52 protein-coding genes (1 of these 52 running past the window's edge) are annotated in these 57,671 nt (G+C 54.1%); 28 read left to right on the forward strand and 24 right to left on the reverse strand.

What is annotated here, in order from left to right:
* Nucleotides 1-315: 315 nt before the first annotated feature.
* From xdhA to GX839_05360, 3 genes are read left to right on the forward strand one after another with little or no spacing between them, the layout of a single operon-like run.
* Nucleotides 316-2,739, forward strand: a complete 2,424-nt coding sequence (gene xdhA, locus GX839_05350) for a xanthine dehydrogenase molybdenum-binding subunit XdhA (GenBank protein ID NLB04886.1) — start codon at nucleotides 316-318, stop codon at nucleotides 2,737-2,739.
* Between the two features lie 13 nt (nucleotides 2,740-2,752).
* Nucleotides 2,753-3,634, forward strand: a complete 882-nt coding sequence (gene xdhB, locus GX839_05355) for a xanthine dehydrogenase FAD-binding subunit XdhB (GenBank protein ID NLB04887.1) — start codon at nucleotides 2,753-2,755, stop codon at nucleotides 3,632-3,634.
* A complete protein-coding gene (locus GX839_05360; protein NLB04888.1) occupies nucleotides 3,634-4,137 on the forward strand; it encodes a (2Fe-2S)-binding protein in 504 nt (167 codons plus the stop codon). Before xdhB ends, GX839_05360 begins: the two co-directional genes overlap by 1 nt.
* A gap of 59 nt (nucleotides 4,138-4,196) precedes the next feature.
* Here the strand turns inward: GX839_05360 and GX839_05365 are convergent, their stop codons facing one another.
* Entirely contained in the window at nucleotides 4,197-5,156 is a 960-nt protein-coding gene (locus GX839_05365; GenBank protein ID NLB04889.1) for a CAP domain-containing protein, read from the reverse strand.
* 255 nt (nucleotides 5,157-5,411) lie between these two features.
* Here GX839_05365 and GX839_05370 point away from each other — a divergent pair, with 255 nt between their 5' ends.
* The 3 genes from GX839_05370 to GX839_05380 all read left to right on the forward strand — a co-directional run bounded on the left by GX839_05370 (nucleotide 5,412) and on the right by GX839_05380 (nucleotide 8,494).
* Nucleotides 5,412-5,966, forward strand: a complete 555-nt coding sequence (locus GX839_05370; protein NLB04890.1) for a hypothetical protein — start codon at nucleotides 5,412-5,414, stop codon at nucleotides 5,964-5,966.
* Between the two features lie 108 nt (nucleotides 5,967-6,074).
* Nucleotides 6,075-8,132, forward strand: coding sequence for a sodium-translocating pyrophosphatase (locus GX839_05375; protein ID NLB04891.1), 2,058 nt, complete (start codon nucleotides 6,075-6,077; stop codon nucleotides 8,130-8,132).
* A 44-nt stretch (nucleotides 8,133-8,176) separates the two neighbouring features.
* A complete protein-coding gene (locus GX839_05380; GenBank protein NLB04892.1) occupies nucleotides 8,177-8,494 on the forward strand; it encodes a hypothetical protein in 318 nt (105 codons plus the stop codon).
* 12 nt (nucleotides 8,495-8,506) lie between these two features.
* Here the strand turns inward: GX839_05380 and GX839_05385 are convergent, their stop codons facing one another.
* Nucleotides 8,507-10,330, reverse strand: a complete 1,824-nt coding sequence (locus GX839_05385; protein NLB04893.1) for a Na/Pi cotransporter family protein — start codon at nucleotides 10,328-10,330, stop codon at nucleotides 8,507-8,509.
* 148 nt (nucleotides 10,331-10,478) lie between these two features.
* On the opposite strand from GX839_05385, the gene rbsK reads away from it, so the two are divergent.
* From rbsK to thrS, 5 genes are all read left to right on the forward strand, one after another.
* Nucleotides 10,479-11,450, forward strand: a complete 972-nt coding sequence (gene rbsK / locus GX839_05390; GenBank protein NLB04894.1) for a ribokinase — start codon at nucleotides 10,479-10,481, stop codon at nucleotides 11,448-11,450.
* The gene (locus tag GX839_05395) at nucleotides 11,447-12,253 is read left to right on the forward strand and encodes a hypothetical protein (GenBank protein ID NLB04895.1); all 807 of its coding nucleotides are present in this window, start codon (nucleotides 11,447-11,449) and stop codon (nucleotides 12,251-12,253) included. The genes rbsK and GX839_05395 overlap by 4 nt, the downstream gene beginning before the upstream one ends.
* A 137-nt stretch (nucleotides 12,254-12,390) precedes the next feature.
* Nucleotides 12,391-13,101 carry an NAD-dependent epimerase/dehydratase family protein gene (locus tag GX839_05400; GenBank protein ID NLB04896.1) on the forward strand — a complete coding sequence of 237 codons (711 nt, stop codon included), beginning with the start codon at nucleotides 12,391-12,393 and terminating at the stop codon, nucleotides 13,099-13,101.
* Between the two features lie 19 nt (nucleotides 13,102-13,120).
* Nucleotides 13,121-13,558: a hypothetical protein gene (locus GX839_05405; protein ID NLB04897.1), complete on the forward strand. Its 438-nt coding sequence runs from the start codon at nucleotides 13,121-13,123 to the stop codon at nucleotides 13,556-13,558.
* A gap of 221 nt (nucleotides 13,559-13,779) precedes the next feature.
* Nucleotides 13,780-15,585 (forward strand): threonine--tRNA ligase, encoded by a 1,806-nt coding sequence (gene thrS / locus GX839_05410; protein NLB04898.1) that lies wholly within the window; start codon nucleotides 13,780-13,782, stop codon nucleotides 15,583-15,585.
* 54 nt (nucleotides 15,586-15,639) lie between these two features.
* Here thrS and deoD read toward each other — a convergent pair whose 3' ends face one another.
* Nucleotides 15,640-16,359, reverse strand: a complete 720-nt coding sequence (gene deoD, locus GX839_05415) for a purine-nucleoside phosphorylase (protein NLB04899.1) — start codon at nucleotides 16,357-16,359, stop codon at nucleotides 15,640-15,642.
* Between the two features lie 130 nt (nucleotides 16,360-16,489).
* Between deoD and GX839_05420 the strand changes: the two genes are divergently transcribed.
* From GX839_05420 to GX839_05440, 5 genes are all read left to right on the forward strand, one after another.
* Nucleotides 16,490-17,659: a DUF3810 domain-containing protein gene (locus tag GX839_05420; GenBank protein NLB04900.1), complete on the forward strand. Its 1,170-nt coding sequence runs from the start codon at nucleotides 16,490-16,492 to the stop codon at nucleotides 17,657-17,659.
* Between the two features lie 259 nt (nucleotides 17,660-17,918).
* Nucleotides 17,919-18,194, forward strand: coding sequence for a helix-turn-helix domain-containing protein (locus GX839_05425; GenBank protein ID NLB04901.1), 276 nt, complete (start codon nucleotides 17,919-17,921; stop codon nucleotides 18,192-18,194).
* Nucleotides 18,195-18,213: 19 nt separating this feature from the next.
* Entirely contained in the window at nucleotides 18,214-19,995 is a 1,782-nt protein-coding gene (locus GX839_05430) for an SAM-dependent DNA methyltransferase (protein ID NLB04902.1), read from the forward strand.
* 4 nt (nucleotides 19,996-19,999) lie between these two features.
* Nucleotides 20,000-21,244, forward strand: a complete 1,245-nt coding sequence (locus GX839_05435; GenBank protein ID NLB04903.1) for a restriction endonuclease subunit S — start codon at nucleotides 20,000-20,002, stop codon at nucleotides 21,242-21,244.
* A 2-nt stretch (nucleotides 21,245-21,246) separates the two neighbouring features.
* Complete coding sequence (locus GX839_05440) at nucleotides 21,247-24,270, forward strand: type I restriction endonuclease subunit R (GenBank protein ID NLB04904.1); 3,024 nt, start codon at nucleotides 21,247-21,249, stop codon at nucleotides 24,268-24,270.
* Nucleotides 24,271-24,337: 67 nt separating this feature from the next.
* Here GX839_05440 and GX839_05445 read toward each other — a convergent pair whose 3' ends face one another.
* Nucleotides 24,338-25,951 (reverse strand): IS1 family transposase, encoded by a 1,614-nt coding sequence (locus GX839_05445; GenBank protein ID NLB04905.1) that lies wholly within the window; start codon nucleotides 25,949-25,951, stop codon nucleotides 24,338-24,340.
* Nucleotides 25,952-26,178: 227 nt separating this feature from the next.
* Here GX839_05445 and GX839_05450 point away from each other — a divergent pair, with 227 nt between their 5' ends.
* From GX839_05450 to GX839_05460, 3 genes are read left to right on the forward strand one after another with little or no spacing between them, the layout of a single operon-like run.
* Nucleotides 26,179-27,594 (forward strand): MBOAT family protein, encoded by a 1,416-nt coding sequence (locus tag GX839_05450; GenBank protein NLB04906.1) that lies wholly within the window; start codon nucleotides 26,179-26,181, stop codon nucleotides 27,592-27,594.
* 17 nt (nucleotides 27,595-27,611) lie between these two features.
* Nucleotides 27,612-28,955, forward strand: a complete 1,344-nt coding sequence (locus GX839_05455) for a hypothetical protein (protein NLB04907.1) — start codon at nucleotides 27,612-27,614, stop codon at nucleotides 28,953-28,955.
* 47 nt (nucleotides 28,956-29,002) lie between these two features.
* A complete protein-coding gene (locus GX839_05460; protein ID NLB04908.1) occupies nucleotides 29,003-29,494 on the forward strand; it encodes a hypothetical protein in 492 nt (163 codons plus the stop codon).
* Nucleotides 29,495-29,503: 9 nt separating this feature from the next.
* Here GX839_05460 and GX839_05465 read toward each other — a convergent pair whose 3' ends face one another.
* Nucleotides 29,504-30,658: an NADP-dependent malic enzyme gene (locus GX839_05465; protein ID NLB04909.1), complete on the reverse strand. Its 1,155-nt coding sequence runs from the start codon at nucleotides 30,656-30,658 to the stop codon at nucleotides 29,504-29,506.
* 206 nt (nucleotides 30,659-30,864) lie between these two features.
* On the opposite strand from GX839_05465, the gene GX839_05470 reads away from it, so the two are divergent.
* From GX839_05470 to GX839_05480, 3 genes are read left to right on the forward strand one after another with little or no spacing between them, the layout of a single operon-like run.
* Nucleotides 30,865-31,005, forward strand: a complete 141-nt coding sequence (locus GX839_05470) for a redoxin domain-containing protein (protein NLB04910.1) — start codon at nucleotides 30,865-30,867, stop codon at nucleotides 31,003-31,005.
* Nucleotides 31,006-31,014: 9 nt separating this feature from the next.
* Nucleotides 31,015-31,473, forward strand: coding sequence for a redoxin domain-containing protein (locus tag GX839_05475; protein ID NLB04911.1), 459 nt, complete (start codon nucleotides 31,015-31,017; stop codon nucleotides 31,471-31,473).
* Between the two features lie 30 nt (nucleotides 31,474-31,503).
* Nucleotides 31,504-31,929, forward strand: coding sequence for a transcriptional repressor (locus GX839_05480; GenBank protein NLB04912.1), 426 nt, complete (start codon nucleotides 31,504-31,506; stop codon nucleotides 31,927-31,929).
* Between the two features lie 44 nt (nucleotides 31,930-31,973).
* Here the strand turns inward: GX839_05480 and GX839_05485 are convergent, their stop codons facing one another.
* Entirely contained in the window at nucleotides 31,974-33,449 is a 1,476-nt protein-coding gene (locus GX839_05485) for a bifunctional metallophosphatase/5'-nucleotidase (protein NLB04913.1), read from the reverse strand.
* A gap of 217 nt (nucleotides 33,450-33,666) precedes the next feature.
* Here GX839_05485 and GX839_05490 point away from each other — a divergent pair, with 217 nt between their 5' ends.
* Together GX839_05490 and GX839_05495 are read left to right on the forward strand one after the other, a co-directional pair.
* The gene (locus GX839_05490) at nucleotides 33,667-34,677 is read left to right on the forward strand and encodes a hypothetical protein (GenBank protein ID NLB04914.1); all 1,011 of its coding nucleotides are present in this window, start codon (nucleotides 33,667-33,669) and stop codon (nucleotides 34,675-34,677) included.
* An 86-nt stretch (nucleotides 34,678-34,763) separates the two neighbouring features.
* The gene (locus tag GX839_05495) at nucleotides 34,764-35,822 is read left to right on the forward strand and encodes an FAD:protein FMN transferase (protein ID NLB04915.1); all 1,059 of its coding nucleotides are present in this window, start codon (nucleotides 34,764-34,766) and stop codon (nucleotides 35,820-35,822) included.
* Nucleotide 35,823: 1 nt separating this feature from the next.
* On the opposite strand, the gene GX839_05500 is transcribed toward GX839_05495, so the two are convergent.
* Nucleotides 35,824-36,324, reverse strand: coding sequence for a Gx transporter family protein (locus GX839_05500; GenBank protein NLB04916.1), 501 nt, complete (start codon nucleotides 36,322-36,324; stop codon nucleotides 35,824-35,826).
* A gap of 50 nt (nucleotides 36,325-36,374) precedes the next feature.
* The gene (locus GX839_05505) at nucleotides 36,375-36,791 is read right to left on the reverse strand and encodes a hypothetical protein (protein ID NLB04917.1); all 417 of its coding nucleotides are present in this window, start codon (nucleotides 36,789-36,791) and stop codon (nucleotides 36,375-36,377) included.
* Nucleotides 36,792-36,875: 84 nt separating this feature from the next.
* On the opposite strand from GX839_05505, the gene GX839_05510 reads away from it, so the two are divergent.
* Nucleotides 36,876-37,772 carry a DMT family transporter gene (locus GX839_05510; GenBank protein ID NLB04918.1) on the forward strand — a complete coding sequence of 299 codons (897 nt, stop codon included), beginning with the start codon at nucleotides 36,876-36,878 and terminating at the stop codon, nucleotides 37,770-37,772.
* On the opposite strand, the gene GX839_05515 is transcribed toward GX839_05510, so the two are convergent.
* From GX839_05515 to GX839_05525, 3 genes are read right to left on the reverse strand one after another with little or no spacing between them, the layout of a single operon-like run.
* Nucleotides 37,765-39,096 (reverse strand): M20/M25/M40 family metallo-hydrolase, encoded by a 1,332-nt coding sequence (locus GX839_05515; protein NLB04919.1) that lies wholly within the window; start codon nucleotides 39,094-39,096, stop codon nucleotides 37,765-37,767. The two genes, GX839_05510 and GX839_05515, sit on opposite strands and share 8 nt — an antisense overlap.
* 28 nt (nucleotides 39,097-39,124) lie before the next feature.
* Nucleotides 39,125-40,546: a YfcC family protein gene (locus GX839_05520; GenBank protein NLB04920.1), complete on the reverse strand. Its 1,422-nt coding sequence runs from the start codon at nucleotides 40,544-40,546 to the stop codon at nucleotides 39,125-39,127.
* A 24-nt stretch (nucleotides 40,547-40,570) separates the two neighbouring features.
* The gene (locus GX839_05525; protein NLB04921.1) at nucleotides 40,571-40,837 is read right to left on the reverse strand and encodes a hypothetical protein; all 267 of its coding nucleotides are present in this window, start codon (nucleotides 40,835-40,837) and stop codon (nucleotides 40,571-40,573) included.
* 67 nt (nucleotides 40,838-40,904) lie between these two features.
* Between GX839_05525 and GX839_05530 the strand changes: the two genes are divergently transcribed.
* Nucleotides 40,905-42,719, forward strand: coding sequence for a fibronectin/fibrinogen-binding protein (locus GX839_05530; protein NLB04922.1), 1,815 nt, complete (start codon nucleotides 40,905-40,907; stop codon nucleotides 42,717-42,719).
* Between the two features lie 5 nt (nucleotides 42,720-42,724).
* Here the strand turns inward: GX839_05530 and GX839_05535 are convergent, their stop codons facing one another.
* From GX839_05535 to GX839_05565, 7 genes are all read right to left on the reverse strand, one after another.
* Nucleotides 42,725-43,306, reverse strand: a complete 582-nt coding sequence (locus tag GX839_05535; protein NLB04923.1) for an epoxyqueuosine reductase QueH — start codon at nucleotides 43,304-43,306, stop codon at nucleotides 42,725-42,727.
* Nucleotides 43,299-44,411, reverse strand: a complete 1,113-nt coding sequence (gene ruvB / locus GX839_05540; protein NLB04924.1) for a Holliday junction branch migration DNA helicase RuvB — start codon at nucleotides 44,409-44,411, stop codon at nucleotides 43,299-43,301. Before ruvB ends, GX839_05535 begins: the two co-directional genes overlap by 8 nt.
* A 71-nt stretch (nucleotides 44,412-44,482) precedes the next feature.
* Entirely contained in the window at nucleotides 44,483-45,097 is a 615-nt protein-coding gene (gene ruvA / locus GX839_05545) for a Holliday junction branch migration protein RuvA (GenBank protein ID NLB04925.1), read from the reverse strand.
* A gap of 13 nt (nucleotides 45,098-45,110) precedes the next feature.
* Nucleotides 45,111-45,614 (reverse strand): crossover junction endodeoxyribonuclease RuvC, encoded by a 504-nt coding sequence (ruvC, locus tag GX839_05550; GenBank protein ID NLB04926.1) that lies wholly within the window; start codon nucleotides 45,612-45,614, stop codon nucleotides 45,111-45,113.
* 43 nt (nucleotides 45,615-45,657) lie between these two features.
* Complete coding sequence (locus GX839_05555; GenBank protein NLB04927.1) at nucleotides 45,658-46,656, reverse strand: LCP family protein; 999 nt, start codon at nucleotides 46,654-46,656, stop codon at nucleotides 45,658-45,660.
* 75 nt (nucleotides 46,657-46,731) lie between these two features.
* Nucleotides 46,732-46,992: a 30S ribosomal protein S20 gene (gene rpsT / locus GX839_05560; protein ID NLB04928.1), complete on the reverse strand. Its 261-nt coding sequence runs from the start codon at nucleotides 46,990-46,992 to the stop codon at nucleotides 46,732-46,734.
* A gap of 156 nt (nucleotides 46,993-47,148) precedes the next feature.
* On the reverse strand, nucleotides 47,149-47,709 hold the full coding sequence (locus GX839_05565) for a GNAT family N-acetyltransferase (protein ID NLB04929.1): 561 nt from the start codon (nucleotides 47,707-47,709) through the stop codon (nucleotides 47,149-47,151).
* 102 nt (nucleotides 47,710-47,811) lie between these two features.
* Between GX839_05565 and GX839_05570 the strand changes: the two genes are divergently transcribed.
* Nucleotides 47,812-49,527: a ribonuclease J gene (locus tag GX839_05570; protein NLB04930.1), complete on the forward strand. Its 1,716-nt coding sequence runs from the start codon at nucleotides 47,812-47,814 to the stop codon at nucleotides 49,525-49,527.
* A gap of 1 nt (nucleotide 49,528) precedes the next feature.
* Here the strand turns inward: GX839_05570 and GX839_05575 are convergent, their stop codons facing one another.
* The 3 genes from GX839_05575 to GX839_05585 all read right to left on the reverse strand — a co-directional run bounded on the left by GX839_05575 (nucleotide 49,529) and on the right by GX839_05585 (nucleotide 54,249).
* Nucleotides 49,529-51,814: a bifunctional (p)ppGpp synthetase/guanosine-3',5'-bis(diphosphate) 3'-pyrophosphohydrolase gene (locus GX839_05575; GenBank protein ID NLB04931.1), complete on the reverse strand. Its 2,286-nt coding sequence runs from the start codon at nucleotides 51,812-51,814 to the stop codon at nucleotides 49,529-49,531.
* Between the two features lie 59 nt (nucleotides 51,815-51,873).
* Nucleotides 51,874-53,991 (reverse strand): single-stranded-DNA-specific exonuclease RecJ, encoded by a 2,118-nt coding sequence (recJ, locus tag GX839_05580; GenBank protein ID NLB04932.1) that lies wholly within the window; start codon nucleotides 53,989-53,991, stop codon nucleotides 51,874-51,876.
* A gap of 84 nt (nucleotides 53,992-54,075) precedes the next feature.
* Nucleotides 54,076-54,249 carry a 30S ribosomal protein S21 gene (locus tag GX839_05585; GenBank protein NLB04933.1) on the reverse strand — a complete coding sequence of 58 codons (174 nt, stop codon included), beginning with the start codon at nucleotides 54,247-54,249 and terminating at the stop codon, nucleotides 54,076-54,078.
* 136 nt (nucleotides 54,250-54,385) lie between these two features.
* On the opposite strand from GX839_05585, the gene GX839_05590 reads away from it, so the two are divergent.
* Nucleotides 54,386-56,224 carry a DUF2207 domain-containing protein gene (locus GX839_05590; protein ID NLB04934.1) on the forward strand — a complete coding sequence of 613 codons (1,839 nt, stop codon included), beginning with the start codon at nucleotides 54,386-54,388 and terminating at the stop codon, nucleotides 56,222-56,224.
* Here the strand turns inward: GX839_05590 and GX839_05595 are convergent.
* The 3 genes in view from GX839_05595 to GX839_05605 are tightly spaced (each overlapping or abutting the next) and all read right to left on the reverse strand, a layout consistent with a single transcriptional unit that may run on beyond the window.
* The gene (locus GX839_05595) at nucleotides 56,217-56,720 is read right to left on the reverse strand and encodes a 2-C-methyl-D-erythritol 2,4-cyclodiphosphate synthase (protein ID NLB04935.1); all 504 of its coding nucleotides are present in this window, start codon (nucleotides 56,718-56,720) and stop codon (nucleotides 56,217-56,219) included. The two genes, GX839_05590 and GX839_05595, sit on opposite strands and share 8 nt — an antisense overlap.
* A complete protein-coding gene (locus tag GX839_05600; protein NLB04936.1) occupies nucleotides 56,717-57,361 on the reverse strand; it encodes a methyltransferase in 645 nt (214 codons plus the stop codon). The genes GX839_05595 and GX839_05600 overlap by 4 nt, the downstream gene beginning before the upstream one ends.
* Nucleotides 57,361-57,671 carry the 3' portion of a QueT transporter family protein gene (locus GX839_05605; protein NLB04937.1) on the reverse strand. 289 nt of this gene lie beyond the right edge of the window, so 311 of the gene's 600 nt are visible here — the last part of the coding sequence; its start codon lies beyond the right edge, outside the window; its stop codon occupies nucleotides 57,361-57,363. Before GX839_05605 ends, GX839_05600 begins: the two co-directional genes overlap by 1 nt.

A 57,671-nucleotide genomic window follows, 5' to 3' on the forward strand; every position in this document is an offset into this window, starting at 1 on the left:
GATCCTCTCATCCATCGCGCTGGAGCTATAGCACAACAACTATCTGCATCCCCTAAAACCCCCGAAAGCCCTGCGACTACGAAGGTCCGCAGGGCTTTCCTCTCTCATAACTGTAAAACTCGGGGCGGTTTTCCATGGCCTGCCTCCTTTTTTACTGCTGCTGATTTACTATATCACGATCCATCCGGCCCCGCCTTCCTGCCCTCCCCGCCCCCCTCTTGCCGGGCCTTTCCATTCCGGCCCTTGTGCTATAATTTCCTAAAGGCTGAAACGGAAATCGCTCATTCCGTCAATCATCATTAGAGGGAGTTACCTATGGAAGTTGGGAAAAGTACGAAGCGCGTCGATGCTTACGACAAGGCGACCGGCCGCGCGAAATACACGGATGATCTCTGTCCCAAGAACGCTTATGTATCGCGGATTCTCCATTCGACCATTGCGCATGGCCGGGTGCTGAAAATCGACACAGCTGAAGCTGAGAAAATTGATGGTGTCGTCAAGATTCTCACCTGTTTCGATGCCCCCGATTATTTGTGGTCTCCGGCAGGGCACCCGTGGACAACCGATCCGTCCAAACAGGACATCGCAGACCGCAAGATCCTTCACGAGCACGTCCGTTATTATGGCGACGAGGTTGCCGTGGTCATCGCCAGGGACTATGTCGCGGCGGACCGTGCTATACGAGCCATCAAAGTTGAATACGAAGAATACCCCTTCGTCCTCGATCCTCTCGAAGCCAAAAAAGAGGGCGCTCCAATCCTCCACGAGGAGCGGCCTGACAATGTGCTTGGACACAGTCGCATCACCATCGGAGATTACGAGGAAGCCATTAAGGAGCCCGGCCTGGTCAAGGTCGAGGGCTGGTACCACACGCCAACGGTTCAGCACGCCCATATCGAAAACCATGTGGCCTATGCCTACATGGAACAGGGCGGCCGGATCACCGTTGTTTCTTCAACCCAGATCCCCCACCTGATCCGGCGGATCGTGGGTCAGGCCCTGGGCATGCCCTGGGGCAAGATCCGGATCATCAAGCCTTACATCGGCGGGGGTTTCGGCAACAAACAGGACGCCCTTTACGAGCCCCTGGTGGCCTGGATGACCACCCAGGTGGGCGGGCATCCGGTCAAATTTGATACAACCCGCGAGGAGACTTTTTTCAGCAACCGGGTCCGGCACGCCATCCACGCCCACATCATCTCCTGGCTGCGGCCTGACGGAACCATCGTGGCCAGAAAGGCTGAACTTTTCTCAGACAACGGTGCTTACGCCTCCCACGGGCACGGTGTGCTCCAAAAGGGAATGGGCGCCTACCCGCAGCTTTACCCGGTCGACAATTTTGTCGCAGACGGCTGGACCATGTACACCAACAAGCCGGCTGCCGGCGCCATGCGCGCCTACGGCATCCCCCAGGCCATGTTCCAGCTGGAAAGCCACACCGACGACATCGTCAATCAGCTCAAACTGGATCCTTACGAGTTCCGCAGCAAGAACTGCATGCCCGTCGGTTACTATGACAATTTTTCGAAAAACGAGCTTTACCATGACAGCCTGAGGCAGACCATGGACAAGGCCCGCGAAATGATGGACTACGACCGCAAGCGCGAGCTTTACAAGAACCAGACCGGACCCGTCCGCCGGGGCATCGGCATGGCCCTTTTCTGGTACAACACGGCGGTCTGGCCGATCAGTATCGAAACGTCCACCTGCCGCATGATCCTGAACCAGGATGGCTCACTGAACGTCATGACGGGGGAAACGGAAATCGGCCAGGGCTTTGATACCGTCTTTGCCCAGATGGCCTCCGAGGCCACGGGGATCCCGGTTGAAAACGTCCATGTCTTCACCAACCAGGACACTGATGTCACGCCCTACGGTTCGGGGGCTTACGGCTCGCGCCAGACCTATGTCAGCAGCTTTGCCATCGCCCAGACCGGTCAGATTCTGCGTGAAAAGATTCTCAACCACGCCCATTCACTGACCCGGATGCCGCCTGACATCCTGGATCTGGTCGACGGCAATATTGTCCGCAAGACCGATGGCAGGACGCTGATGTCGCTGGGGGATCTGGTCACCGACATTCTCTATGACTTCAAGCTGAGCGACGCCGTTTCTGCTGAGAGCACCTATTCGGTCAACAGCAACGCCTACTCCTTTGGCGTGTCCATCGCCGAAGTCGAAGTGGATATTCCCCTTTGCAAGGTCAAGCTGCTGGATATCGTCAACGTGCATGACTGCGGACGGCTGATCAACCCGGCCCTGGCAGAGGGCCAGGTACATGGCGGCATGAGTATGGGCATCGGTTACGGGCTTTTTGAGAATCTTCTGGTGGATGACAAGACCGGCCGGGTCCTCAATGACAACCTGCTTGACTACAAGCTGCCGACCACCATGGATCACCCCGATCTGAGGGCGGGATTTATAGAGAATGCCGAACCGACCAGCCCCTTTGGAACCAAAGCGCTGGGCGAGCCTCCGGCCTGCTCACCCGCCCCGGCCATCCGCAATGCCGTCTTGCAGGCAACGGGTGTCGCGGTCAACTCCATCCCCATGTCACCTCACCAGTTGTTCAAAGATTTCTCTGCGGCAGGCCTTCTGGGAACGGAAGAGGAGCGCCAGATGCGGCGCAAAGCCTACGAGGAACTGAAGGATACGGTCATCCATGTCACCGACGAAGCCGAAACGGCGACTCCCGTCGAGACGAAGAGTCCCGAATTGCAGCCGCGCGGCAAAGAGTAAATGAGGAGAGTATATGTACGATATTAACCACCTTTACGAAGCGACTTCAGTCGAACACGCGGTTCAGTTGCGCGTCGAGCAGCCGAAAGCCAAGGTCATCAGCGGAGGATCCGACATTCTGATCAGTATCCGGTCCGGTGAACTGGCCGGCTGCGACCTGATCAGCCTTTACGGGCTTGATCAGCTGCGCGGGGTGTCGGCCGACGACGACGGCACCCTCCGAATCGGCTCGCTGACAAGTTTTTCAGACCTGGCAGAAGATCCTCTTATCAGGGAGTGCATCCCGGTTCTGGGCGAGGCAGCCGGCACTGTTGGAGGCCCGCAAATCCGCAATATCGGAACCATCGGGGGCAACACATGCAATGGTGTCACCTCGGCGGATACCGCCTCCACCCTTCTGGCCCATGACGCCATCATGGAATTGACCGGCAGCCAGGGTATCAGGCTGGTCCCCCTGACCGAGTTTTATCTCGGTGTCAAAAAGGTGGACCTGGCCCCCGATGAAATCGCGACCGCCATCCTGATCCGCCCCGAGCATTACAAGGGCTATCACGGCGCCTACTTCAAGTACGCCATGCGGGACGCCATGGACATCGCGACAAGTGGCTGCTCCGTCAACGTTAAGCTGAGTGATGACAAGAAGACCATTGAAGACGCCCGGATCAGTTACGGCGTCGCGGGCCCTGTCCCCCTGAGGACGCGAACGGCTGAGCAGGCTGTCAAGGGTAAAGCGGTTTCGGTGGACACCATCGAAGCGTTTGCGGCAGGGGCTCTCGAAGACGTCAATCCGAGAACCAGCTGGCGCGCGACCAGAGAGTTCCGCCTGCATATTCAGGGAGAACTGGCGCGCCGCTGCCTTGTCGAATCGATCCGGCGTGCAGGAGGTAAGGTGTAATGAGCAGTGTTCAGTACAAACAAATCACTTTCGTTTTGAACGGAAAGAATGTCAGTGCTTCAGTCGATGTACGCGAATCCCTGGCCGACATGCTCCGTGTTGATTTTGGCATGACCTCGGTCAAAAAGGGATGTGAGGCTGGTGAATGCGGGGCCTGCACGGTTCTTATCGATGGCAAGCCCTACGATTCATGCATCTTCCTGGCCGCCTGGATCGATGGCAAAGAGGTGCAGACCCTGGAAGGCCTGATGGATGAGAACGGTGAAATTTCCGATATTCAGCAAGCTTTCATTGACGAAGCAGCCATCCAGTGTGGCTTTTGCACCCCCGGATTCATCATGTCGGCAGAGCACCTGCTGCGCCAGGGCAAGCATTACACGCGCGAAGAAATCCGCCGGGGCCTGGCCGGCAACATGTGCCGCTGCACCGGCTACCAGAACATCATCAACGCTGTCGAAAAAACCATGGACAAGCGGCTGAAAGAAACGGAAGCGGGCACGTAGCCCGCTTCCGTTCGAAAATACGGCAACCAAAAACGGGCTCCCTTCGGGCCCGTTTTTGGTTAGTTACCGTACCCTGCGTAGATCTGTGTCCAATAGTATTTGTAGACAGAATCGGGATCGTGGTAACAGGCGACCCCGATTTCTGTGTACTTAGGATTGAGGAGGTTCTTACGATGCCCTTCCGAGTTCATCCAGGCATTGACAACATTGGCCGGCGTCCGCTGGCCTGCCGCCAGGTTTTCGCCTGCACAGGCGTACTTGATTCTGATGGCGGTGACCCAACGTGTGCCGTCGGGCCGTTCGTGAGAAAACTTGTCGACGATTTCAAGGGCCCTGACCGCGGCTGAAGAGCGAAGCGATTGATTCATGGTCACCGGGCCCGCTCCGTTTGCCTCCCGCTCAATATTGACCAGCCGGACGACTTCAGACTCAAAGTCGGCGCAATAATAACCCTTCAGCGCAGTTGCCGCGGTAGTTGTTGGCTCGGTCGTCGCGGGTTGAACACTTGTCGTCGTCGTGGGCTGGACGCTTGTCGTCGTTGTGGGCGGCGCACTTGTCGTCGTTGTAGTGGGCTGGGCAGAAACAGCCGTCGTCTCCTTCGGTGTCGTCGCAGCAGGCTGGCTCTTTGCAGCCGTCGTGGTTGTTGTCTTTTTGGTCTCTTCCCTTCTCGATGGCAGTGTTGGAGCCGTGGCCGTGCTTTCCTCAGCCGGACGGGCAGGCTCCCCACCTGCTGCTTTTGTCTCTGCGGGACTTGTCTGCCTGGTTAATCTCTTTTTTTCCGAGTCCAATTCATTTGAAATGCCTGATCCACTGGCAGGTTCCAGGTGTTTCAAATCAAACTTGTTGAGGTATGGCCCCGCACCCGTCTTACGCTCCGTCATTCGCCGGCTGACCGCCAGGTGCATCCCCCAGTCATCGGACGGCTGTTTGGCCACTCCCCGTGCAGCAACCCCGACCGTCTGATTGACCAGGTTGGCTAGCAAGAGAACCAGCACTGCGATTAGGATGGGTTTCTTCATCTTCCGTCTTCCTGAAGAACTATCTTGGTAGTTCTTATGATTTGCTTAGGTCAGCCAATTCGTACGATAATAGTACTAACTAATTATTAGTATGTCAATAGGTATTTCAGTATATTTTCAGAATTTTTGGAGATATTTCATCAGATTTGCAGGTTATTTATACAAAATTCTCAAAAATTCGAATATCCGGCCTTCATTTTTGATCCCTTGATCCTGCTGTTTTCCGTATTATAATCAACCAAAGGAGAATAATTTATGACCAGACCAAATAATACCTTGAGGCTCATCCAGGAGCGCAGCAGCATCCGCGCCTACACAGATCAGCCGTTGTCCCCGGCAGAAACGGAAGAATTAAAAAAGGCGGCCCTGGCTGCGCCCACAGCTCGCGATCGCCAGCAGCTCCGCTACTCTTTTATTACTGATCAGTCAATCATCGCGGCCATGGATCAACGTATTTTCCATTTCTGCGATCCCGAAATGAAGGCCATCATGGCGGGCAGGCAGTCTGACAGTTTTTTTTACGGAGCTCCGCTTGCCGTCGTCATCAGTGCCAGGGACACGCCCTGGGTTGACATCGATGCCGGAATCGCCGTCCAGACTCTGGCGCTTGCCGCCCAGTCCATGGGCCTTTCGAGCGTCATCCTCGGAATGCCCCGTCTGGCATTCAGGGCAGATGATCCACAAAACTGCCGGGCGCTTCTCCGCATGGAAGAAGAAGAGCGCTTTTGCATTGCGATTGCCCTTGGCCATGGCGCAAGGACCAAAGAGCCGCACCAGCAGCATCCTGAACATATTCGCGTCTTTGATTAGAGGCTTCTCATATTGAAGGTTATATAAGGAGGGTGCGCCGCATCCTCTTTTTTAGGGAAGGCTTCGTGTTAAGATGAAACATCCGGGTTAACCGGACGGAGGTTACTTATGAACTGGGCTTTCTGGCCAATCCTTGCCATGGCGATTTCCCTTGGCGCTTTCGCAATCGGGTACTCTTTTTATCGTTCCATCAGAAAATTGCCGAGCGCCAATGAGGAAATTGACCGCTTCGGAAATCTGATCCGGAACGGAGCCATGGCTTTTCTCAGGACGGAAAATCGGGTATTGAGCCGCTTCGTCCTGGTAACCGCGGCCCTGATTATCCTCTTCATCCCGCCCATCTGGCAGGCAAATTCGCTTATCAACAACCTGGCCATGGGACTTTGCTATATTTTCGGCGCCGTTTTCTCGGGCATGGCAGGCTATGTCGGCATGCGGGTGGCCACCGTGGCCAACGTGAAGACGGCCTCCGCCGCAGAGCGCGGTTTGACCCAAGCCTACCGGGCCGGCTTTCGAGGCGGCGCTGTCATGGGCCTGGCCATTGTGGGGAGCTGCCTGCTGGGTTCTTCCCTTGTCTATCTGGTTTTTCCCAACAACCCCAACTTCCTTCTGGCTTTCAGCTTCGGGGCCAGCTCCCTGGCACTTTTCGCCAAGGCTGGAGGCGGCATTTTTACCAAAACAGCCGATATCGCCGCCGACCTGACGGGGAAGGTAGAACTGGGCATCCCGGAGGATGACCCGAGAAATCCTGCCGTTATCGCCGACAATGTCGGCGACAATGTCGGCGATGTGGCCGGCATGGGAGCCGATCTTTTCGATTCCAATGTGGCCGCCATCGCCGCCGCACTGATCCTGGCTCTCGACCTCGACCAGATTCCCTTTATCTTCATGACCTCCGCCATGGGCCTTTTGGCTTCCATGGCGGGCGTCTTTGTTTCCAATGTCAAGGAAAAGGGAAGCCCCGGCCGGGCGCTCAACCGCGGCACCTACTTTACCACCGGCCTCTTTTTCATCCTCACCCTGCTTTGCAGCTTGTTTTTCAACTTTGAAATCCGCCTGTGGGGGGCTGCCATGGTCGGCCTTCTGGCCGGCACAGTCATCGGTTTCTCTTCTGAATTCTTCACCTCGGATGAGGGCAGGCGCGTCAAGGCCGTGGCCCGCATTTCCCAGCAAGGTCCCGCTTTCACCATTCTCTCCGGCTTCAGCAACGGCCTTTTGTCCAGCTTTCCCTCCCTGATTGGCATCGGGGGCGCCGCACTTGCCGCTTACAAGATTTGTGAACCCCTGGGCCCTGACTACGCTGTTTTCGGGATTGCGCTGTCGGCTGTTGGCATGCTGTCCATTATCGGGCTGATTACGGCCAACGACGCCTACGGACCCATCGTTGACAATGCGCGCGGTTTAAGTGAGATGAGCGGCCTTGGTGAAGAAGTTCTCCATGTGACCGATGAACTGGACGCGGCCGGCAACACAGCCAAGGCCATCACCAAAGGTTTTTCGATCGGGGCGGCAGGCCTGACGGTCATCGCCCTCCTGGCAGCCTACCGCGAAACCCTGACACACCTTCTGGGCACTGACCTCCTGGCAGGATTTGACATCCTGGACCCTCTGGTCTTTTTCGGCATGATTGTCGGAGTCGGGGTGCCGGCCGTCTTTTCAGCCATGCTGATGATGGGTGTCAACCGCAACGCCGACCGCATGGTCAAGGAGATTCACCGCCAGTTCGAGGAGACACCCGGCCTGAAAGAAGGCAAGGCCGGAGTTGAACCCGACTACAACCGCTGCATCGACATTGCGACGGTCGGCGCCCTTAAAGAACTTCTGCCGGCTGGCCTCATGGCCATCGGAACCACCCTGGCAGTCGGCTTTATCGGAGGCGTCACGGCAATCGCCGGTTATCTGGCCGGCAACATTATGAGCGGCGTCCTCCTTGCCCTCCTCATGAGCAACGCCGGCGGCATGTGGGACAATGCCAAAAAATACATTGAGGCGGGGCACTATGGCGGCAAGGGTTCCGAAGCGCATAAAGCCACCGTCATCGGAGACACCGTCGGCGATCCCTTCAAGGATACGGCGGGTCCGTCCATTAATACACAAATCACCGTCGTCTCTCTCGTTTCATCCCTGGCAGCGGGCTTGTTCGCCGCCTTCTCCCTCTTCGGCTAGTCGAACCTGGCCCGCCATCAGTTTCAAAGAAAGGAAGAATCATCATGCACCCTTTACAAGGAAAATGGAAAATCACAGCCCACACCTCCTTTGGGGATCTGCCCAGCGTCAATGAAATCCAGGTGGAGGGCAATACCTTCCACGGTGTCATGCACGATGAGAAGTCAGGCAAGGACTACGAGATCGTCAATGGCAAAATCGACGGCAACCGATTCACGCTTGAGACGTCCATGAGCTTTGTCGTTTTTTCAGTCACCGTCGCGCTCGAAGGCAAGCTGGCCGATGACGGCAGACACATCAGCGGCACCCTGACCGCCATGTCCAAGACAGGCACTTTCGAAGGTGAGAAGATCGAGGACTGACGGTCCCCCCGCCTAGTCCGAAATAGAATCCTCGAGCGAGAGCTGCTCCGCGTAGTCCGACTGCGGCAGCGCGGGGAGCAGATAGCTTGACTTGTACTCTTCAAACATAAGCGAGAACATCTGCTCTTTACGGAAACTCTGCAGGAAGGCATGATGATCCAGGCTGTCGCGCGACAGTTCGATCATGCTGACCGCGATGTTGGAACAGTGGTCGGCGATCCGCTCCATGCTGGTTAAAATATCCATGTAGACAAATCCCAGCTCCAGGGTGCAGCGGCCATCCTGCAGTCTTTGGATATGGCGGGCCTGCAGCTCATCGGTCAGGTCATCAATCACTTCTTCCAGCGGTTCAACATGCAGGGCCAGTTCCAGATCATCATTGACGAAAGCTTGAACCGTGGTGTCAATCAGGCGGTTGACGGCCAGGGTATAGACAGCCAGCTCATCGATGGCGGCGTCAGAGAATACGATCTGTTTCTCGCTCATCTCCCTGGCAGAATAGGCCAGGCTCAAGGCATGATCCGACATCCGCTCAAAATCACTCAGGCTCTGCATGAGCAGGGTCAGCTCGCGCTTTTCCCGGTCGGTCAGCTGACGGGCGCTGATCTGGATCATGTAGGTTCCAAGCCGGTCTTCGTACTGGTCGACCAGATCTTCCATGGCACGGCCATCGCGGTATTTTTGATTGTCAAAACGTTCAATCAGGTTGACACAGACGGCGTATTGCCGGTGGACCAAGGCAGCCATCTGGTTGACCAGCTGACGGCTTTGGCTGACGGCAAATCCCGGGGTTTCCAGAAAACGGCTGTCAAGGGCTCCGAAGACACCGGCTTCCTCGATGGGATCGAAGGCTTCCCCGGCTTTGGCAGGCGTAATCCAGGTAACGAATTTGACCAACAGATTTCTGAAAGGCAGGAAAAGCGCTGTCGCCCCGATCTTGTACGCCGAATTCAGGATGGCGATGTCGACGGGGTTGGGATTATGTGAGAGAAACTGGAAGGGACGCAGGTAATCGGTCAGATAAAAGGCTGACATGAAGACCACCGTTCCCATGACGTTGAAAAAGAGGTGGATCAGGGCAGCCCGCTTGGCATTTTTCGACGTGTTGATACTGCTGATCAGTGCCGTTACACAGGTGCCGATGTTCTGACCCATAATAATGGGAACGGCTGCGCCGTAGGTAACGGCCCCGGTCAGGGAAAAGGCCTGGAGAATCCCGATCGACGCCGAAGAGCTCTGAATGACTGCCGTCAAAACCGCGCCGACGATCAAGCCGATCCAGGGGTTGGAAAAGGCAATGAACATGCGCTGGAATGAAGGATGCTCCGAGAGGGGCATCAGGGCATTGCTCATGGTCATCATTCCGAACATGAGTATGGAAAAACCAACCAGGATCCTGCCGATGTTGCGCTTCTTCTCATCCTTGAAAAACATGACCGCCATGACGGCAAAAAGAGCGATAAGGGGAACAAAAAAGGAGGGATTCAGAATTCTGACATAGGAATTGGCAGTGCTGATGGCACCCAGACTCAGTATCCAGGCTGTCACGGTCGTCCCTATGTTGGCACCCATGATCAGACCTACTGTCTGTGACAAAGGCAGCAAGCCCGCATTGACCAGACCCACCACCATAACTGTCGTGGCCGCCGATGACTGGATGACGGCAGTGACCCCCGTTCCAAGGAGGACTGCCTTCACCGGATTTGATGTCATGCGTTCCAGCATGACTTTGAGGCGGGAGCCCGATACCAGCATCAGGCTGTCGCTCATCTCCTTCATTCCGTAAAGGAAGAGAGCCACTCCCCCGAAAAGAGCTACGACTGCAAAGATATCCATGATCACCCGGCGGGTACTAATTCCCAAAAAACCCAACCTTCGTCATTATACTCAAAAACACGGGCCCTGCGTAAAGATCCCCCGCACCAGCCCGAAATCTCCCTGATGCTATACTGGACAAGAGCTTTGACAGGAAGGAACTGCACCCATGGTGACCATTATCGGCAGTTTGAATATGGATCTTGTTGTCACGGCCGACCGGGCCCCCCAAGAGGGTGAAACAGTTCAAGGCAGCAGTTTTTCCCAGTTTCCGGGCGGCAAAGGAGCCAATCAGGCAGTCGCGGCTGCAAGGAGCGGCGCAAAAACCGTCCTGGCAGGAAGAATCGGAGACGACAGCTTCGGTGAAGCCCTGGTCCGTTCTCTGGCTCGGGATCCCATCGATACCTCTGCGATTGAAAGAATCGCCGGTGTTCCGACGGGAACAGCGGCCATCACGGTCGACAGCCGGGGTCATAACCGCATCGTGGTCGTCCCGGGGGCCAACGGTGCCTGGACGGCTTCCCATGTGGAAGCAATCCGCTCCCTGATCGCCCAATCCAATGTTCTGCTTCTCCAGCTTGAAATTCCGCTTGAAGCCGTTGCGAGGGCTGTCACAATCGCCCGGGAGGAAAATGTTTTTTGCATGGTCAATCCTGCACCTGCCTTGCCGCTGCCAGCGGATTTTTACCCTTCCATCGACCTGCTGACCCCCAATGAAAATGAACTGGGCCTTCTGTCAGGAATTACCCTGGGCGGGCCCCGTGGCTGGCGCAACGCAGCCAGGGTTTTGCTCAACCGCGGGCTCCCCGCCATTGTCGTCACACTGGGGGAAGAGGGCTCCCTTGCCATGGACGACAAAAGTGACATGCACCTGCCCGCCTACCCGGTTAAAATGGTTGATTCCACCGCGGCAGGCGACTGCTTCAACGGCACCTTGGCCGCGGAAATCGATGTCATGCTGGAGGCAAGGGGAAAAACCTGTTCGCGCACGGCCTTCACAGTCATGGAACTGGCGCCTGCCATTGACCGGGCCACCCGGGCCGCTACCATATCAGTCACGCGCCGGGGGGCACAGCCTTCGATCCCCTGGCGGGAGGAAATCGACCGCTTCGAGACGTGGTTTGAAGAACACCGCCTATGAACCAAAGAAGACCGATTATTCTTTCCTGTTCGAAAGACGGTCTGCTCATCGACTGCCTTTTCACCTACAACCGGCGGGCCTGCCGACCGCCGAAAAAAGAGACGGCAAAGAGAGAGCCGCTCTGCGATGTCATCGAGCGCGGTATCCGTGACAACTGGTCGGGCCGGTATGCCATCGACTTGCAACTGGGAGCTGCTCTGGCGGCCTTCTGCAGACAGGCAGGTACGGCCAACCCTTTCGAAGGAGCGGATTTCCTGCCCGTTGAAGTTCAGATCAAGCGGTTTGGTGAGGGTGCGCTTGTCCCTGCTCTGCTCACTTTCAAGCAATTTATCACCCGTAAAAGATCTCCTGCCCGAATCTACGTCAGGCACAGCGCTATCCTTCCCTCCCATGCGGCAAGTCCGCTCCACCGGCGGATCTGGGGAGTCTTTAAGACCGGCCAGCTCGAGAGTATAGGCTTTAATTGGAGTCCATCCCACCCCGGCTACATCACGATTACCAGCAATACAGCGCCAAGCCGTTTGCCGCAGGTCGCCGCCCACGAAGCCGGTCATCTCTTCGGCCTGGGTGATGCCTATGCTGCCTGGTACCGTTTCTTTGCCGCCGCTCCAAATACCCAAGGCTACATGATGCGGGACACCTCGCGGGTCCAGCCGGCCGAGATCGCCATGCTGCTTATGGCTCACACGACGGGCCGGATGCAATACTTCCCCCGGGTTTTTCACCTCCGGAACATCGCAAGGGGGCTTTACAGGACATTCATTCTTTCGATAGTTAAACCTTTCAGAAAACATACCGGTTAGTCAGATGAGGCGCAAGGATCCGCTGCGGACCCATGAGTTATTCGTCTGCAGCCAACCGGGGTAGTCCAAAGTGGTTTTGTCCTTCAACCGCTGTGTTATGATGGGTTATCGAACAGTTCTGAATCGGAATAATCAAGGTGAAAAAAACTGTCCTGATCATCGGCGCAAATGGGGAAATCGGAGTCGCTCTGCAGGAGCACCTTGCCCGGGATTACCGGATCATATCCTCGGATATAAATGAGAATATTCATCATTTCCCCGATTACCACCGGATAGATGCCGCAAATCGTGACGAAGTAGTTTCTTTGTTTCAGAAAGAGAAAATTGATGCCGTGGTTAACCTGGCAGGGCTCCCCGAAATGGAAGATATCCCTGGCGACGAAATGGTCGAACAGATGATCAACTGCTATTTCAAAATCCCCTATACCTTGTTAGCCGCCATGGAAAAATTTGGAGTCACCAAGTTTGTCCTTGCGAGCAGCAATCATGTGACCGGGTTTTACGAGAAAAATGGATACAGTTCCTTGGATCGGGAAATAAGAAGCGACGACTACCCGATCAGCATAAGTGTTTACGGTACCTTGAAACTGGCTGCTGAAAACCTATGCAGGAACTTTTACATCAATTGCGGCATTAACACGATCTGCCTGAGAATTGGTTCCTATCGAAGGTCAGAGGAAATTATGACTGAACGCTGGACCCGGACGATTCTCTATACCAAAGACATGGTGAGTTATTTCCGGGGAGCAATCGAGACCGATATTGGATTCGGCATCTATTATGCAGTGTCGGAGAATCCTGATAAACCGTGGTACACGGAAGACGCAAAGAGAGACCTCAAGATCTGAACAAAAAGGAGATGCTCTTATGTCATTTTACGAATGGGTTGGAAATATTGCCGCTGTCATTTCCTTTTTTTCATTAATCGGTAACGTTCTCCAGTACACGAGAAGACGGGAAACGGATAAAGATTTGCGTAAACTGGTGCAAGAGCAATACAACAACTACTATTATATCGCCAGAAGCCTGACCCGATCCCGCAATGACTCACAGGAGGCGGATTTAAACGAAGCAATTGAATTGTACAAAAATGAATGCAATTACATCCGGGGAATCGCCGATTCTGCCCGTGAAAGTCTTATCTGTTTTGGCAGGGAACAGCTGAATTACGAAGTCTATTTTGAACACCCGGCTTACCCGGGCAAGTCAGAGTACTGCGATGAGGTGTTGATGGGTCTCCCTCCCGAGCTGTCGGCCAGTCAGCTGGTTCAGCGTGAAGCGAGCGATGACCAGACTGTTTCGTAATCCACCTTTCACGGTGTGGAACTGCACAACCTGGTCCGTGATTAATTCCAAACCTGCATTGTCATCCCTTTTACGCCAACCTGTCTCTTCTGCGCGGCCACGCGCCCGATACCTTGGCCGGCACTGGATAAAGGCTGTCTATATTGCCATCACTCACTTTGTAGTCTATGCTGTTCTTTAGCCTTCTGTGAAGGCAAATACATCTATAAGGAGGAACTGGTATGCCAAATCAAGAACAAGGCAAGGATCTGCCCCTGGCAGATAAGATGAAGGAACAGGTTCAGATGACAACGGCCGCGCCGGATACCGGCGACAAACTGGACATGCATGCTTTCTGGCACAGCAGTTCCCACCTTCTGGCCCATGCGGTGAAAAGGCTGTGGCCCGAGACCAAGCTTGCCATCGGTCCGGCCATTGAAAATGGTTTTTATTACGACTTCGACCGGGAGGGGGGCTTCTCCGAGGAAGACCTCGAAACCATCGAGCAGGAAATGAAAGAAATCGTCAAGGCCAATTACAGGATCGAGCGCTTCACCCTGCCGCGCGATGAGGCGATCGCCTTTGTCAAGTCCCAGGATGAACCCTACAAGCTGGAGATGGTCGAAGCCCTGCCGGAGGACCAGGAGATTTCCTTCTACCGCCAGGGTGACTTCACCGACCTTTGCGCGGGACCTCATGTCCGTTACACCAAGCAGATCAAGGCATTCAAATTGACCAGCCTTTCCGGTGCCTACTGGCACGGTGATGAGCACAATAAGATGCTGTCCCGGATTTATGGCATCTCCTTTCCCAAAAAAGAGGAGCTGGACAACTACCTGGCCATGCTGGAAGAAGCCAGGGCCCGCGACCACCGGAAGCTGGGGCGTGAACTTGATCTCTTCATGCTGTCGGAGGCGGGACCGGGATTCCCCTTCATGCTGCCCAAGGGCATGATCCTGAAAGACCTGCTGGTCGACTACTGGAAAAAACTGCACGACCGGGCCGGCTACATCCTGATCCAGACCCCCATGATCCTGTCCCGGACCCTTTGGGAAGAGTCGGGACACTGGGACCATTACAAGGACCATATGTATACCGTCAAGATCGATGATGAGGACTATGCCGTCAAGCCCATGAACTGCCCCGGCGCCATGCTGGTCTACAAGAACAAGCCTCACTCCTACCGGGATCTGCCCATCCGTATGGCTGAGCTCGGACTGGTCCACCGCCATGAAAAATCCGGCACCCTGCATGGCATGATGCGGGTTCGCGCCTTCACCCAGGACGATGCCCATCTTTTTATGACGCCCGATCAGATGAAGGATGAGATCAGCGGCATTGTCCGCCTGATCGATGATCTTTACCGCAGCTTTGGCTTCCAGTACCGGGTCGAGCTGTCCACCCGGCCGGAAAATGCCATGGGCGCCATCGAGGATTGGGACCGTGCCGAAGCGGTGCTCAAGGATGTACTCGACGAACTCGAATCTGACTACAGCATCAACGAGGGTGACGGTGCCTTCTACGGACCCAAGATCGACTTTCATATCCGCGACGCTATCGGCCGCGGCTGGCAGTGCGGGACCATCCAGTTGGATTTCCAGATGCCCCAGCGCTTCGAGCTCGAATACACCGGCTCTGACGGGGACAAGCACCGGCCCATCGTGGTCCACCGCGTGGCCTACGGGGCTCTGGAGCGTTTCATGGCCATCCTGATCGAGCACTACGCGGGGAAGTTTCCTTTCTGGCTGGCGCCTGATCAGGTACGGGTCCTGACTATCTCACAGGACCATGCGGATTACGGGGAAAAGGCCGTTTCGGAATTGAAGAATCGTGGCCTGCGGGCGGAACTTGACGCGCGTGATGAGAAGATCGGCTACAAAATCCGTCAGGCTCAGCTGGACAAGGTGCCCTATATGCTGGTAGTCGGCGACAAGGAAATCGAAGGCGGAACCGTTTCAGTCCGCAGTCGGGATCAGGGCAGCCTTGGATCCCTTCCGCTGGACGCTTTCATTGAGAGAGCGGTGGCAGAAAACCAATCAGCCTTATAGGACCGGACGTATCAATGGCAAAGGGTGCCGGCCGCGCTCAGCGGCCGGCACTTTTTACGCGGGCGCAATTTCCAGCGCCAGTTCCATCATCTGACGGTAACCTTCCTGCCGGGCCTCCGGTGTATCGGATTCCCCGGTCAGAATGTGATCGCTGACTGTAAACATACCCAGGGCGCGCTTGCCGAATTGCCGGGCCTTCATGTAGAGTCCGGCTGATTCCATTTCAGCGCACAGGGCCCCATATTGCATCAGATTTTTGAAAACTTCGTCCGAAAAGTTGGTGTAAAACTGATCGGAGCTCAGGACGGTGCCGGCATGCACCCGGATACCCATCTCGCGTGCCTTGGCATAGGCTTGAACCAGCAGGTCAAAATCAGGGGTCGGGCAAAATTCGTAAGGACCGAATAAACCGTGGTTGATTTTTGAGTCGGTGTTTGCCGCGGTGGCCAGAACCAGGTCATGGAGCTGGATAGCCTTCTGCATGGCACCGGTGCTCCCGATACGGATGATGGTATCGACTTCATAAAATGCATAGAGTTCATGGATATAGATCAGGGAAGAAGGAATGCCCATTCCTGATCCCATGACGGACAGGCGCTTTCCCTTGTAAGTGCCCGTGTAACCCAGCATACCGCGCACCTGGTTGAAAAGGACGGGGTGCTCAAAATAGGTTTCAGCGACAAATTTGGCCCGGAGCGGGTCACCGGGCATGAGGACGGTATTGGCAATTTCATCGGGGCTTTTCGCCTCAATGTGAGGGGTTGGAATGCTCATCTTGGCTCCTTTCACTTGTCAGCGGCCGGCTGGCATCTTTACAACTATCCTGGTCCAATCATAACAGAGACACACTTTCTGATACCCTGTTGATGAAAGGCAAAAAAAAAAGCCGCACGGAGGTACACAGATGACGAGGGAAACTCAGCCGGACAAGATGGTCAGAACCCGCCCCCGCCTCGGCGGCGCCCTGATTTTTTTGTCTGCATCGGCCCTGACTCTCCTGATCCTGATCATATTTCGCGAAATCGCTTTCCGGCGGCCGGCCCTGGCGGACGCTTACGCGACCCGGATCTTTTCACCTCTTGCGGCCATCTGGGCCTGGCCATCCAGCCAGTTTTCCTTTTCCCTGACCGAATTTTTCGCGCTTGTCGGCACACCGGTCCTCTTCCTCCTTCTCATCCTGGGGATCATCCGCCTCTTCAGGAAGCGGGCTCACCGCCTCCGCCGTTTATTGAAACCGGCTTTGGTGATCCTGGGCATTGCCTGCCTCCTGCTCTCCCTTTTCCTGGTTTTTCACGGTTTGAATTACGCCCGCCCGCCCCTGGCCGGTAAGCTGGGTCTTGACCTCAGGGAGCATTCAGCCGATGAACTGGAAGCGGCCGTGCGCCGCCTGGCTAGGGCAGCTGTCCGGGCACGCCGGGATCTTGCCGAATCGGATGACGGCACCGTCGCGATCGGCCCGCTGAATACCGTTTGGAAGGCTGCTTTTGACGGCTGGGAGCAGGCGGCCTTGCGATGGCCCGCCCTGGAAAGCCCGGTCCGTGCCCGCCCCAAGGGCGTGCTTCTGTCCCATTACTGGTCCTATACCAATATCGTGGGCCTCTACATGCCTTTTTTTATCGAACCCAATATCAATATCGATCAGCCTGCCTTCATGATCCCGTCAACCACGGCACACGAAATATCACACACGCGCGGTTTCGCCAGGGAGGGCGACAGCGATTTCGCAGCCTTTCTAAGCTGTGCCTGCCACCCCGACCCCCTCTGGCGTTACTCAGGCCTGATCAGCGCCTGGAAAAGTGCCGGAAACAGGCTGTGGGAGGAGGACCGTCAGCGCTGGGAGGCAGCTTACAGGGAGGAGCTTTCACCTGCTGTCATCCGGGATCTCGAAGCCGAATCGCTTTACTGGGAAGCTTTTGAAACACCGGTGGCTGATTTTTCGGAAAAGGTCAACGATGCCTACCTCAAGGCCAACAGGGAAGAAGAAGGTGTAAAAAGCTATGGCGCCGTGGTCGATCTTTTGCTGACCTGGCTTGACACCGCCGAAGCGGAGCGGATCCTTTTCCCCGAGCCGTGAGAAGATGGTTTCTATATATTCCAATTAGAGGGTGATGGCTAGTCTCCCGCGTCATATAGAGCCTAGAATTAAAGGGTAAGCACATATTGTGGTATTTTCACGCAATATGTGCTTTTTATGACAAATTTTAGGTCTTTCAGGTGGAGAAAATCAACTCAAAATAATCTTAAAGATAGTCATTTCTAAACCGTTAAAGTTTCTCAAAATGCTCTATAATGATATTCAGCTTATAAGACATTTTATTTTAGGAGTGATTTTCATGGAATTTACCTTAGAGTTCTTTATGAACGACAGATACCAGCTTCTAAAACTTCTTCACGACAATCAGGTTAAAATCAAAGATGACTTCTATGTTCCGCTGTCTCAGCAGGAGATGGCAGATATGGCAAGAATGTCAAAATTGAAAACCAACCGAATTATCAACGAATTGATTGAAGAAGGATTTTTAGAAAGCTACAAAAACAAACGTGGCAAATACGAAATAACTGAAAAGGGTATGAAAGCCCTGTTCTTAATTCAAAAGACTAACGCCTGAGTAAAGGAGGGCTATAACTTTGAATGAAATACAAAGAAACCATCAAACAACAATCAACGTGACTCAAAAGGCCAACCTTATTTGGGCAATAGCAGACATCATTGGGCAGGGTCTTTATAAACCCCACGAATACGGCAAGATTATTTTGCCTATGACCGTCATCAAGCGATTCAATGACGCTCTTCTTCCGACCAAAGCAGAGGTCATGAGGGAATATGAAAAGACGAAACACCTGCAGGTTGCTGACATTCTTTTAGAGAGGGCTTCGGGGTATCTCTTTTACAACATCAGCCCTTTCACTTTTGAAAATCTTGTTCAAGACCCTGACCACATCGAAGCAAACTTTAGAGCCTTCTTGGGTGGCTTCTCTGAAAATGTAAAAGATGTCTTGGATAACTTTGAGTTTGAAAAAGAGATATCAAAGCTGGCAAATAACGGAATGCTCTTTTTGATTATCCAGGAGTTTAATAAACCGAGTGCTTACATGGGTCCTGACCTTATTTCCAGCACGGACATGGGCTACGTCTTCGAGGAATTGGTCAGACGCTTTTCTGAGTCCTACAACGAACAAGCAGGAGCTCACTTCACAAGCCGAGACATTATCTACCTCATGACAGACCTTCTTATCTCAGAAGACAGGGAAGTTTTGACTCAGGAGACGGTTGGGAAAACAGTTTATGACCAAACCATGGGAACCAGCCAAATGCTGGCTTGTATGGAAGAAAGGATCAAAGACCTAAACAAAGAAGCTGGCGTAATTTTGTTCGGACAAGAATTAAATCCCGAAACTTATGCTATAGCCAAAGCGGATATGCTCATCAAGGGTGGCAACGCTGAAAACATGAAACTTGGGAATACGCTCACCAATGATCAGTTCCCTGGCTATACCTTCGACTACTGTATTTCCAATCCTCCCTTTGGGATTGACTGGAAGGTAGAAAAATCCTTTGTTGAGGCAGAAGCTAAAAAAGGGAATGCAGGACGTTTTGGTGTAGGACTTCCCCGAATTAGTGACGGGCAGCAGCTCTTTGACCTGAATGGACTTGCTAAGCTTAAGGATACGGGGAGAATGGCGATTGTCCATAATGGCTCTCCCTTGTTTGTGGGGGACGCAGGGTCAGGTTCCAGCGAAATCAGACGCTACATCATAGAGAACGACTGGCTGGAAGCAATCGTTCAATTACCCAATGACAGCTTTTACAACACGGGGATTACAACCTATGTCTGGATTATGTCAAAGAATAAAGCCCCTCACAGAAGAGGGCGAGTTCAGTTGATTGATGCGTCCAAGATGTTTGACAAGAGGCGTAAATCCATCGGACATAAAAGAAACGATATATCAGAAGCTTGCAGGGAAGTTATCATTCAGGCTTACGGAGAGTTCGAAGACAAAGAATACGAGCTTGGTGACCGTGTTTGTGAGTCCAAGATTTTTGAGAATATTGAGTTTGGTTTTAATCGAATCGTGATTGAAACGCCTGAATATGATGAGAACGGACAGGCTGTAAAAAATAGGGGCAAAAAGGTTGCGGATACCAAGAAGCGTGACTATGAGAATGTTCCCCTCACCGAAGACATTGACAGTTATTTTGAAAGAGAGGTAAAACCTTACAATCCTGACGCTTGGATTGATAAGAACAAAATATCTGTTGGATATGAGATTCCCTTCACTCGTTATTTCTACAAGTTCCAGCCGCCTGAGAAGTCTGAAGATATTGCTGACCGGATTATGGCGATGGAAAAAGACCTCATGGTTTCTCTTCATGAATTGTTTTCTGACGGAGGTGAGGCAGTTGAGTAGACGAATGAAAGATTCAGGTGTTGAGTGGATAGGGGAGATACCAGAAGACTGGGGAATGTCCTTATTAGGTAATCACTTTAGAGAGCGAACAGAGAGAGTTTCTGACTTTGATTATGAGCCACTATCCGTGACAAAAAGAGGGATACTCAGGCAACTTGAAACTGTTGCTAAAACGTCGAATAGAGACGACAGGAAGAAAGTCTGCATCAATGATTTTGTTATAAACTCACGCTCGGATAGAAAGCAATCGTGCGGTTTATCGTCACTAAACGGGTCGGTCTCTGTAATAAACACTGTGCTTGCGATAAGAGATATTGACCCAGAATACGCAAAGTATCTATTAGACAATTACGGTTTCGCTGAAGAGTTTTATAGGTGGGGAACAGGAATAGTCGATGATCTTTGGTCCACAAGATACAGCTCAATGAAGAAGATTCGAATTCCTATTCCTCCTCAACAGGTTCAGTCGAGAATCGCCACCTACCTCGACCAAAAAACCGCAACCATCGACCACATTATTGAGAAGACAAAAGAATCCATTGAAGACTACAAGCTATACAAACAATCCCTGATAAGTGAAGCCGTCACCAAGGGGCTTAGCCCTGATATGAAACTCAAAGATAGCGGTGTTGAGTGGATTGGGGAGATGCCTGAGCATTGGGCTATAAGCAAAATAAAGCACGTTGCGGATTTTGCTCCAAATCTGAACTTGGAGTTTGATGAGGAACAACCTATCGGCTACGTTCCTATGGATCGAGTGAAAAGCGGCTACCTGTTGCCCGGAGAAAGCTTGTTCCAAAATCTGAGCACCGGACTTGTTCCTTTCCAAGAGGGTGATATCGTCATGGCAAAGGTGACGCCATGTTTTGAAAATGGAAATATTGCGGTTGCGAAGAATTTATCACAACGAGTTGCTTACGGAAGTTCAGAGCTGTTTGTTTTTAGGAGTCATGGGGTAGATACTGACTATCTATATTATTTTCTTCAAACAAATCTCTTTAAAGATGCTTCTGTTGCAACAATGACGGGGACGGGGGGGCTAAAACGCGTATCATCTTCTTTCGTAAGGAACGCCTATCTTCCCATGCCTTCAGTTGTAGAGCAAAAAGAAATCTCTTCCCATCTGGGTAGAGAAATAAGGAAGATGGAAGAAACGATTATTCAAAAAGAACAACTCATTGAAGACTTAGAAGCTTACAAAAAATCCCTCATCTACGAAGTTGTCACAGGCAAAAGGGAGGTTCAGTAATCATGGACTACAAAGAAAAACGCTTTGAAGAGGACATCGAACAATGGCTTCTGATCTATGGCGGTTATACCAAAGGCGACCAAAAAACCTATGACAGAAAAAAAGCCCTTGACCTCCCCAAGCTGGTTGAGTTCATTCAAGCAACCCAACCCAAAGCATGGGAACGCTACGTCTATACCTACAAAGCGGACGCAGAAAACAAGCTATTCAAACGGTTTACTGAGGAAGTTGAATTAAACGGACTTCTCCATGTTCTAAGGCGAGGGATAACCGACCACGGGATCAGACTCCGTGTCGCAGCCTTCCCTCAAGAGTCAACCCTCAATCCGGAGGTCGTAAAGAACTATGAAGCCAATATCCTGACAGTCACCCGGCAATTCAAGTATTCCACAGCCAATGAAAATTCGATTGATATGGTGTTGTCATTAAATGGCATACCTATTGTTGCTTTGGAGCTGAAAGACCAATTTACAGGTCAGAATGTTGATAACGCCAAAAAGCAATTCATGTATAACCGTGACCCAAGAGAACTCTGCTTCCAATTCAATAAACGCTTCCTGGTTTGTTTTGCGGTTGACTTAGATGAAGTTGAGATGACAACAAAGCTCGAAAGGGGCAACACCGTCTTCTTACCTTTCAATCAGGGAAGTAGTGGTTCGGGGAAAGTAGGAGGGGCAGGGAACCCCAAAAACGTTGAGGGCTATCCAGTTTCATATTTATGGGAACAGGTTTTGAAAAAAGACTCTCTCATGGATCTTTTGAGGCGTTATCTCCATTTAGATCAAAAGGTTGAGAAAGTCGTAAAGAACGGCAAGGAGACCCGAAAGAGAGAAGAGAAACTCATTTTCCCCCGCTACCATCAGCTCGATTCTGTCCGGTATCTTTTAGGGGACGCAAGAGCAAATGGCAGCGGTCAAAACTACCTTATTCAACACAGTGCCGGTTCAGGAAAGTCAAACTCCATCGCTTGGCTTTCTTATGGATTGGCAAGCCTCCATGATGAGAATAACCAACATATCTTTAATTCGGTTATCGTGGTGACTGACCGGAAGGTATTGGACAATCAGCTCCAAAGAACCATCTCTTCTTTTGACCATACCAAGGGGCTTATTGAAATAATAGACGACAAAAAGACCTCTCAGGATTTGAGGAAAGCCATCAATGACGGGAAGCGGATTATTGTCACGACCCTTCAAAAGTTCCCCTTCATCTACGAAGAAATTGATGAAGTGAAAGGCAAACGCTTTGCTGTCATCGTTGACGAAGCCCATTCAAGCCAGACGGGAAAGAGTGCGGCAAAGCTACGGGAAGGTCTGACGGATACGGAAGAAGCTCTCAGGGAATACGAGAGGATTGAGTCAGCCGAAGAAAGGGAAGCAGAAGACTACGAAGATAAGATTGTAAATGAGCTTTTGGCTCACGGCCGCCAGGAGAATCTTTCTTTCTTTGCCTTTACCGCAACCCCCAAACAAAAGACGTTAGAAGTATTCGGCAAGAAGACACCCGAAGGCTCTTTTATTGCTCACCATATTTACAGCATGAGACAAGCCATTGAAGAGGGCTTTATCCTGGATGTCTTGAAAAACTACATGACTTACAAAACCTGCTACAAGATTGCCAAAGAAACAGAAGATAACCCAGCATTACCGTCTTCCCTTGCGACAAGAACCATCAAAAACTACCAGTCGCTTCACCCTTATAACCTCCAACAAAAAACGGCCATCATTATTGAACAGTTCCGAGAGGTCACAAAAAAGAAAATCGGAGGAAGAGCCAAAGCTATGGTGGTCACGTCTTCCCGTCTTCATGCGGTGAGATATTACCATGAGTTCAAACACTACATTGAACGAAAAGGTTATGAGGATGTCGATATTCTGGTTGCCTTTTCGGGGATTGTGAAAGACCATTCCATTGATTACACCGAAGAGGGGATCAATAAGAGAAGAGACGGCAGCACCATCAAGGAAGACCAGCTCAGAGACGATTTTCACGGAGATGATTTCAATGTTCTGATTGTTGCTGAAAAATACCAGACTGGATTTGACGAACCACTCCTTCACAGTATGTTTGTCGATAAAAAGCTGGAAGGTGTGAAGGCAGTCCAAACTTTATCAAGGTTGAACCGTATTTACCAAGGAAAAGAAGACACCTTCGTTTTGGATTTTGTGAATACGGGTGATGACATTCAAGAAGCCTTCAAGCCTTACTATGAGGCAACCATTCTTGATGAAGAAATAAACATCAACTTGATTTACGATACGAGGTCAGCCCTTCAGCAATACGGTCTTTACAATAACGAGGACATAGAAGAATTCGTCAAGATTTACTACAAGAAGGGGAAACAGACGGAGACTGATTTGGGGCGTATGACTTCCGCATTAAAACCCGCTGTCAAACGCTACGAGGATCTGGACGAGGATGAGCGTTTTGGTTTCAAGCGTATCGCAAGAAACTTCGTCAGGTGGTATGCCTATATCACTCAGATTGCCAGAATGTTTGATAAAGAACTTCACAAGGAATATGTCTTTGTTTCCTACCTTGAAAAGCTTCTTCCCAAAGTCAGTCCGGATCCCGTTGATTTAGAGGGAAAGCTGAAACTTGAATTCTACAAATTACAGCAGACCTTCAAGGGCGACATTAGTTTCTCACCCATCGGGGAAGAACAGGTCATATATAACCCTGAGAACATCAACCCTGAATCCAGTCCGGAACCGGACGAGCTCTTGGAAACTATCATCAAGCGTATCAACGATCGTTATACGGGAACGTTTTCTGAAAGCGATAGGGTAATTGTTGAGACAATTTACAACCGAGGAATCAAGAACAACAAAGAAGTTGAAAAATATGTCAAAAGCAACGACATGGAAGTTTTCATAAACAGTATTTTCCCCCAAGTTTTCAAGGCAATAGCTCAGAGCCTTTATGCTGAATCAATCGAGTCATACACGAAGCTTTTTGAGGACAGAGAACTCTACGCTTCGGTCATGGAAGAGATGGCACGACAAGCCTATAAAGAGCTTGGATAAAGAAGGGGGTATATAATTTCCCCCAATGATTACACGAAGCCGTCAGAGAGCGTCTGGCGGCTTCCTGCTACATGAAACGACTGGCACGAATCGCTTCTAAATCTTCCTCTGAAATCTTCATGGGTTGGTTCTCGGAAATCAACCGATAAAGAATATTTTCAATGTCAGGGTGCTTCAAAATCATAGAGATAAGAACCCATTTGTTCATTTTTCTGTAGCCCCTAATTCCACACTCTTTAGAGATTTCATAGAGCCTGGAATTAGGCAAGTCGAACAGATATTCACGCCTGTTGAAACTTCTAACACCATCTTCTTCATTAAACTTGAAGTATTTATTGTTGGTGGCTTCCCTTGCTCTCTTGGTATTCTCACGAAGGAGGGTAGTATATCGAGAGCTTGGCATAGGAAGGTTGATTTCTTGTTGCATGACTTCGGGAAGAGTGTAATTCGCCATTCCTTTCAAAATTTCAACAAAAATCATTTCAGCGTCTTTTTCCGATGAGGGATACTTGCCATGCGTCACTCTCCAATTTCGGATGTAATTGAAAAAGCCAACATAGTATTCAAGATACTTCGTTGAAACATTCGTCATGTTCTTAACGATATAGAGCTTAATGTCCTTATGAAGCTCATTGACACGGGCGAGATTTAACCCTTTTTCTTTTCGAAGTTTCAAAAAATCTTCATAGAGCAGTCCACCCACGTTATTGATGTGATCGATTTCTTCTCTTCGGTAAAGTCTATTCATAATGACAGCATTTTCCCGTCTTGCTTCTTTTACTCCAAAGACATCCGCAAGGTCTGCATCCACAACTCCGTTGCTTTTCAAAATCTCGTCATAGTTAGACGGCCGAACATAATGAGGATAATTGAATATTCCACACACTTCCTTATAGACGGTGTTGGCGTCCGAGCAAACATAAGCAGGATGGTCAAGGTGTTCTACAAAAAAGTCTGTAATCAGTTCTTTGGTGACCCGACCCATCGCTGTCACTTTGCAAACACAATAGCCCCTGTTATCAATGGCTGTGACTACCGTGGCAAATTCAGGACCCATGACTCCCACTATTGAGGGCTTACGACCATAACGGGGTTTCCTCTTTGTGTCTTTTGAAAGATAGGAAACAAGCCCCCTGCTTCCCTTTTGACTTTCTCGAATAAAGGTTTCATCTACTTGGACAACCCCACTCAGAAGAGGCGTATTCATTTTCGAGAGGGCATGGATTAGTTTCATACGCCAGAACCAGACCGTCTTGATATTGATTCCCTCATAGCCATAATCTCTTTCCAAAACATTCTGCATGGATTTGAGAGAAAGATTGTTGATTGTCATTTGGAGCATTTTGACCCACGCATCCCAATGCCAGTTGTTCTTTTCAAGGATGGTTCCCGTGAAGCGTGTAAATCTCTTATGACAAACCTTACACAGATAACGCTGCGAGCCATCAGACCGCTTACCATTCTTGACGACATCCTTGGACTGACAGCTCGGGCAGACACTATTGATGTCATGCTTTTCGAGTTGAGATTGAAGGCTGTTTGTGATGGCTTGTTTGACTTCATTATCAAAGCTGACCCCCGACTCTTTTGAGTAGCCGTCCACCAGCTTCTTCATGGCGTGAAAGGGGAGCTGTGAGAAGATTTCTTGTAATTCTTGTTCTGAATAAGTCTTCTGGTTCATCGGAAACCTCCTCTCAATCAAGGTGCGGTTCATTTCCTTACACCATAAGGCTATCATAATCTCTCGAAAATATCAAGCAGAAAATGGGCATATTTGCATTCTGAAGCCGTGTAATCAATGTATATTGGTGTTTGTAATCATCACCCGATGGTTGGAATATATGTGATGGTTTCGGGCATCTTGACATCTTCCGCCGGGAGCTTAGAATGGGGCAATAGGAATAAACTATGGTATTTTCATCCTTGGTCTTTTTATATGTCTTCCTGCCCGCCTGTCTGGTCGCTTCCTGGCTGACAAGCCGTACGCGCGCGCAAAACGTTTTCCTCCTCCTGGCTTCTCTCTTTTTCTACGCCTGGGGCGAACCAATTTATGTGATCCTGCTTCTCCTTACCTGCTTTGTGATCTGGCTGTGCGGGATTCTCCTGGGACGGGCGCGTTCGCGCCGTGCGCGCAGGGGCTGGCTTGTGGCAGCCATTATTTTTGCCCTGGCAAGCCTTGTCTATTTCAAATACACGGGCTTTATGGTGGAGATTCTGAACACGCTGCCCTTTTTCAATTTTCAGGTACCTCAGATAACACTGCCGATCGGCATCTCCTTCTATACCTTCCAGGCCCTGACCTACATCATTGATCTTTACCGGGGTGAAATCAGGATCCAACGTTCCTACGCCCGTTTTCTGCTCTATGTCTCCCTCTTTCCCCAGTTGATCGCGGGCCCCATCGTCCGCTATGCCGACATTGAGCGGGAACTCCACCGCCGGGAAATCACTCTGGATGGGATGGCTGCAGGGATCCTGCGCTTTCTCGGGGGTCTGGCCAAGAAGGTCCTGATCGCCAACTACGCCAGTGAGATCGTCGAACTCTGCCTGGAGTCCGGGCACTTCTCCCAAATCAGTGCCGCGACTGCTATTTTGGGAATCATGGCCTTTGCCATCCAGATCTATTTTGACTTCTCGGGCTACTCTGACATGGCCATCGGCCTGGGGCTCATGTTCGGATTTCATTTCCTTGAAAACTTTAAGCATCCTTACATCTCATCCACCATTACGGAATTCTGGCGGCGCTGGCACATCTCCCTCAGCACCTTTTTCCGGGACTATGTCTACATCCCCCTGGGCGGCAACAAACGCCACCGTTTTCGCAATACCCTGATTGTCTGGTTTTTGACCGGTCTTTGGCATGGGGCCAACCTCAACTTCGTGGTCTGGGGCCTTTATTATTTCCTGCTCCTCATGCTGGAAAGGATCCTGATCCTGCCGCACAGGGATAAGATCCCCCGCCTGATCCGTCATCTGTGGACCATGCTGGCCGTGCTGGTGGGATGGACCTTGTTTTATTTCACAGAAACTGCCCGCTTCCTGACATTCTGGGGCAGAATCTTCGCTCCGGGGCTGGCCGGTTTTGCTGACATCGAGGCCAAGATCCTCTGGAAACAGCACATCCTGTTCATCCTTCTTGCCGCTGTGTTTTCAACGCCACTTCTTCCCTGGATCCGCAAGCGATTCAAAGATCCGCTCCACCGGCTGGAGTACTCCCGCATGGGGGGCTTCTTGAGAACAGCCGGTGCTCTCTTTCTTCTTTTTGTATCGACGGCCTCACTGGTCGCCTCAAGCTACAATCCATTTTTATATTTCCGATTCTAAGGTCGTAAGGTGAACCGATGCGCACACGTCAAACAAATCAGTCCATCCTGGTCATAGGCTTTCTGGTCACCCTCCTTGTCATCGGGGTCCTGCACCTGATCCTTCCCGAGCAGGCTGTTTCCGAAGATGAGGGGCGAGCCCTGGCTCACTTCCCCAAGCTTTCCTACGCTGATGCCCTGACGGGGGAACAGGCGGTCAAGATTGAAAAATGGTACAACGATCAATTCCCCTTCCGGGAGAACTTCATCCAGGCAGGCAAGGGCTGGCGCAGCCTGGCCTACCCCAACCTGAACACAGATGGCATGGCGATTTACCTGATTCCGGATGAAGAGGGAACTTTCGCCCCCGACCCAACCGAACCCCCGCCCACGGCTCCCCCTCCCACAAGCGAACCGGCAGAGGAAACGCCGGCGACAACGGAAACCCTGCTGCCAACCGAAGCCCCTGAACCGCCGCCCCTTGACCCTTTCGGAGAAGTGACCACCACCAAGGGACTGATCATCATCAACAACCGGGCCATGGAACGCTACTACGGGAACGAAGAAAGACTCAAGGCCTATGGGGAACGCCTCAACCGGTTGAATGAAAAGCTGGGCAGCGGCACGCAGCTTTACAGCCTGATCGCGCCCACGGCCATCGAACTCTACGCGCCCGATGAGCATCATTCCGGTTACTCATCTCAGAAACTTTGCATCGGCATTGTCAATGACACGCTGGATCCGGATATCCGCGCTGTCCAGGCTTATGACAAATTGCTCTTTCACCGCGATCAGTATATCTATTACCGGACCGACCATCACTGGACAGGGTTGGGCGCCTATTACGCCTACGCCGCATTTTGCGAGTCAGCCGGCTTTGAGGCGGCAGGCCTGGAGGAGATGGAGCATTACCAGATTGAAGGCACTTACCTGGGCTCCCTCTACCGTGTTTCGAAGAACGCTGTCCTGAAGGACAAGCCTGATACCACCGAGGGCTGGAAACCCAATGCCGAGTACACGGCGACCGCCTGGGACAACAGCGAGATGACGGTCACCTACAAAATCCGGCTGAATGACGAAAGAGTCAAGGGCGGCAACAGCTACCTCAATTTTTCCGGCGGTGACCGGGCCCTTTTGAAAATTGAAACCAATCACCAATCCGGCCGCAAGATCCTTCTGGTCAAAGATTCTTTCGGGAATGCCTTCGTCCCTTATCTTGCCAATCATTTTGACGAGATCTATGTGATCGATCCCCGCTATTACGTCCGCAGCATGACTGACCTGATCCGGCGCGAGGGAATTACCGATGTGCTCATCCTCAATTACATGTTCGGCACTTCCAATCAGACCTGGCTCTCAGGCTTTGACCTGATCGCAAAATAGGACCGCTTCCGTGTTAAACTGTCCGAAACAACAAAAGGAGTTTTGATATGACCCTTACGATTCCATCGTTTCCCTTGTCTTTCGACGACTTTGTGACCCTGGCGCAAGACATGATGAAAAACCCCCAGGGCACCGCGGCCCTCCTGATCATCGCGCTCAAAACCTACATTGATGACAGGGAAAAGGGCCTTGAAATTTTGAATTACCTTCACGGACCAAGGCCCCTGTCTGTCCGTGATCAGCAGTTTATCCGCGACCGCATGATGGACAAGCCCTATCTGCCCGACTCCTACCTGGCAGGTGCCAGGCCGAAAAACAACTACACCCCGGATCAACCCCTGTCCATCCAGGTGCTGCCCGATCCGATCCCCGCTGAAAGCGATGAATTCGCCAGGGTCCGCCTTATGTCATCGGGGGCTGACAGCCCTCGTATTGTCACGCTCAGGCGCCAGGCTTCCGGAGATGTGTGGTTCCTGTGGGACTACCCTGCCGTTGTGACCGGTATCCGGCTCCCAGCCAAAGAAGATCCCTGGTCATAGACCGGTCCATTATTTGATCCGCGCGACACCCGTCGCGACAGCCGCTTCATAGACGGCCCGCGCGACCGTTTCCCTGAGGCGCGGATCTGCCGGTTCCGGCAGAATCCGGTCCCTGTGAAGCCCCTCCTCACCGGCCAGCCTGGCCAAAGCCATGGCCGCCGCCCGCTTCATGGCATCGTTGATGTCGGAGGCCCTGGCATCAAAGACACCCCGGAAAATGGCGGGAAAGGCCAGCACATTGTTGATCTGGTTGGGGTAGTCGGACCGGCCCGTGGCAACGATGAATGCGCCGGCCTTTTTTGCCTCCGCCGGATCAATCTCGGGATCCGGATTGGCGCAGGCAAAGACAACCGGATCGGGAGCCATGGCTCTGATCATGTCACCGGTGACCAGGCCAGGTCCAGAAAGCCCGATCAGGACGTCGGCGCCTCTGAGCGCATCAGCCAGACTTCCATGTAGACCTCTTTTATTGGTGAGTACTGCCAGCTCATTTTTCTCGTCATTCATGCCAGGCCGCCCCGTCCGGAGTATTCCCCCGCGGTCGCAGATAAGAAGATCTTTTGCGCCGAACTCCATCAGGAGGCGGGCAACGGCTGAGGAGGCGGCGCCCGCCCCGCTGAATACAATCCGCGCCTCGTTCATGGTCCTGCCCGTCAATTTCAAGGCGTTGATCAGGGCGGCCAGCACCACCACGGCCGTGCCGTGCTGATCGTCATGAAAGACGGGAATGTCGCAGACTGCCTTCAGCCTTCTTTCAATTTCAAAACAGCGCGGGGCCGAGATGTCCTCCAGATTGATCCCCCCAAAACTCCCCGACAGCAGCTGGATGGTCCGGACGATTTCATCGGTGTCTTTTGACCGGATGCAGAGAGGGAAAGCATCCACGTCGCCGAATGCCTTGAAGAGGACACACTTGCCCTCCATGACCGGCATGGCAGCCTCAGGCCCGATGTCGCCCAGGCCAAGAACGGCCGACCCGTCGGTCACAACCAGGCACAGATTCCAGCGCCGGGTCAGGTCATAGGATTTCGCGGGATCCCCGGCGATGGCCAGGCAGGGGGCCGCTACCCCCGGTGTATAGGCGATGGCAAGATCTTCCTTTGAACTCACGCTGACCCGGGGGATCACCTCAATTTTCCCCCGCCAGCGCGCGTGTGCTTCCATGGCTCTGGCTTCATAACAGTGTTCCGGCATCATTAATCCCTCGCTTTTCGTCCTCACTCGGGTCTTTTATCTTGCGCAAAAAGACATCCTCATGGTAGCATGTGCACAGTTATAATAATTATGACTTTGTAATCATTATAAAGTCATAAAGGAAGACTGCCCCCTCGGGGATCAGGCAGAACAGACACAGAAAGGAATCGTGAAAAATGCCAATGGTCGGAAAACAGGCCCCCTTGTTCGAAGCAGGCGCCTACTACAAGGGGAAGTTCACCAAGGTGAAACTGGAGGACTACAAAGGTCAATGGGTGATGCTCTGCTTCTATCCCGGCGACTTTACCTTTGTCTGAGGGACAGAGGTGTCTGCAGTTGCAGCCAAGTATGAAGAATTTGAGAAACTGGGCGTACAGGTCCTGTCGATCTCGGTTGACAGCGAATTCGTCCACAAGATCTGGAATGACGTCGAGCTGTCGAGAATTGCCGGCAGGGATGTTCCCTTCCCCATGCTGTCCGACTCCTCGGGCGCCATCGGTGAACTCTATGGCGTCTATGACCGGGAGGCGGGCGTCAATGTCCGCGGCCGTTTCATCATCGATCCCGATGGCAAGATCCAGGCCATGGAGGTCCTGACGCCTCCGGTCGGAAGAAACGTCTCAGAAGCCATCCGCCAGATCAAGGCCTACCAGCTGGTACGCAAGACAGGCGGCAAGGAAGTTACGCCTTCAGGCTGGCAGGAGGGCGGCAAAACACTTAAACCCGGTATCGGCCTGGTCGGGAAAATCGCTGATCACTGGACGGTCGCCGACTCCTACAAGTGAGTTGAGCCGAAAGAGGAAAGAAGCCGCAACATGGGCTCAAAGACGGTCGATCTGCTGAAAGAGCACGGAATTAATCCTTCCAGCCAAAGGGTGCATATTTACCATTACCTGGCGGCCTCCAAGGAACATCCGACGGTTGATGACATTTACGCAGAACTGCAAAAGGACGGCCATCTCTTCTCGCGGGCCACCGTCTACAACACGGTCAACCTTTTTCTTGAAAAAGGCTTGATCCGCCCGGTCAAGGTGGAGGCCCACGAAATGCGCTTTGACGCCACCCCGGGTTTTCACGCTCATTTCAAATGCGAATCCTGCGGCCTTATTTTGGATATTCCCATGAAGGAACCGCTGCCAGATGACACAGGCGGGCTTGAGATCCGCCGGACCAGTGTAATTTTCAGCGGTCTATGCGGCCAATGCCTAGAGAGTCAAGGCGGCAGGCAAAGCGGGCTTTGATCTTCCGCTGATCCCCGGCCGCAATAAGCGGCCGGGGAGTTTTTTCAGCGGTCTGTCAGGGGGATTTCCAGCTGAATCCTGCCATCACGCCGGACACGGGGAATCTTATTTTTCCGGAAGTACTCAATCACATTATCCTGGGCCGAGGTGCTGACTACCCGCACGCGGCCCTTTTCCGCCAACTCTTCCTGGCTGATCCCGAATGTATCGGCGATGATGCCAAAATGATAGTCCTGCATGGCAATCCGGTAATCCGCTTCTGGGTCAAGCGGATTGCCTTTCATCAGGATTTCCCCGATCTCCCCGTCCCCGCCGACCCGGACCCGGAGTTCCGCGTTCCATTGGTAAAATTCACGCGATCCCTCCCTGTGCAAGGTCCGCATCAGATGCGCCAGCATGTCTTCCAGTACCCGGCCGGTGACAGAGAAGCTGATCATGGCCTCATCGTAGGGGTAAAGCTCCATCAAGTCGGACCGGGTCACCAGGCGCGACAGTTTGGGCTTGCGGATGGAACCCGAGGCAATAAATACAATATCGACCCCCAGCTGGAAACGGAGAATATCCGAAAATAAATTGCCGAGTTCTGTTTCGCGGAAGCGGTCCGCGTGTTCCATCTCGTGCGGCAGCCGGCAGATCACCGTATTATACTTGCCATCCACCTCTTCCTGGTACTTGGACAGGAGCTCTTCCATGACGGGGTCAGCCGGACAATGCGTGTCATCGATGGGGACCGCCTGCCAGGAAAATTCGTGGACCGAATTGGTATCCATGTTGATGACAAGATCGAAACGGCCGATAAAATCGGTTCCCGACCCCACCTGGGCGATCAGGATATCATTGACGCGCTCGGGCGTTTCCAGCATGGTGTGGCTGTGTCCGCCGATGATGAGATCCACACCGATTTCAGGCGGCAGGAGCGCGGCCAGTTTCTTATCCTGCTCGAAGCCGATATGTGTTAAGAGAACAGTCAGGTCGATGTCGACGTCCTTGTAGCTGTTGCAGATGTACTCAACTTCTTCCGCGGCGTCCTCGATGCTGATAAAAGTACCGACCAGGGGCTCGCTCTTGCTTTTGGCGATTACTTCCTCGGTGACAATCCCGATGAAAAGTATCCTGATTCCGTCTGTTTCAATGATGTGGTAGGGCTTGAAGAGGTTGGCGCCCGTCGGCTTGATATAAAGGTTGGCGTTGACGATGGGAAAGTTGGCACAGCGTTCCAGGAACATGAGGTGTGAGAAGCCATAGTCAGTCTCATGGTTGCCCAGTGTCACCACATCGGGCTCCAGCATGTTCATGACCAAGATGGTTGAAATCCCCCGGTATTCCTGATCGATGATGGATCCCTGGAGCATGTCTCCCGAGATGACGTAGAGAACCGGATCAGTCTCCTCTTCCCTGACCTTGTGAACATAGCCTGAGAGCCGGCTCATGCCGCCGACCATCTTGTCGTGGGTTTCCTTGGCGAAAAAATCGCCGTGCATGTCATTGGAATGAAGCAATACCAGCTTTCTCAGATCCATTCACCAACCTCCGCAAAGTGGCGGGCGGGCGTTTCCCGCCCTCTCTTTTTCCCCCAAAATATAGCACAGGAAAGGCTCTGCGGACCTTCTTTTTCCCACTCCCGGTATATGATAATTTTTAATCGATAATTTAAGACTGAATGGATTGACATTCGCGATTCCTTATTTATAATGGATACGTGGCAAAAATTGTCATAATTTTGGAGGAGGAAATCCTATGAAAAAAATAATCGTTTTAATCCTCGTTGCCGTCCTGGCTCTTGGATTGGTTGCCTGCAGCAAGAAGCCCGCCAAGGTTGAAGGCGCGGTCAAAACCGGTTTCGGAGTCGGCTTCAGCAACTACAATTCAAAAGACTTTGATGAAGACGTGGGAAAAGGCACCGTCGACTCGCAGGCCTATGCGGCAGCCGTCATGGTCGATAAGGACGGCAAGGTGGTCAAGTGCACCATTGACGCCATGATGTCCCAATTCGCATTCAATGAGGAAGAGATCCTGACCGGGCCTGAAACGGTTTTCAAGACCAAAAATGAACTCGGTGACGACTATGGCATGAGAAAAGCTTCACCGATCGGCAAAGAGTGGTTTGAACAGGCAGCGGCCTTCGCGGAATACTGCGTCGGCAAGACGGCCGATGAGATCAAAAATATCGCTGTTTCCGATGACGGCAAGGCGACCGACAAGGATCTGACCTCTTCTGTCACCGTTCCGGTCAAGGGCTACCAGGATCCCGTCCTCATGGCCATCGCCAATGCCCAGGACCTGGGCGCGCAGGCCACCGACAAGCTGGGGCTGGGCATTGTGGGAACCGGCGAGCAAACCGTTGTCAAAGAAGATGACGGCGCGCCCGCGACAGCTGTCGCTTACAACCATTATTGCGTGCTGACCCTGGACGCCGACGGCAAGATCACCTCCTGCATCTTTGATGCCTCCCAGGGCAAGTTCAAGGTCGAGGACGGCAAGATCACGACCGACCTGATGGCGGAAATCAAGACCAAGAACGCCTTGGGTGATGATTACGGGATGAGAAAAGCATCTCCCATCAAGAAAGAGTGGAATGAACAGGCTGAGGCCTTTGCCAAGTACGTTACCGGCAAAAAGGTTGATGAAGTCGGCGGCATGAGCCTGAAAGAAGGAGCTCCTGACGTGGCGGACCTCTCCTCCTCCTGCACCATGCACGTGGTCGACCTGATCGGCGCGGTCAACAAGGCTGCCGCTTCCGCCAAGTAATTATTGAGGCGCAAAAGTTTTCAAACAGGCTGTTTCCAAAGAAGAAACAGCCTGTTTCCTTGTCTCGCAAAACAGGCGGAGCAGCTATGAAACGTAAGGGACTTTTCCTTTTTTTGATATTTTTCCTTTGTTCCCTGATAGCCGCCTGCACCGGGCCGGGGAAGGAGGACAAGGGACCCCAAAAATATGAAGCCGAATTCGTCGGCCTTTTCGATACCCTGACCCGGGTCATGGGCTACGCCGACAGCCAGGATGCATTCAAGTCGACCGTCCAGGCCTTGAAGGACGATCTTGAAGTCTACCACCAGCTTTATGACATTTATCATGCCTACCCCGGCCGGGTCAACATCAGGACCCTGAATGAGAAAGCCGGCCAGGGCCCGGTCGAGGTTGATCCGAAAATCATCGGCCTGCTCCTGTTTTCCAGGGAGGCTTATGACCAAACGGACGGCCGTGTCAACATCGCCTTGGGCGCGGTGACCGGGATCTGGCACCGCTACCGCCAGGAGGGCATCGATGATCCCCAGGCAGCCCGGCTGCCCGGCAGGGATCTCCTGGAGGAGGCGGCGCGGCATAGCTCCATTGATGACCTGATCATTGATCAGGTCCGCTCCACGGTGGAACTGAAAGATCCCCGGATGAGCCTGGATGTGGGGGCGGTGGCCAAGGGCTATGCGGTGGAGCAGGCAGCCCTGGCGGCTGAGGCCCGCGGCGTCAAGCACCTTCTGATCTCCGTCGGCGGCAACGTTCGGGCCATCGGAGCCCGCAATGACCGGGGCGAACCCTGGCGGGTCGGCATCGAGAATCCCGATTATGCCGTGGATGATTACCTGGCCATCGTCAAGGCCGATTCCCTGTCTGTGGTAACAAGCGGCGTCTACGAGCGCTTTTACCTGGTGGATGGTAAATCCTACCATCACATCATTGACCCTGATACCCTTTTCCCGGAAAACAGGTACCTGTCTGTCTCCGTCATCACCCCGGATTCCGGCCTGGCCGACGTCCTTTCGACAGCCCTTTTCAACCTGGATTTGGAGGAAGGGAAAAAACTGATCGAGAGTCTGGACCGGACCGAAGCGCTCTGGTGCATGCCGGACGGCAGCCTGATCGAAAGCAGCGGATTTTCAGCCTTTATAGAAGAATAAGTTAGCTGGCTTCTTCCTTATGCTGCGGCAGGGGAAGTGCTGTCAGATTGCGGATAACCGGACCCGCGGCAGCACCGGTCAGGACTCCTGTCAGCAGGCCCGTGATCAGCAGGGGCGGCAAATAGGTCACAAGGAGCAGGGGTTCTGCCAGAACCAGGCTTGCGACACCTACCTGGCCGATATTGTGGGCCGCGGCCCCGGCCATGCTCATGCCGATGACCGAAAGCGACCTGCCCTCCAGAAAACTCAGAAGCCACATGACCACAAGGGCCAGCAGGCCTCCTCCCAAGGAAAAAAGCATGGTGGTAATCCCTGTGATGGCGCTCATAATCATGATCCGAACCAGCAGGATGGCAAGGGCGTCTGTCACATGCAGCCGCATCAGGGCAACCAGGGTGACGATGTTGGCCAGACCCAGCTTCAAACCGGGAACCGGGACGATCAATTCCAGCGGAATCCAACGTTCAACCAGGGCCAGGACCAGGGCCAGGGATACCAACATGGCATCCAGGGTCAGGCGGCGCAGCCGCCTCCGTTGTGCCCCCTTGGTCTTCACCGGATCACCACATCAACATCGTCGCCGTCAGCCTGCGGGCCGCCCACTGCTTTCAGGATGACACCCCCGGGCACACAGGCGGCGATTGACCCTCTTTTCCCCACCCAGCCGGACTGGACACAGACCTTGTCGGGGCAGTCCGCCTCGGCAAAGCGGATCTTCCCCCCGCCCCATTCCAGCCGGTAGTGAAAACCGCCGAGCGAAATCTCTTCCTCCCCGTTTTTTTGTAAATCACCGGCCCCCCAGGTCCGGACCAGCCGGCCCTCTTGGGTCAGGACCACTGCACCGGCCTCCGGCCGGCCGGAAAAGACTGGCAAGATGAAAAGTCCGGCAGCCACAAGCAGAATGGCAGCCGCGACTACCAGATCCCCCCAGCGAAAAGCGTGGTACCAGCGCGGGTGATGTCGGGTCATGCAACTCCTTGAATCAGTCTTTACTCCCGCCATTATAACCAATTTCAGGCAGGCAATCGGCTATAATCAGCTGAAGGAGATTTTGTGTTTCATCTGATTTCTTTTCTGACAGGCGCCCTGCTGTCCGTCATGATCCTGATCAACGGCCGTTTAACCGAGCGGATCGGCTTGTATCAGGCAACGGCCGTCATTCATCTGGCAGGGGTCCTCTTCTCCTTATTTGCCTCCTGGCTCCGAAAAGAGAAACCGCTCCCGCGCTCGCGGTCACCATGGTGGTTTTACCTGGGCGGCGTCATCGGTGTTTACACCGCTCTGGCCAACAACTTTGCCTTTGGCAAAATCACCCTGACCAGTATCGTGGCCCTGGGCCTGCTCGGCCAGACCATGGCCTCGCTCGTTATCGACACGACAGGCTGGCTGGGAATGACCCGGCGGCCCTTTCGCAAATCGACCCTGATCGGCCTTGTCTTTTGTTTCGCCGGCATCGGGATCATGCTGGACCACTCCGTCCTGGAAGCTGTTTTGGCCGTCTGGATGTCTTTCGGCACCGGGATCTCCATCGTCATCTCCCGATCCATCAACGCCCGCCTGGCAGAACGGATCGGTCCGCTTCCCGGATCCTTTGTCAACCACCTGACAGGACTTCCAGTCGCTTACGCCCTGGTTCTTCTGACCGCAAAAAACCAGCCGCCTGTCTCTTATCCGGGAGGCCCGCAATCCTGGGTATATCTGGGAGGGGTGCTGGGTGTTGTTGCCGTCATGCTCTTCAATATCCTGGTCCCCAGAATTTCGCAGTTTCACCTGACGGTTCTGTCTTTCGTGGGGCAGGTTTTCACCGGCTTTTTCATTGATCTTTTCGTGGGCGGCTTTGCAGCCGATGCCTCCTTCTGGGGTGGCCTCCTGATTGCGGCCGGAATTGCCCTCAATCTGGGTCTCGAATACAAAGCCTCCCGTAAAGCGGGGCCGTCCCCCTCTAGTTGAGGGTTACGATCAGCTCCCTGTAGAAGGACATCATTTTGCCCAGCTTATCAATGGCCAGATGCTCGTCCGTCCCGTGCATCAGGGCCAGCTCCGCCTCCGACAGGCGGAGAGGCTGGAAGCGGTAAACATTGTCCGCCAGGTCTTCGTAATAGCGGCTGTCGGTCCCCCCCGCCATCAGATAAGGGATAACAACTGCGTCGGGGAACACCCGGCCGATGACCCCGACCAGATGGCTGTAGGCAGCTGAGTCGACCGATGCCGCCCTGGAGGGTTCCTCGACTGCGATGGGCCGCACCTGGCACGGCACACCCGTTGTCTTTTCCAGGTGTTGCAACACGTCAGCCGTTGTCTCACCCTGCAAAACCCGGAGATTGGCCGTGCAAACCGCTTCTTTGGGAAGCACATTGGGGGCGGAGCCGCTGGAGCTCATGGTAAAGGCAAAAGTGGAGCGCAGGAGCGCAGCTGTCTGCTTGTTTTTCAGAAGGATGCCCTTGAGAAGAGGGAAAAAGAACCTGGGTTTTTTCAGGATCCAGCCCTGGATGCCCGGCATGTAGGGCGCAATACTTTTGAGCATCTTTTCAACGGTCTCTGTCAGCCGGGCCGGCATGGGATGACGTTCCGCCTTATAGATGAACTCCGCCATGTAGCCCAGGCTGGTGTGGGCTGGAGGGGTGGAGGAGTGCCCTTCCTCGCCGGTGAAAACAAACTCATAGCTGGCGCTGGCTTTCTCTGCCAGGCCAATGACAGCAACCGGTTCCTTGATGCCGATCATGGATCCGTCTGAGACGGCGCCCCCCTCATCGAGGACACATTCAAAGCAGATTCCTTTTTCTTCAAACCAGCTGACGATCTTCTGGGCACCGTGGCGTCCGTTGACCTCTTCGTCAAAACCCAGCGCCAGCCACAGGTCACGCGGCGGCTGGAAACCTTCCTCCAGCAGCAGCTCAAAAGTTTCCATCAGGCCGATGACCGAACTCTTGTCGTCGATTGATCCGCGGCCCCAGACCCTGCCGTCGGCGATCACGCCCGAAAAAGGCCCCTCGTGGGTCCATCCCTCCTCAAGGGCCGGGACAACGTCATAGTGGGCCAGAAAAAGTATGGGCTGCCGGCTGCTGTCCTTGCCGGGCCAGCGGTAAACCGGGCTGTAGCCGTTGATCAGGGTGCGCTCCAGTTTCTGGTGCAACAGGGGGTAGGTTTTTTCAAGGAAACTTAGAAAAGACGAGAATACATCCAGATCCATCTCATCCAGGCTGAAATGTGAAACGGTCGGAAAGCGCACGGCTTGCGCCAGACGCTCCGCCGCCTGTTCAATTCTTTTTTCCATGTGATTGCTCCTTATCCATTTGGATGGGTCAAAGTCCGATGAAATAGCCCAGATAGAGCCAGGCCAGACTGAGCAGGGCCAGACCCAGCTGCAGTAAAATTTCCCAGCGGAACCACTTGGTGTAGCCAACAGGGGAAAATCCCAGGCCAATCATCAGGGCCGCATTGGTCGGGTAGAGCAGATTTGAAAAGCCGTCGCCGAAGATGAAGGCCTGGACAGCCAGCTGCCGTGACAGGCCGGTCACATCAACGATGGGCAAGAGGATAGGCAGAACCAGGAAGGCCTTGGCTGAGCCCGATCCGATAAAGAAATTGAGAGCCAGGATAAGCAGCCAGACCCAGACAATGGCCATGACAGGACTCATTCCCCCAAGTTCGCTGACAGCGGCAAAGAGAATGGTATCCATGACACCGCCCCGGACAACAATCTGTTTGATGCTCATCGCCATCAGGATCAGGGCGATGGCCGGCGCCACTCCCAGAAGTCCGGCCAGCAGCGCCCTCCCCATTTCCTTGACCGGCATGATCCGGGCGGCCAGGACGCTGATCACTGATCCGGCCAGAAAAAGAACCGCAATCAGCGGGAAACTGATATCTGACAGGAAGCTGATGAAAAATGAGGCGACCAGGACAGCAGCGATCAGGAGAAGGAAGACCGAAAAGATCTTCAGGGCCCGGTTGACTCCTTCCGGGTATGTCAAGTTTTCTTCCGCTTTCAGTTGCCCGTCTTCACGGTAAACAAGGGACCGGGCAGGATCCTTCTCGATGCGTTTGGCGTACCACCTAAGGAATAACTGGACCAGAAGGAAGGAGGTGACAAAAATGGCAATCCGGAAGGGGGTAGCCGAATAAAGGGGCAAGCCGGCAAGTTTTTGTGCCACGCCCAGGGTGAAGGGGTTGAAGACGGCCGCCCCGAAGCCAATCCCGGCGGAAAGGAGGCTCATGCCCAAGCCAATCAGGGAGTCCCAGCCCATTTTTCTGGCCAGGATCAAACAGAAGGGAACCAGGACAATCAGTTCTTCAAAAACACCGAAACAGGCCCCGAACAGCATAAAGAACAGGCTGACAGCAGACAGGAGCATGTATTTCCTTGAGGCGTAGCGGGTCATCAGCCGATCCATCAGCCGCTCTACCATGCCGCCCCGTAAAAGGAGGGTGAAACTTGCCCCCAAAAAAAGAAGAAAAATCAAAATGACCCAGACCACTTCGGCACCGGGGCCAATCAGGACCTCAAAAGGAGCAGTCAACCAGAGATAAGGCGGATAAAAGGGTTTATCCGTGTAGCGGAAAGATCCCTCCACAATCATCTCCCGCCCGTCAAGCACCATCCGGTCGTAGGAGCCCGCGGGGAGAATCAGGGTGAGCAGACCCGCCACGATCATGAGGACAAGCAGGGTGCCCAGCGAGATCAGATAGGAACGCTTTCCGATACGGAGTGACTGACGATTCATGACTGACCTCCTGCCAACCGCCTCCTAATCGCGGCCCGTGGCTCGTTTGTAGAGCAATAAAACCCAAAAGGCGATGATGGAGGCCAAAATCGCAATCCCCGTCAGGAGAAGGAACAAGCTGAGATCGCCACCCGCGGCAAGAGCCGCCAGCAAAACCACAAGAACCATGGACAAAAGAACAATCAGCAGTTTGCCAAACGCGGACGACAGGAAGCGTTTGAAAAATCTCAGTTCATCGGGAGTGAATCCCTGTTTCCTGCCCTTGCCTGCTGATTTCTTTTTCCCGGCCATGACCTGTCCCCCATCTTTCTCATGATACTATGACTTTGGCTTTCATTAAAGAAAGATCAAAGACTCAATGGATGGAATTACTGCACAAGCCATGGCACCCGAACTCGACAGGCTGCTGTCGGGCTCCCTTGTTGACCGGATTTCCATGAGCGACCGCAACACCCTCCACCTGGCCCTTTTCACAGTCAGAAAAAGCAAATTCAACCTGACCCTCAGCGCGGCCGCCGCCCGGCCCACCCTCATCCTTTCAACCGATTCCTCACCGCAAGGATTGAATCCGCCCCCATCCTTTGCCATGTTTCTGCGCAAGCACCTGCGGAGGGCGAGAATCGATTCCATCACCACCCCGCCCTGGGAGCGCATCTTCAACGTCAACTTTTCGGCTCTCGACGAACTGGGTGATCCCGTCAATCTGCGGCTCATTTTCGAATGCATGCCCCGAACGGCCAATCTGGTACTGGTGAACAGCCAGGACGTGATCCTGGCAGTCCTGCGCCCTGTTGATCACAGTGTCAACCGTTTCAGGGAAATGCTTCCCGCCCATCCCTACATCCCCCCGCCTGTCCAGGACAGGCTGAATCCCACTGAATGTGCCAGTCTGGAAACAGACAGCCTGCTGGGGGAATTGACGGACAGTCAACTGTCCGGCCGGGCCCTGGCAGGCCGGGTAGCAGGATTTTCACCCATCCTGGGCCAGGAAGTGATCTCAAGGGCAGGCCCGGGCGCATCCCGTGAACAAGTGGCTGAAGCCCTTCGCATCCTCTGCCTTGAAATCGCCGCAGGCCATTATTGCCCCGCCGTCTATTACGACGGGCCCTGGGGAAACCCCCTTGCAGCCCATGCAGTCAGGCTCTCCCATCTTCCCGTCCAGGTCCTTTATGACGACACCTACAAGGCTGTGGCAGACTACAGCCAGGCAGTTGCCGCCATCGACCGCTTCCGCCAAAGGCAACAGGCCATCACCAAAACCATGGAGGCGCATCTCAAGCGCACGCAGAAAAAGAGACAGCTCCACGAAGCCGATGTGGCAACCGGAAAAGAGGCCGCAAGCGACCGTCTCATGGGAGAACTGATCCTTGCCTGGATCCACACCATCCCCCCCGGCACCCAGGGTCTGACCCTGGACAACTACCGGGATCCGGGGAAGCAGGTATACTGTCCCCTGAATCCCCGCCTGTCGCCCGCTGAAAACGCCAACCTCTATTTTAGGAAAGCCAAGCGGAAAGAACGTAAACTCGGGTCGGCCCGGCGTTTTCTCCAGGAAGACCTGGACGAACTGGCCTGGCTGGAATCCCTCCTGGCAGCTGCGGGCTATGCAGAAACCGGGGAGGATCTCCTGGCAGTCGAGCGCGAATACCATCAGCGTTCGGCAGCAGAGAAAACCAGCATCAGTGAAGCGCCACCGGCAGCTGGTATGCCCGGCAAACCAGCATCAAAAAAGAGACGGCAGCAACCGGGCGGACCAGCCGGCAGGAAAACCAAAAAGACCTTGGAAAAGCAAGAAAGCCTGCCCGGTCCCCGGCTCTTTCGATCCGCTGACGGTTTTCTCATTGCCAGCGGCCGCAACAACCTGCAAAACGATCAGCTCCTCAGGAAAGCCGGGCGCGATGATCTATGGTTTCACGTCAAAAACTTTGCCGGCTCACACGTCATCCTGTCAAAAGACGGCCGCCCATTGACTCCTCTGGCCATCGAAGAGGCCGCGGCTGTGGCCGCCTGGTATTCAGGAGCAGGGAGAGGAGGGGGTGCTGTGGAAGTCGACTATTGTCCCGTCCGGCAGGTCAAAAAGATCCCCGGCACCCGACCCGGCAAGGTCACCTACAGCGACTACAAGACCCTTTACATCAAACCGGCTGACCCCTCACACCTGAAAATCACCTGACCCGTTTAAGGGATCAAGCTTTGATGATCCTTCAGGATGGATTCGAGGTAGGTGGATTTCTCCAGTGAGACCACACAGCCACAGTATTTTTGCCTGTAAAGACCCAGGTCACGCGCCAGGGCCTGGCCCTTGCGGTACCCATCCCGCCAGTCACAGGCAAGGAAGGTCATTCCGTGGCTGGCAGAAGCACGACGGCCCTCCTGCAGCATCTGTTCCCGATTCTGATAGGGGCTGACCAGCAGAGTCGAACTGATGGCATCAAATCCCCGCGCTGCCGCCTCTTTCGCAAGCCCCGAGAATCTCACCCGATAGCAGTATCGGCAACGTTCCTGCCCGTCATTGGCCCGTTTTTGCCATTCCCCGGGCAGGGAGCAGCCCTGAGTGATCAGGGGAACCCCATAATGATCCGCCACTTTGAGCGCATTGTCCAAACGGCGCTCCCATTCAAGCTGCGGATGAATGTTGGGATTATAAAATAAAAGGGATACATCAGCGCCTCTTTCCAAAAGGCGCTCAAGCGGCCACATGGCGCAGGGACCGCAGCAGGCGTGAAGCAGGAGCTTTTTGAAATCAGGGACGTCAGTCATCTGCCAGGGCTCCGTCTCTTTGTCCGGACTCCATGATTTCCTGCAATGAAACCTGTCCGGCATCGCCCAAATTTCTGGCATTCCGTTCGACGTAAGGGAGACCCAGATGATCGAAACCGCCCCGGGTCAAAATCCTGCCGCGCGGTGTTTTCGCGATGAAACCAATTTGCATCAGGTAGGGCTCGTAGATGTCCTCAATGGTCACTGCGTCCTCTCCCGTTGATGCCGCCAGAGTATCCAGGCCGACCGGTCCTCCGTCATACATTTCGGCCATGACCCGCATGATCAGCCGGTCATTTCCGTCCAGGCCGATGGAGTCGATCTCCAGCGCTGACAGACCCATTTCACAGATGGCCCGGTTGACGACGTTGTCACCCCTGACCTGAGCATAGTCGCGCATGCGGCGCAAGAGCCGGATGGCGACACGCGGAGTTCCGCGGCAGCGGCCGGACAGCTCACGCAGACCATGATCGTCAATGCCCACTCCGAGCAGGGCGGCGTAGCGGTTGAGAATTTGTGAAATCTCGGAAGGCTGGTAGAGGTCGAGGCGTTGGATCAGGCCAAAGCGGTCGCGCAACGGCGACGTGAGCAGTCCCGCCCTTGTCGTCGCCCCGATCAGGGTAAAGCGGGGCAGGTCCAGCCTGATGGAACGGGCGGATGGCCCTTTGCCGATCAGGATGTCAAGGGCGTAGTCTTCCATAGCGGGGTAAAGGATTTCCTCCACCGTCCGGTTCAGCCGATGGATTTCATCGATGAAAAGAACATCGTGTTCCTGGAGATTGGTCAGAATGGCCGCCAGGTCGCCCTGGCGTTCGATGGCAGGCCCCGAGGTGATGCGCATCTCAACCCCGAGTTCATGGGCGATGATACCCGCCAGGGTTGTCTTTCCCAGGCCGGGAGGGCCGTAAAGCAGGATGTGGTCCAGAGACTCCCCGCGCGCTTTCGCAGCCTCAATGGCGATGCCGAGATTGGCCTTGACCTTTTCCTGGCCGAAGTATTCGCCCCATCGGCGCGGCCTGAGCTGCGGCTCATCTGTTTCATCGCTCAGCGCTTTCCGTGATAAAACGCGCTCTTCCTCAAAACAGCCGTCATCATCTTCCCTCATGGTGCTTTGGAATTCAAACATGGCCCGAACCTGCTTTCCCTTTCAGGATACCAAAGAAGAGGGCGGGACCGCTAGACCGCGGCCATCCGGGACAGGGCACGGCGCAGGAGGCTTTCAACCGTGTCGGATTCATCATGGCCCGCCCGCCGGACGGCATCCAGGGCTTCTGCATTGCTATAGCCCAGCACCATCAGGGCAGCCACTGTCTCGCCGGCAATCCCTCCTGCCTGAGAGGCGGGGGGCGCACCCGGAAGCTGCCTCGTTTCGGAAATTTCCACCCCCGTTTTTTTCAGTTTATCGGTCAATTCCAGAATCATTCGCGCCGCGCCTTTTTTCCCGATCCCCTTGACACGGGTCAGGCGGTCGGCGTCGCCCTGCAGAATGGCCAGGGCAAAAGCATCCGGGCTCAGGGTGCCTACCACTTGTAAAGCCAGTTTGGGGCCGACACCGCTGACCGTCTGAACCAGGATAAACAAATTCTTCTCTTCCTCATTGAAGAATCCAAACAGGCCCATCTCATTCTCGCGGACATGGAGATGGGTGTGGAGAGTCACTGTCTGGCCTGCCGGGGGCAGTGAAGCGATCAGGCCGGGCGCCATTTCTATCTGAAAACCGATCCCCCCCTGCTCAAGGATGATGAATTCCTCCGCTTTTTTGACAATCCGGCCTGTAATGCTGGCAATCATGGTGTACTCCCTGTTACTGGTATCCGCCGACCGCCAGGCTGCTGTCCCGGTTACCCGAGTGCGCGTGGCAGATGGCGACGGCAAGCGCGTCGGCCGCATCGTCCGGTCTTGGCATCTTTCTTAAGCCAAGCAGAACCCGGACCATCTCCTGGATCTGCTTCTTTTCTGCCCTGCCATAACCGGTCACTGCCACCTTGACCTGGATCGGCGTGTATTCATAGACGGGAAGGCCGGCACGTGCCGCCGCGACAACGGCAACTCCCCGCGCCTGGGCTGTTCCCATGGCAGTCGTTGTATTGCGGCTGAAAAACAATTCCTCAACAGCGAAACAATCGGGCCTGTGGCGGTCACTCAGCTCAGCCAATGCCTGGTCGATGGCCAGCAGTCTCTCAGGGAAGGAGGTGTGGGCGTCAGTTTTGATGACACCGTAATCGAGTGCCCGGAGCCGCTTATTTTCGCAGAGGATGACACCGAACCCCGTGATGGCGTAGCCAGGGTCAATGCCCAGAATGATCACCTCAACACCTCCGATGTTTCCTGCCGGCCCGGGCCGGCAAGGACTAGCTCTCCATAAACGCGTGCAGGGCCCTGATATTTTTCACCCAGTCGATGTCGTACATTTCCATGCCCCTGATGATCTTCTTGGCGTCATAAGTTTCGAGCGGCAGCATGAGCTGATCGAAAGAATAGGTGCTGTAGCTCCCGACGCCCAGAATCAGGTTCATCATCTCACCGTCGGTCAGATTGGTTTTGACCTCAGGCATCAGGGCCTCGACCGTTTCGGTCAATTTCCCGACATCGCTGCCCTTCATCTTGTTGAAGAGCGCCATGATGACTTTGCGCTGACGCTCCATCCGCTTGAAATCGGAATCCAGTTTCCTGATTCTGGAATAGTCAAGAGCGGCTTTGCCATTCAGGAGCTGGGGCCCCGACTGAAATGACCCGGCACCGATACTGGTCAAATAGTTGGCCTCGCTTGACGTCAAATCGATGGTGACGCCGCCGACCTTGTCAATGGCCTTGACAAAACCGGAAAAATCGGTGGCGATATAACGCGAAACATCCACCCTGAAGTTGCGCTGAACTGTTTTCATCAAGAGCCTGGGACCTCCCCAGGTATGGGCTGCGTTCAGCATGTAGTTCGAAGAATAATTTTTTCTGTAGGCCGGATCCGGGTCGTTCGGGATACTGACATAAATGGCCCGCATCAGGGAGGTCAGGTGAAAAGACCGGGTCTTCCTGTTAATGGTCAAAAGCATCATGGCGTCTGAACGCCCGTGTGCGTTGGGGTCCCGGGTGTCCGATCCGATGATTAGAATACTGGTGATTTCTTTATTTTGTAAAACAGGAATCCTCATCCCCTCCTTCATGTTGGGAGGGGCATCGATCCCGGAAAGATCCGTCTCAATCTTGATATCGCCGATCCGGTCATAATCACGAAGACCGATAATAAAGTAGAGATAACCGAAGGCAGAGGCCGCTGCGGCCAAGACAAGCCCCGTGAGGATGCCCGCCACGGAAACCAAGAGTTTCCTATTCCCGGATTTTTCTTTTACCATAGCTTGATTATATCCTACTAACCTGAAAAAACGGCAGGATAACTGCCGTCCAAGGGATAGTCAGAGCAAAGACCCTCAAGCGTCGAGCGGCTTGACACGCGCGATGCGGGATTTTCTTCTGGCAGCTGTATTTTTGGCGATCAGTCCGTCCGCAACGGCCCGGTCCATTTTCGCCTGAACCGTACGAGCCAGCTCCTCCGCCTCTGGAAGGCCCTGTTCCCGTGCAGCAATCGCCTTCTTGACCAGGGTCCGAAGCTCACTGCGCCTGTTTTTATTGGCAGCAGCTTTCGCCTGAGACGACCGCACACGTTTCATGGATGATTTAATATTGGGCACGCTTGTTTCCTCCTGCGTCACGATGGGTTCGATGAACAAGGCGTATTCTAACACGGCCGGCAAGAAAGGCGCAAGTCATGGAACCGGTGTGCCGACCGAAAGGTTCCTGGCCCCGACAAAAGAGACGGGTGAATCGGGCACAGAACTCCCTGCTCTTCACCGCTTCCTGTAGTCTTCCGCCAAAATGGCGTAATAGCAGGCATCCGGGAATTGACCGTCCGGCTTGTAGATGGACTGGCGGTGCAGGCCTTCATACTGCATGCCACATTTTTTCATGACATCTCCCGAGTGGGTGTTTGCCGGTTCATGGCAGGACTCAATCCGGTTGACGCCCACCTCCTCGAAAAAGAAGCGGATCAGTTCGGCAAGAGCCTCCGATACGTAGCCCTGATGCCACCAGGGCTTGCCGATGCAGTAGCCGATGTGGACCAGGCGGATATTCTCCCGGCCTTCCACCACCGCAATGCTGCCAATCAGAGTTTCGCTGTCCTTGATCTCGATGCCCCAGCTGTAGTAATTTTTGAAGTCATAGCTGTTGACCCAGGTTCTGAGAATTTCCCTGGTCTCTTCGATATTGACGTGTGGTTCCCACGACAGATATTTCGTCACTTCAGGGTCGCTGGCCCAATTCTTGAACATGGCCTCGGCGTCAGCGACAGTAAAACGGCGAAGGATCAGCCTTTCGGTTTCAAGCCTGACCGTTCCTTTGTGTACCATTAACCCTCATCTCCCCGCTTTTTATATCTCATGTTATCATTGATTGTTAATGCAATCGCGGTGACTGATAGACTTCAGGCACCTTAACCATAGGAGTCATTGATGAATCGTAAAAAAAAGGAAGAAACAGAAACCAGGACAAAAAAAGAAACTGAAGCAAAACTGCGCGTGATTCCGCTGGGCGGCATGCGTGAAATAGGGAAAAACATGACCGTATTCGAATATGGTGACGATCTGATCGTCATTGACTGCGGCATGGCCTTCCCGGATACCCGGATGCCGGGAATTGACGTCATCATCCCCGATTTTACCTATCTGCGCAAGAATCGGGACAAATTCCGGGGGATTTTGATTACACACGGCCATGAAGATCATATCGGCGCCCTGCCCTGGCTGCTCAAGGAATTCGATGTCCCCGTCTACGCGACACCCATGTCCATGAAACTGATCGAGATCAAACTGGACAACACCCGTCCCAAGGTGGAAAGCAAAAAACTTCAGACGGTGCGGGCCGGCGATACACTTGCGATTGGCGCCTTCGAGATTGAATTCATTCATGTCAATCATTCGATCGCCGACGCCGTCTCCATTGCCCTGACAAGTCCTGTGGGGACTGTCTTCTTCACCGGAGATTTCAAGGTTGACTATACGCCGACCACGGTGGATCCCATCGACCTGGGAAAGATCGCAGAAATCGGCAACCGCGGCGTCCTTGCCCTGATCTCCGAGAGCACCAACGCTGAGCGGCCCGGCCACTCCTTGTCGGAGAGAGAGGTCGGGAAAGCCTTCAAGGAAATCTTTTCCGAGGCGGAGGGGCGGATCATTGTAGCCACCTTCTCCTCCAACGTCTTCCGCCTGCAGCAGGTTATCTCGAATGCCGAGTCAGCGGGCCGCAAGGTCCTCATTTTGGGCCGCAGCATGCTGAATGTCTTTGAGGCGGCCAAGAGCCTGGGCTATCTCACTTACAAACCGGCTACCATCATGGATATCCAGAGCATCGACAGTTTTCCGCCCCAGGAAATTGTCATCCTGGCAACGGGCAGCCAGGGTGAACCCATGTCGGCCCTGTCGCGTCTGGCTTATTCGGAACACCACAGCACTGAAATTATGGAGGGCGATACGGTCATCCTTTCCTCCAGCATGATCCCCGGCAATGAGGAGGCCATCTACCGTGTCGTCAACGAGCTTTTCATGAAAGGGGCCCAGGTTATCTATGAGTCACTGTCGGAGGTCCACGCCTCAGGCCACGCCTGCCAGGATGAGTTGAAACAGATCCTGACCCTGACCCGTCCACGGTATTTCATCCCGTCGCACGGTGAGTTCCGTATGCTCTACCGACACGCGGAATTGGCCAGCCGGATGGGCATTCCCAATGACAGGATCGCGCTCGCGAAAAATGGCGACATCCTGGAATTTTCAAAAGACGGCCGCCTGACTTTTGCCGGCTACACCGAAGGCGCCGGCGTCCTGATTGACGGGTCGGGCATGGGGGATGTCGACCAGTACGTACTGAACGACCGTCTCCGCCTGGCAGAGGAGGGAGTTGTGGCAGTCACCATCGTCATCGATGCCCATGCCAACCGCCTTTACGGCGACCCCGTTGTCCAGGCCAAGGGTTTCATCTATGAGAGCGAAATGAAACACGTCGTCGAATTATGCCAGGAGCGGGTCAAGGAAATCGCCCATGACCTCTGGGAGAAGAAAAAGCCGCTTGGTGTTCATATGACGTCAGATGACGTGAGCGACAAGATTCAGAAGACCCTCTTTGAACTGACCCGGAGAAGGCCGGTCGTCATGGTCGCAGTCACCACCGTCTAGGTCAGTTGTGACCGCGTGAAACGCTGACGACACTGTCAATGGCCTTGATCCGGCCCACCAGTTTGTCATACTGTTCCTGGTTTTCGATTTCAACGGTGAGAAGAAGATTGGCGCTGATATCGCGGGCCGAGGATATTCGGGCCGACTGGACCGAAATCTGTTCGTCAGCGATGGCAGCAGATATTTCCGCCAGCAGGTTGGTCCGGTCACGGGCAATAATCCGGATATCGACGGGGTAGACCCGGTGTGATTCTGACGACTGGGTAGTCCACTCGACATCAATCAACCGCGAGGCGCGTTCAGCATCCTCCGGTGACCGGTCGAAGGAGTTCAGGATATTGCGGATATTGGGACAGTCAATCCGGTGGATGGCCACCCCCATGCCCCGCGTCACATAGCCGATGATCTGGTCCCCCGGCACCGGATTGCAGCACCGTGACATCTTGAGCAAGGCGTTGTCAAGGCCCCGGACTTTGACGGGGATCACGGGCTGCTTCCGGGGCTTCTTCTTAACTGCCTTCTTCGGGTCCTTGTCGAGGATCAGGGCCTCGCTCACCAGCAGATTGGGCGGGTTGTGAATGACCTGGCCCGACTTGGAAACACGGTAGCCCAGCTTGACTCTTTCATCTTCCGGCAGAGAAGTGATGTAAGCATCCCGAAGCTTTGGAACGACACGTCCTGCGGGCAGGCCTCCGTAGCCGACTCCGGCCAGCAGGTCGTCGAGCGAATGGATGGAGTAGCGTTTCAGGATGGGCGTATAAAACTCTTTTTTAAGCAGGTCTGATGGGTGAAATCCAAGTTTTTGGACCTCGCGGTCCAGGAGTTCACGTCCCCTGGCAATATTCTCATCACGCCTTTCGCGCTTGAACCAGGAGGAAATTTTATTGCGGGCCGTTCCGCTCTTAACGATGTTGAGCCAGTCGCGCGAGGGTCCCCGGACCCGGTCTGAGGTCAGAATTTCGACAATATCCCCGTTTTTCAGCTCGTAGGTCAGGGAAACCATGCGGCCGTTGACTTTGGCCCCATACATGGAATTACCGATATCACTGTGGATATGATAGGCAAAATCAACCGGCACAGCCCCGGACGGCAGCGAGATCACCTTGCCCATGGGAGTGAAGACAAAGACTTCCTCGGGAATCAAACCTTCCTTCAAAGCGTCCATGTAATCATGGGCGTCACTCATGTCGCTTTGCCATTCGAGGAGCTGGCGGAGCCAGGAAAGGCGGATCTCAAAGACATCCTGCTTTTTCTCAGTCGAGCCTTCCTTGTAACGCCAGTGGGCTGCGATCCCGTATTCAGCTGTCCGGTGCATCTCCTCGGTCCGGATTTGAACCTCAAAAGGAATTCCCCGGTGGCCGATAACGGTCGTGTGAAGGGACTGGTAACCATTGCTCTTGGGCATGGCAATGTAATCCCGAAACCGCCCGGGAATAGGCTTGTAAAGCTCATGGACCAGGCCCAGGACAGCATAGCATTCGCTTACGGTGGGCACGACAATCCGGGTGGCAAACAGGTCGTAAATCTCATCGAGCTGCTTGACCTGGGTTTTCATCTTGCGGTAGATGCTGTAGAAGTGCTTGGGGCGGCCCTCGATTTCCGCCGCGATGCCCATGGCTGCGATCTTGACAGTCAGCTCTTCCGTGATTTCTTTCAGGTATTCTTCCCGGTCGGAGCGGCGCTGGGACAGCATGCCGACCAGTTCATAGTAGGCATCGGGGTCCAGATAACGCAGGCTCAGATCCTCCAGCTCCCACTTGACCCGATGAATGCCAAGGCGGGCGGCCAGCGGCGCGTAGATGTCCAGGGTTTCCCGCGCAGTCGCGATCTGTTTGTCAGGCTCCTTGAACTTCATGGTGCGCATGTTGTGCAACCGGTCGGCCAGCTTGATCAGGACGACCCGGATATCTTTGGCCATGGCCAGAAACATCTTGCGGAAGTTTTGCGCCTGCATCTCCTCTTTCGAAGAATAGGAGATCCGTGACAATTTGGTCACACCGTCGACCAGCTCGGCAACGTCGTTCCCCAAAACTTCCCTGATGTCTTCCAGGGTCACCGGCGTGTCTTCAACCGTATCATGGACCAGGGCTGAAGCCAGTGTATGGTCATCGACCAGGCCCAGATCGAATAGAATTTTCATGGCGGCGACCGGATGGATGATGTAGGGCTCCCCTGTCGCGCGAAACTGATGCCGGTGGGCTTCTTTCGCCAGTTTGTAAGCATCCCTGAGCAGAGTAGCCTCATCCTGGTGGGCCGCCTTTTTCCAGTCTTCGATGAAACGGTCCATCTCGGCATCCGTTTTTGCCAGCATTTCAAGCTGCTCGGCTGTATAGGCGATCGGCCCGGTCATTCAACAATTACCCCCAGCTCTTTCAATTTCCCCCAAAGATGTGAATCTGACAGAGCCGGCCTTTTTCCTCCCTGTTCCAGTTTTGTGCAGGTGAAGCTCCCGTCCCCGTTATCCTTCAGGAGGACAAGACCGGCTTCATCCAAGATGGCAAGTGCCAACAGAAGCTCAGGAGCTCTCACCCCTCTATTATAACGGTGTGATAAAAGCCATGCCAGACGGACGGGAAGAAAGGTGATCTGAGGGCACCGACCGCCGCAAAGCGCTTCCATTGTCTGCCAAAGGGGTCCGAACAGGGAAGAGGACAGGGACAGACTGCCTCCTTCCAACCTGCCCCTTTCTGTCCACTGGCGGTATTCCCTGACCGCCTGCTCATTGATTTGCTGGTGGCGGCCGGGCCGGATTTCAATCAACCTCATTTGGATCGTTTCCTTGTCACGCCAGCGGTTGATCTCGGGGATGGCCATGATTTCGACCCGGTCCCCGGGGGAATAGAATACCCCTTCATTGCTGCGGTTGAATAAAAGCGCATCGAAGACCCGGGCTGAGGGATCGCTTGTCCGCAAGCTGAATTTAAGGTGCCGGCCGTCGCTCACGAAAGTCATCTCATCAACAGTCAAATCTTCCATACAGATGAGAGGCCGTTCAAAACCGCTCCCTGTCGGCTCCAAGGCATCAAACTGGCGGACCAGGCCGATCTCAAACTGATCACCTGTCAGGGCAATATCGGCCAGAAGCGGTTTTTGGCGGACAGACCGGGGGATCGCTTCGACGGCCTCCGTAATCTGTCTGCGGAAAGCCTGCAGGTTCTCGGCCCTGAGCGTCAGCCCGGCAGCACCTGCGTGGCCGCCGAATTTTTCCAGGAGAGGTGCGGCGGATCGGATGACCTCAAGCAGATCGAGATTGCCGAAGGAACGCGCGGAACCGGTCAGGATCCCCTCCTCATCTTCATTCAGGGTGATGGCGGGAACACGCAGTTTTTCAGCCAGCCGTGAACTGACGATACCCATGACTCCTGCGTGCCAATTACGGCCAACGGCAAGGGCCACGGAAGCGGCTCCGCCGGCTGATTCAAGTGCTGCCTCGATTGCCTGTGAAAAAATTTCCTGCTCAACCAGCCGTCGCTGCTGATTCAGCCTGTCAAGTTCGCCGGCCAGGTAATCAGCTCTTTCCGGGTCGTCTTCCAGAAGAAGATCCAAGGCCAGCCTGACATCTCCCATCCTGCCGGCCGCGTTCAGGCGGGGTGCCAGCGAAAAGGCGATGTCACGGGCCATCAGCTCCCTGCCGGTCCGCACAAGACGGTCAACGGCCTTCAAGCCCTGGGGCGCAAACTTTTCAAATTCCTTCAGCCCTTCCCGGACCAGGATCCGGTTGGCATCAACGAGCGGCATAACATCCGCGACCGTGCCGACTGAGGCCAGGACCAGCAAGCCTGGACGGGAATCCGCCACCCTGCCCAGTTTCCTGTCAAGGGCCAGTGTCAACATAAAGGCGACCCCGGCACCTGACAGATGGCGGAAAGGATAGGTTTCGCCGGCCAGTGCCGGGTTGATAAGGGGCACCCCTGTCCAGCCGCCGCCACTCGTTTCCAGATGGTGGTCAGTCACAATGACGTCGATGCCCCTCCCCTTGAGGTCCCTGATCAATTCCGGGGAGGAGGTGCCCGTGTCGACTGTGATGACCAGACCGGGCCGGTGCAGCTCTATCTCGTCCACCAGCGCTTCCGAGAGGCCGTAGCCATCATCAAAGCGGTCAGGGATCAGGATGTCCGGCTGATGGCCCAGCTCGGCAAAATACCTTGCCAGCAGGGCGGCGGCCGTCAGTCCATCAGCATCGTAATCACCGAAAATGAGAAAGCGGGGCTGCTGCTTTTCCAGATGTGTCCCGATTAAATCACAGGCATCCGCCATGGAACGGAAGAGAAAAGGGTCCGGCAGATCTTTCAAGGCAGCGTGAAAGAGCTGGTTGCGTTTCTCCTCGGTATCAAATCCCCTGGCTTCCAAAATCCGCTGCAGAACCGTCCGGTCCCCGCCGGATGAAACAGTGCTCTCCGCCACTTTCCAGGGAACCGGCATCAGCCAGTTCAACAACTCCTGCTTGCTAATCTCCTGCTGCATGGAATCTTTGTCCTGCTTTCTCTTCCATAGAAAAGAGGCCCGCTGTCAGGCACAACGAACCTCTTACTTGTCTTCCTTGAAAAATCAGCGCTTGCGCTTTCTGGCGGCTTCGGCTTTTTTCTTGCGTTTAACACTGGGTTTTTCATAGTGTTCGCGTTTGCGCACTTCAGCCAGCACACCGGAACGGGCGCAGGAACGCTTGAAACGTCTCAGCGCACTGTCCAGGGATTCATTTTCCTTTACACGAATCTCCGTCAACCTTATCCCTCCCCTCACAGTGGACTCTGAGCAACCCAACAGGATTCACAGTTCCCGAGTAGTATACAATGAAGGTGACTCGAACGTCAAATAAAGGGCGCTGGGAAAGCGCAATCGGAGGAGCTTGCAAGCCATCATGCCAGGACCGCGATCCAGGGGAAAAAACAAATCCGGCGGGGCCTCTGTCCGGCACGCTGCCTTTGTGCCTGCGCTGACTGCCTGCCTCTTGTGCCTGGCACTTATTCCTGCAGCCAGGGTTCAGGCCGCAACCGATCAAGCAGGTACTTTCGTTGAAAAAGCCGAAGCAGACATCCGGATCAATCTGGACGGAACCGTCGACATCGTTGAATCCATTACTTTCCATTTTCAACATAAGAAGACTGCACTTCCCTTCGATCTGATTTTCCCACTGGAAGGCGAGCCTCACCTTGAAATGCTTGAACTGGCCAGGGAAGAGGGCGCGGATCAGGGCAAGTACATCCCCATCCCCCGCCAAGACAAGCTAAGGCCACAGCCCCTGTCCTATTCAACTGTCAGGAAAAGGGACCGGATCCGGGCGGTAGTCGATTCAACTGGACTGCAAGGCCGCTGCACCTTTCGAATCACCTATCAGTGGAACCGCGGCGTCATTTTGAAAGAAGGCAGGGCAATCGTCTCAGGGCCGTTGCTTGCCGTCCGCCCTGATACACGTATCGAGACCATGAAATGGACGCTCCATTTCCCAGAAGGAATCCGGATGGATCTCAGCCAGATCACACCCGTTTCCATCCGGGCCATGACCATGAAAAAAACCTCGGAGCGAACGATTTCCTACATCGACAATCAGACCTTTTACAAAATCGACGGAATCGCCCTGATCATCAGTATGCCCGGAAACAGTTTCCCCCTGATTTTTCCCGCTTCCGACAAGACGTCTTTGTCCTCCCTCTTTGAGAAGGCCGACAGGCAATCCTGGCAGCTGTCCAGGCTTGGCATGCTTCGCCTCTCCCTGATCCGCGTGGTTGTGCCTTTGGCGGCGGCAGGCCTTTTGATCTATGTGACGCTTTATCTGATACAGATCATGGGACTGGGACTGCCAGGGAGGAATTTCGCCCGCTGGCCTGTATCGGAGGCGCCGGCCTTGGTGGCCAAGCTGGCCAGGATACATCCCCGTGACTCCCTCCTGCTCCTGGGCACCCTCCTCCAGCTCATCAATCGCAAAGAGGTCCTTTGGCGCGATGAGATCTTCAGCTGGAGGAAACCGGGCCGTAATGATTTCTCAGGATTCACGGCCTGGGAAATAGTCCTTTTGCAGTGGCTCTTTGCCGGCCATGAAAGCTACGATCATACCTTGGCCCCTGAGCGCCTCCGGCTGGCGGCCCGTGATCCCGATTTCCGTGAACTGGCAACCCGCTTCCGGGCTCAGATTGACAAGGAATTCAATCACAGCGGCCTGAAAAACCTGAAATTGACCTCCTCGTTCAGGTTATTCTTTATCGTCTTCGCCGCTTTGTTTTTTGTCCTGTCGGGCCTGCTTTTCCTGATCACCCACGCAGCAACCGCCTTTTTGCTCCTTATTCCAGCCCTCTTCTTTGCCTTGGGAGGGATCACTTTTCGTTTTTTGACAGGCAAAGGGGTCAGACGCTACCTCGAAACACGCCGTTTCATGCGGAAGCTGGCCAGCCCCCAAATGATCATCGATTCATGCGCCGGAAGGCTCAACGAGGCCGAAACGGTGATCAGCACCCTCCCGGCCGCCATTGCCCTGAAGAAAAGAAAGGCTTTCTTCAAGGGACTTCGTGCACTCCCCCGTCCCCTGTTCATGCGGGCATCTTACGCCCTCCTCCATGTTTACCGGCAGCTGCCCGTACCGGGAGAGGACAAGCTGGCCACAATCTCTTCCGATGACGAATTTGAACGGCTGCGACTCAAAATTGAAGAGATGGAACGGATCTTGTCTGCCTGGGAGGAGTTTTTTGACTCCTGCTTTATTTAGACAAGGACGGAAGAAGGGCCGAGGCAACACAGAAACAGGAAATTCCCTGGCCGCGCCCGAAGGAGGTCAAGTCTTCGCCGGTCGTGGCTGTGATGGCAACCCTGGAAACGGGAAGCTTCACGAGGTCAGCAATTTCCTGGCGCATCCGGTCGATGACAGCGGAAAGATCGGGTCTTTTGGCTTCAATTGAAAAGGATAGATGGGTCAGGCGGATGTCTCCAAGGAAAGAAAGGGCCTGGCTGACGTAAGCGCGGCTGTCGACGATTCCTTGGCGGCACATGGCGTCTGCGACTTGGCCCAGTACCTGTTGGCCGCAGAGTCCTGAGATGGCGTTGGTCAGGGCGTGCAGGACCACGTCGGCATCGCTGTTCCCATCAAGCGGCGGGCAGCCTTCAATCACCAAACCGCCCAGCACCAGCGGTCTGTCTTGGGCCGCTGAATCCCCTTCGGGCAAAAAACGATGGCTGTCCTGTCCGATTGAGCTGATGGCAATCATCTTTTATCCCCGCGCTTCATCAATCCTGCTGCTGCCTCCGATGCCCTGAGCACATGATACCCCTTGGAACGGGCAAGTGTCTCGACCTTGCCAAAATAGTTTTCAAGTTCGCGCCTGGCAGAGGCTGCCCCCTGCTTGACCCGGATCACCACATAGAGGCTGCCGTCCGGCGAAAGGGCCCTGGCCGACTCCCGGAAGAGACGATAGACCACTTCCTTGCCCGCGCGGATTGGCGGATTGGTCAGGATAAGATCGTAGACACCATCCGGAACGCCGTCACACTCCACCAAAGTGACACGCTTGTCAAGCCCCGCCCTGGCAATATTGCCGGCTGCCAGCTGAAGCGCGCGACGGTTGACGTCACTGGCAATAACCGTCACCCGGGGGCGAAGCCTGGCAAGGGCAATGGCTGCGACCCCTACGCCCGTTCCAAGGTCGAGGACTCTTGAAGGCCTGTCCGGAAACACACCCAGAACGGTCTTAACCAATAAATCGGTGCCAGGATCCAGGCGATGGCGTGAAAAAACCCCGCTGTCAGTTTGGAATTGAAAGGCAAGCTGCTCCCAAGAAGCCCGGACCATGGCATAGTCGTGCCCGGTGTCCGGGTCGGAATCGAAATAATGTGACTGTCTCTGCGGCATCACTTGCCTCCCCGGCTTCGCCTGACTTCCCGTTCTCTTTCCGGCAGATAAACCCTCTGCGCCCAGGGCGTTCGTTTCAGGGCTGACAGGAGGGGCAGTCCGATGCCGAACACGACCAGGGACTGGGAGAGAAAAAGGGCACCGACACTGCCTGCCACCAGGGCCGCTGTGACACGGCCGGGCCTGATCAGGAAGGGCAGATAACCGCCGACGACCATGGCATTGAGCAGAACAGGGGGAAGGAGCGGGACAAGCCTGGCGGTCAAATCCTTCCGGGAAAAAACCCTGCTGACTACCGCCTCTCCCCCAA

The organism is Fastidiosipila sp. (assembly GCA_012511175.1).
Taxonomy (GTDB): domain Bacteria; phylum Bacillota; class Clostridia; order Saccharofermentanales; family DTU023; genus UBA4923.

Bases quoted from the DNA above. Each gene is read 5' to 3' on its own strand.
- xdhA (NLB04886.1), top strand. From the start codon at position 316: ATGGAAGTTGGGAAAAGTACGAAGCGCGTCGATGCTTACGACAAGGCG.
- xdhB (NLB04887.1), top strand. From the start codon at position 2,753: ATGTACGATATTAACCACCTTTACGAAGCGACTTCAGTCGAACACGCG.
- GX839_05360 (NLB04888.1), top strand. From the start codon at position 3,634: ATGAGCAGTGTTCAGTACAAACAAATCACTTTCGTTTTGAACGGAAAG.
- GX839_05365 (NLB04889.1), bottom strand. From the start codon at position 5,156: ATGAAGAAACCCATCCTAATCGCAGTGCTGGTTCTCTTGCTAGCCAAC.
- GX839_05370 (NLB04890.1), top strand. From the start codon at position 5,412: ATGACCAGACCAAATAATACCTTGAGGCTCATCCAGGAGCGCAGCAGC.
- GX839_05375 (NLB04891.1), top strand. From the start codon at position 6,075: ATGAACTGGGCTTTCTGGCCAATCCTTGCCATGGCGATTTCCCTTGGC.
- GX839_05380 (NLB04892.1), top strand. From the start codon at position 8,177: ATGCACCCTTTACAAGGAAAATGGAAAATCACAGCCCACACCTCCTTT.
- GX839_05385 (NLB04893.1), bottom strand. From the start codon at position 10,330: ATGGATATCTTTGCAGTCGTAGCTCTTTTCGGGGGAGTGGCTCTCTTC.
- rbsK (NLB04894.1), top strand. From the start codon at position 10,479: ATGGTGACCATTATCGGCAGTTTGAATATGGATCTTGTTGTCACGGCC.
- GX839_05395 (NLB04895.1), top strand. From the start codon at position 11,447: ATGAACCAAAGAAGACCGATTATTCTTTCCTGTTCGAAAGACGGTCTG.
- GX839_05405 (NLB04897.1), top strand. From the start codon at position 13,121: ATGTCATTTTACGAATGGGTTGGAAATATTGCCGCTGTCATTTCCTTT.
- thrS (NLB04898.1), top strand. From the start codon at position 13,780: ATGCCAAATCAAGAACAAGGCAAGGATCTGCCCCTGGCAGATAAGATG.
- deoD (NLB04899.1), bottom strand. From the start codon at position 16,359: ATGAGCATTCCAACCCCTCACATTGAGGCGAAAAGCCCCGATGAAATT.
- GX839_05420 (NLB04900.1), top strand. From the start codon at position 16,490: ATGACGAGGGAAACTCAGCCGGACAAGATGGTCAGAACCCGCCCCCGC.
- GX839_05425 (NLB04901.1), top strand. From the start codon at position 17,919: ATGGAATTTACCTTAGAGTTCTTTATGAACGACAGATACCAGCTTCTA.
- GX839_05435 (NLB04903.1), top strand. From the start codon at position 20,000: ATGAAAGATTCAGGTGTTGAGTGGATAGGGGAGATACCAGAAGACTGG.
- GX839_05440 (NLB04904.1), top strand. From the start codon at position 21,247: ATGGACTACAAAGAAAAACGCTTTGAAGAGGACATCGAACAATGGCTT.
- GX839_05445 (NLB04905.1), bottom strand. From the start codon at position 25,951: ATGAACCAGAAGACTTATTCAGAACAAGAATTACAAGAAATCTTCTCA.
- GX839_05450 (NLB04906.1), top strand. From the start codon at position 26,179: ATGGTATTTTCATCCTTGGTCTTTTTATATGTCTTCCTGCCCGCCTGT.
- GX839_05455 (NLB04907.1), top strand. From the start codon at position 27,612: ATGCGCACACGTCAAACAAATCAGTCCATCCTGGTCATAGGCTTTCTG.
- GX839_05460 (NLB04908.1), top strand. From the start codon at position 29,003: ATGACCCTTACGATTCCATCGTTTCCCTTGTCTTTCGACGACTTTGTG.
- GX839_05465 (NLB04909.1), bottom strand. From the start codon at position 30,658: ATGGAAGCACACGCGCGCTGGCGGGGGAAAATTGAGGTGATCCCCCGG.
- GX839_05470 (NLB04910.1), top strand. From the start codon at position 30,865: ATGCCAATGGTCGGAAAACAGGCCCCCTTGTTCGAAGCAGGCGCCTAC.
- GX839_05480 (NLB04912.1), top strand. From the start codon at position 31,504: ATGGGCTCAAAGACGGTCGATCTGCTGAAAGAGCACGGAATTAATCCT.
- GX839_05485 (NLB04913.1), bottom strand. From the start codon at position 33,449: ATGGATCTGAGAAAGCTGGTATTGCTTCATTCCAATGACATGCACGGC.
- GX839_05490 (NLB04914.1), top strand. From the start codon at position 33,667: ATGAAAAAAATAATCGTTTTAATCCTCGTTGCCGTCCTGGCTCTTGGA.
- GX839_05495 (NLB04915.1), top strand. From the start codon at position 34,764: ATGAAACGTAAGGGACTTTTCCTTTTTTTGATATTTTTCCTTTGTTCC.
- GX839_05500 (NLB04916.1), bottom strand. From the start codon at position 36,324: ATGTTGGTATCCCTGGCCCTGGTCCTGGCCCTGGTTGAACGTTGGATT.
- GX839_05505 (NLB04917.1), bottom strand. From the start codon at position 36,791: ATGACCCGACATCACCCGCGCTGGTACCACGCTTTTCGCTGGGGGGAT.
- GX839_05515 (NLB04919.1), bottom strand. From the start codon at position 39,096: ATGGAAAAAAGAATTGAACAGGCGGCGGAGCGTCTGGCGCAAGCCGTG.
- GX839_05520 (NLB04920.1), bottom strand. From the start codon at position 40,546: ATGAATCGTCAGTCACTCCGTATCGGAAAGCGTTCCTATCTGATCTCG.
- GX839_05525 (NLB04921.1), bottom strand. From the start codon at position 40,837: ATGGCCGGGAAAAAGAAATCAGCAGGCAAGGGCAGGAAACAGGGATTC.
- GX839_05530 (NLB04922.1), top strand. From the start codon at position 40,905: ATGGATGGAATTACTGCACAAGCCATGGCACCCGAACTCGACAGGCTG.
- GX839_05535 (NLB04923.1), bottom strand. From the start codon at position 43,306: ATGACTGACGTCCCTGATTTCAAAAAGCTCCTGCTTCACGCCTGCTGC.
- ruvB (NLB04924.1), bottom strand. From the start codon at position 44,411: ATGAGGGAAGATGATGACGGCTGTTTTGAGGAAGAGCGCGTTTTATCA.
- ruvA (NLB04925.1), bottom strand. From the start codon at position 45,097: ATGATTGCCAGCATTACAGGCCGGATTGTCAAAAAAGCGGAGGAATTC.
- GX839_05555 (NLB04927.1), bottom strand. From the start codon at position 46,656: ATGGTAAAAGAAAAATCCGGGAATAGGAAACTCTTGGTTTCCGTGGCG.
- GX839_05565 (NLB04929.1), bottom strand. From the start codon at position 47,709: ATGGTACACAAAGGAACGGTCAGGCTTGAAACCGAAAGGCTGATCCTT.
- GX839_05570 (NLB04930.1), top strand. From the start codon at position 47,812: ATGAATCGTAAAAAAAAGGAAGAAACAGAAACCAGGACAAAAAAAGAA.
- GX839_05575 (NLB04931.1), bottom strand. From the start codon at position 51,814: ATGGACCGTTTCATCGAAGACTGGAAAAAGGCGGCCCACCAGGATGAG.
- recJ (NLB04932.1), bottom strand. From the start codon at position 53,991: ATGCAGCAGGAGATTAGCAAGCAGGAGTTGTTGAACTGGCTGATGCCG.
- GX839_05590 (NLB04934.1), top strand. From the start codon at position 54,386: ATGCCAGGACCGCGATCCAGGGGAAAAAACAAATCCGGCGGGGCCTCT.
- GX839_05595 (NLB04935.1), bottom strand. From the start codon at position 56,720: ATGATTGCCATCAGCTCAATCGGACAGGACAGCCATCGTTTTTTGCCC.
- GX839_05600 (NLB04936.1), bottom strand. From the start codon at position 57,361: ATGCCGCAGAGACAGTCACATTATTTCGATTCCGACCCGGACACCGGG.